Raw genomic sequence first — 54,886 nt, forward strand, 5'->3', positions numbered from 1 at the left:
TTCCTGCATCGTCGACTGCGCGGCGTCGGCGAGGTCGCCGAGGGCGTCCTTCGCGGAGTCGGCCTTGTCCGCCTGGGCCTGGGCCGTCCCGCGGTCCTGCGTGGCCTGCGAGTAGATGCCGTCGGCCTGCTCGCTGAGCTTCGACATCGCGCCGAGCTCGTACAGCAGGTCGCCGGAGTTCGACGGGTGGGTGAGGATGTCCGTCGTCACGTCGTTGGCGCTCGCCCGCCCGAGCTGCGCGGCGAGCTGGCCCGCCTGCTCCTCGGACTGCGTCGCGGTCTTCGCCGCGTCGTCGGCCTGCGCCTGCAGCTTGTGCTGCGCGAGCGCGGCGGCGTCGTACTTGGTCTGGGCGGCCTGGTACGCCTCGCCGGCGGCCTGCGCGGCCTTCTGCTTCGCGGCGGCCTCGGTCTGCAGCGACGAGATGAGCGACTTGATCTCGGAGACCTTCGCCTGCTGGGCGCTGGTCGACTTCTTCGCCTGCTGCACCTCGCTCCACGACGGGTAGGACGCAGCACTGGCCGACGTGGTGGGCGCCAGCGCGGCGAGCGTGCCGGCCGTGAGCACGACGGCGACCGCAGCGGCGACGAGGCGGCTGCGGGAGCGGAGGGAGGACTGGGCTGAGGTCGACATGTATCTCGATTTCGTAACAGCGCGGCAAGGCTCACGCACGTAACACTGTTAACAGAGGCAACAGTAACAACAGGAGACGCAGGCTCGACAGCCCCTCGGACGAGGGATGCCGGCCGCCGACGATGCTCGCACCACGGCCTCCGACGAGCCTGCGGCGACGGCGCGACACGCCGGGGATCACGGGCGAACAGGCCTCGATTTGTGAAACCCGCGGGGCATCCGTATGCTTGTCCATCGGTAGCGCGATGCACTGCTTGCGGCCCTATCGTTTAGTGGCCTAGGACACCGCCCTTTCACGGCGGCAGCACGGGTTCGAATCCCGTTGGGGTCACTCTCCGAGTGAGCGAGCAAGTAGTACTGAACAACACCACAGCAATTCAACATGGCCCTGTAGCGCAGCTGGTTAGCGTGCCGCCCTGTCACGGCGGAGGTCGCGGGTTCAAGTCCCGTCAGGGTCGCCACGGCTGGATAGCTCAGTTGGTAGAGCGTTCGACTGAAAATCGAAAGGTCCACGGATCGATGCCGTGTCCAGCCACCGGTGAAGGCCCCCTGCTTCGGCAGGGGGCCTTTTCGGTTGTCTGAGGGGTGTTCCTTCGGGGGCCTTCGGCGGCGGGCCGGTTCGGTCACGCGCCGGTTCGCTTCCGCCTCGCACAACGGCAGTCACCCCGAACCACGCGAGTGTGCGGTTCGGGGTGACCCCGGTTGTGCGGACCGATCGGGCGATCAGGCCTCGCGGGTCTTCGGGCTGCTGTCGTTCGTCTTCGCCGGGTCGCGCTCGACCACGGAGCCGAGCACGTCGTCGATCCGGGTCAGCAACTCGGCCGGGATCGTCACACCGGCGGCGCCGGCGTTGTCGTGCACCTGCTCCGGACGCGAGGCGCCGATGATCGCGCTCGCGACGTTCTCGTTCTGCAGCACCCACGCGACGGCGAGCTGCGCCATCGACAGGTCGAGCTCGTCGGCGATCGGCTTGAGCTCCTGGACGGCCGAGAGCACCTCGTCGTTCATGAAGCGCTCGATCATCTTCGCGCCGCCCTTGTCGTCCGTGGCCCGCGAACCCTCGGGCAGGGGCTGACCGGGCTGGTACTTGCCGGTGAGCACGCCCTGGGCGATCGGCGACCAGACGATCTGCGAGATGCCGAGCTCCTTCGAGGTCGGCACCACCTCGTCCTCGATGACGCGCCACAGCGCCGAGTACTGCGGCTGGTTCGAGATGAGCTGGAAGCCGAGGTCCTTCGCGAGCGCCGCACCCGCACGGAGCTGGTCGGCGGTCCACTCGCTCACGCCGACGTACAGGACCTTGCCCTGCCGCACGATGTCGGCGAAGGCCTGCATGGTCTCTTCGAGGGGGGTCTCGTGGTCGAACCGGTGCGCTTGGTACAGGTCGACGTAGTCCGTCTGCAGCCGCTCGAGCGAACCGTCGATCGACTCGAGGATGTGCTTGCGGGACAGGCCGGTGTCGTTGTGCCCCTTCGGCCCGGTCGGCCCGAACACCTTCGTCGCGATCTCGAGGGACTGGCGCCGCTCCCCCTTGAGCGCCTCGCCCAGGACGGTCTCGGCGCCGGTGTTGGCGTAGACGTCGGCGGTGTCGAACGTCGAGATGCCGACCTCGAGCGCTGCCTTGACGCAGGCGATCGCCGCGTCGTTCTCGACCTGTGAGGCGTGGGTGAGCCAGTTGCCGTAGGTGATCTCGGAGACCTTGAGGCCCGAGTTGCCGAGGTAGCGGTACTCCATGTGCGTGTCACTCCTGTCGTGGCCGCGTCGGTGCGGCTCGACCCGTGACGGTAGTCCTCGGGTCGGTGCCAGAGCACAGCGGCCGAAGTCGTCCACACGACGAAACCCCGGCGATGTGGCCTGAGCCAGGGATCGTTCCGGGGTCTTCGCTGTCCATCCTCGCATGTCTCCGTCGGCGCGTGCGATTGCGGACGAGCGCGGCGCACAGGCACTCACATGAACCAGTTGTTCCTTCAGTCGTTCGTCCAGCTGCTGTCCGACGAGGTGCCGTCTGCGCTGATCCAAGCCGTGGTCTTCACAGGCGTATCGATCGCCGCAGACTTCGTCCGTGGTCGAAGGCTCCGTGAGCGGTCCGGTCACGGAGGCAGGATGCCCCTGCGCCGCACTGTCCGCTCGGGCCACGGTCGCGCCCGGTCCGTCGATGAGGTGCAGGATCGAGGAAGCGCGGCACGGAGCGGTGCCGCCAGGAGCGAGGGAGCACCCATGACCGGAGCGAGCGTGTTGTTCATCGGCGGGAGCGGCGTCATCAGCGCCGCCTGCGTGCGGGAAGCCGTCGAGCAGGGGTTCGACGTGACCGTGCTCAACCGGGGGACCACCGGGGGCAGGCCGATCCCGGAGGGTGTGACGCGCCTCCAGGCCGACGTGTCCGACCGCGGCGCACTGGCGGACGCACTCGGCGACCAGCGCTTCGACGTGGTCGTGAACTGGATCGCCTTCACGCCGGACCAGGTGCAGGCGGACGTCGACTTCTTCGCGGGGCGGACGCGGCAGTACGTGTTCATCAGCTCGGCCTCGGCGTACCAGACGCCGGCGACGCACCTGCCGATCACGGAGTCGACGCCGCTGAAGAACCCGTACTGGCAGTACTCGCGCGACAAGATCGCGTGCGAGGAGCTGCTGGTGCAGGCGTACCGGGAGCAGGACTTCCCGGTGACGATCGTGCGGCCGTCGCACACCTACGACGAGACGAAGCTGCCGCTGACCGGCGGGTGGACCGCGGTGGCGCGGATGCGGGCCGGCAAGCCGATCATCATCACGGGTGACGGGACCTCGCTGTGGACCCTGACGCACAGCCGAGACTTTGCGGTCGGGTTCACGGGGCTGCTCGACCGGGCTGCAGCCATCGGGGAGGCGTTCACGATCACGAGCGACGAGGCGCCGACGTGGAACGCCATCGCGCACGAGATCGCGGCGGCGGCCGGGGTCGAGGACCTGCGGATCGTGCACGTGCCGGCGGACGCCATCAACGCGGTGGACCCGGAGTGGGGTGCGGCGCTGCTCGGGGACAAGGCGAACAGCTCGGTGTTCGACAACAGCAAGGTCCGGTCGCTCGTGCCGTGGTACCGGCCGCGCACGACCTACCGGCAGGGGGTGCGCGAGGTCATCGCCTGGTACGAGGCCCACCCCGAGGAGCAGGTCGTGGACGAGCGACTCGACGCGCTGATGGACGAGTTGGCGGCGCGCTGGGCGGTGTGAGCCGCACTGGGTGAGCAGAAATGGTCGGGTGCCGTGTGGCGACCCGACCATTTCTGCTCACGAAGCGAACGCGTGGAGCGAACCCGTCAGGCGCGCGCGGCCAGGACGTCCGACAGCGTCCCGATCGCGGTGCGCACCTCGTCGTCGGTGACGACCAGGGGCGGCGCGAAGCGGATCGTCGACCCGTGGGTGTCCTTCACCAGGAGCCCGCGGTCGGCGAGGTCCTTCGCGATCGCCTTGCCGGTGCCGAGCGCGGGGTCGATGTCGATCCCGGCCCAGAGTCCGGCCACGCGGTGCGACACGACGCCGTGCCCGACGAGCTCGTCGAGCAGGCCGCGCAGCAGCGGTTCGCCCTCGAGGGCCCGCTGCTGGAACGTGCCCTCACCGAGCATCGCCACGACCTCGGCGCCGACGGCCGCGGCGAGCGGGTTGCCGCCGAAGGTGGACCCGTGCTCACCGGGGCGCAGGACGCCGAGGACGTCGCGCGAACCCACGACCGCCGACACCGGCACGATGCCGCCGCCGAGGGCCTTGCCGAGCGTGATGAGGTCGGGGCGCACTCCGACGCGCTGCACCGCGAGCGTGTGCCCGGTGCGACCGAGGCCGGACTGGATCTCGTCGGCGACGAACAGCGCACCGAACTCGTCGCAGACCTGCCGGACGGACGGGAGGTACGACTCCGGCGGGATGACCACGCCGCCCTCGCCCTGGATCGGCTCGAGCAGCACGGCGACGACGGTCTCGTCCATCGCCGCGCGCAGGGCCGCAGCGTCGCCGTACGGCACCGTGCGGAAGCCCGGGGTGTACGGGCCGAAGTCGTCGCGGGCCGAGGGGTCGTCGGAGAACGAGATGATCGTCGTGGTGCGGCCGTGGAAGTTCCCGGACGCGACGATGATCGTCGCCCGCTCGGCCGGGACGCCCTTGACGCGGTAGCCCCAGGCGCGGGACACCTTGATCGCGGACTCGACGGCCTCGGCTCCGGTGTTCATCGGCAGGACCATCTCGGTCTCCGTCAACGCCGCCAGTGCCGTGGCGAACGGGCCGAGCTGGTCGTTCACGAACGCGCGGCTCGTGAGCGTCACGCGGTCGAGCTGTGCCCGTGCGGCGGCGAGCAGCCGCGGGTTGCCGTGGCCGAAGTTCACCGCCGAGTACGCGGCGAGGCCGTCCAGGTACTGCTTGCCGTCGACGTCGGTGACGGTCGCTCCGGCACCCGACGCGATGACGACGGGCAGCGGGCTGTAGTTGTGCGCGAGGGCGCGGTCCTCGACGGCGAGCGCCGCCGCGGTGTTGACCCCGAGCGACGCTGCCGCCGACATCAGCTGACCCCGAGGGAACGCGCGACCGAGGTGCCGGTGCCGACCGGGTGCAGGTCGAGCGTGCAGCACTTCACACCGCCACCGCCGAGCAGCAGCTCGGACAGGTCGACGCCGATCGGGTTGTAGCCCTTCTCACGCAGCTGCGACGCGAACGTGGTCGCGCGCGACGCGATCACGACGTTGTACCCGTCCGAGTACGAGTTCAGGCCGAGGATCGCGGCGTCCTCCTCGGTCGCGATGATCGCGTCGGGGAAGCGCTCGCGCAGGATCGCCAGCGACGGCTCGTCGAAGGCGCTCTCGAGGTAGGCGATGTTCGACCGACCCGAAGCGTCGGGCTCCGGGTCGAGCACGGCGATGGCGGTGTCGAGGTGGTAGAAGCTCGGGTTGATGAGCTTGAGCGTGACGACCTCGCGGCCGTAGATCGTCGCGAGCTCGTCGTGCGAGGTGCTGTCCGACCGGAAGCCGGTGCCGGCGAAGATGGTGTCCCCGATGAGCAGGAAGTCGCCCTCGCCCTCGTTGGTCTGCTCCGGCTCGGCGACGGTCAGGCCGGCCTGGCGGAACCAGTCCATGTACGCCGGGCCCTCAGGCTGGCGCTCCGGGTACTGGAACTTCGCGCCGTAGGCGATGCCGTCGAGGACGAACCCGCCGTTGGCTGCGTAGACCATGTCCGGCAGGCCGTCGATGGGGTCGATGTACGAGATGTCGAAGCCGAGCTGCTCATAGACGGCGACGAGCGACTCCCACTGCTCGACGGCCTTCGACGTGTCGGTCGGCTCCTCCGGGTGCATCCAGGGGTTGATCCGGTAGCTCACCGTGTAGAAGTCCGGCTTGCACATCAGGATCGTGCGCTTCGTGGCGACACGGGCCGGAGCGGTGGGAGTGGCGGGTGCGGTGTTCGACATCAGTCCTCCGAGGACCGGGGTCCGAGCCTGCCAGGAACCACCACTGAAGAGATGCTCCGGCGAGATGCAGGCTCACTCGCCGTAGCGGACCAGGTCGACGCCGCTCCGATCCTCGCACAGACCGTCCGAGCCGTGCAGTGCTCCGTGCCGAACCGCGTGGCACCCGTTCGGGTGACGCACGATTCGTGCGTGGAACCCGTCGGGCTCGCAACGACCCCGCGTACGATGGGAGTCGATGGACACACTCGATCACCGCATCCTGGACCAGCTCCGGGACAACGCCCGTGCCGGCTACGGCGACATCGGGTCGGTGGTCGGACTCTCCGCGTCGGCCGTCAAGCGCCGGGTGGACCGACTCGTGGGCGACGGGGTGATCCAGGGCTTCACGATCAAGGTCGACCCGGCGGTCGAGGACCGCGGCACCGAGGCCTGGGTCGAGCTCTACTGCCGCGGCACCGTCTCGCCCGACGAGCTGCGGGCGCTGCTCGACACCGTCCCCGAGGTCGTCGACGCCGGCACAGTGACCGGCAGCGCCGACGCCGTCGTGCACATGCGCTCGAAGGACCTGTCCGCGCTCGAAGAGGCGCTCGACCGCGTCCGCCTCGCGCCCCAGGTCGACCACACGCGCTCGGCGATCGTGCTCTCCAAGCTCGTCAGTCGCGAATCCGCGTAACGTCCCACGCATGGGACGGATGACGACGGCCAGGAGGCCCGGATCACCGCCCACGGGATCGCGTCCCGCCCGTCGGCTGGTCGCCGCTGCGAGCGTCGCCTACCTCGCGAACTGCCTCTGGGGCACCGCGGTCGCCGTGCGGCTCATCCGCACGAAGAAGCTCCGCGTCGTGCACCACGGGCTGTTCGTCGTCACCGCGACCCTGACCGGCGTCGCCGCGACCACCCCCGTCTGGACGCGCGACCGGACGGCGCTGTTCCTGCTGCCGGCACTCGTGCCCCTGGCGGTCGCTCCGCGCACGGACCCGCGCTCCCGAGCACACTGGAGGGTCGCGGTCGCCGCCGCACCGTCCTACCTGGCAGCGGTGCTCGCCGGCCGACGACGAGAGAGGTGAGCGGTGGAGCTGTTCGAGGCCATCCGACGACGACGCACGACGAACGGGGCGTTCCTGCCCGATCCGGTGTCCGAAGAGCACCAGCGGCTGCTCCTGGAGCTCGCCGGGCGGGCACCCTCGCAGCTCAACAGCCAGCCGTGGCGGTTCGTGGTGATCGAGGAACGCGCCACGATCGACCGCGTCGCCGAGATCAGCGGGCGCTCGATGACCCGGACCATGGCCGAGGGCACGTTCTTCGAGCGGTACAAGCCGTACTTCCGGTTCTCGCAGGCCGAGATGGACTCCCGGCGCGACGGCATGCTGTTCGACAAGCTGCCCGCACCGCTCCGGCCCTTCACGAAGCAGGTGTTCACCAAGCGTGGGCAGGTGCTCATGAACGCCCTCCGGGTGCCGCAGACGCTCGGGGCGGAGAACCGGAAGCTCGTCGCCGGGTCGCCGCTGCTGCTCGGCGTGCTGCTCGACCGCGACGAGTACCGCAAGGAGGCGCGGAACGCGTTCTACTCGGTGTTCAGCATGGGCGCGGCGATGGAGAACGTCTGGCTCGCCACCACCGAGCTCGGCCTCGGGATCCAGTTCGTGTCGTTCCCGATGGAGATCGAGGAGGCGTGGGCCGAGGTCGAGTCCCTGCTCGAGGTGCCGCCGGAGCTCGAGCTGATGGCCGTGTACCGGATCGGGTACCTGCCACCCGAGCGTCGTCGCCCCGCGATCGACTGGGTGTCGAACGAGCGGAAGCGACCGTCGCAGTACGTGTTCCGCGGCACGTGCGCGACCCCGCAGACCGGGTGGGACGACCTGCCCGCCGTGAGCACCGAACCGGAGGCGACCACCCCGTGACCGACACCCGACCCGCTCAGAGCACCCCGGGCCTCCAACCCGTCGCCCCCGGCCTGACCGGCCGCCCCTGGATCTCGCAGGACTGGCTCGACGTCGTCTTCGTGCACTGGCGCGTCGACGTGTCGGCGGTGGCCCCGCTGCTGCCGACCGGCACGCGACCCGACACGATGGCGCCCGACGGCTCCGACGACGGGGCGACCACCTGGGTGGGCCTCATCGCGTTCCGGTTCGAGGACACCCGGTTCCCGCCGTTCTCGACCGGCAGCATCGGCGACTTCGTCGAGCTGAACGTCCGCGTCTACACGGTCGACGAGCAGGGGCAGCACGGGGTCGTGTTCCTGTCGCTCGACGCCGGCAAGCTCCTGCCGACCCTCGGCGCACGCGTCGCGACCGGCCTGCCGTACCGGTGGGCGGTGGCCGAGGCGCGGAGCGGTGACGGTCGCGTCGGGTACGCGATGCGGCGGCACGGCACCCACCTGCGGTCGATGGTCGACGTCCGTGTCGGCGACGCCGTCGCCGAACCGACGGCGCTCGAGACGTTCCTGACGGCGCGGTGGGGCATGCACGTCCGGCGGGGTGGGCGCACCCGGTTCTGGCCGAACGAGCACGAGCCGTGGCCGTTGCACCGCGCCTCGGTGGTGTCGCTGCGCGACGACCTGGTCGGGGCGGCCGGACTGCCGTTCGGGCTCACCGAGCTCGAGCCGGACTCGGTGCTCTACTCGCCGGGGGTCACGACGCGGTTCGGTCGGGGGCGCTGACGGCGCACCGCTCGGGGGACACCCGCTGAGTGGCCGGCACGGCGCGGTGGGTACAAGGGAGCCATGACTCGAGTGGCAGTGGTGACCGGTGGATCCGCAGGACTGGGACGGGCGACCGTCCGCGAGCTGGCCGCCCGGGGGTGGGACGTCGCAGTCCTGGCCCGGGGGGAGGACGGCGTCGACGCCGCCGTCGCCGAGGTCGAGGCGGCCGGCCGCCGCGGGCTCGCCCTGGTGGCGGACGTGTCCGACCGGGACGCCGTCGAGGCGGCGGCCGACCGGGTCGAGCAGGAGCTCGGTCCGATCGACCTGTGGGTGAACGGCGTGATGGTCGGGGTCTTCGGCCGGTTCATGGACACGGCGCCGGAGGACTTCGAGCGCGCACTGCACGTCACGTACCTCGGCTTCGTGAACGGCACCAGGGCCGCGCTCTCGCGGATGGTGCCGCGCGACCGCGGTCAGGTCATCCAGGTCGGCTCGGCACTGGGCTTCCGGGGCATCCCCCTGCAGTCGGCCTACTGCGGCGCGAAGCACGCCATCGTCGGGTTCACCGAGTCGGTCGTCTCGGAACTCCTGCAGCAGGGCAGCAAGGTGAAGGTGTCGCGGGTCGACATGCCGGCGCTCAACACCATCCAGTTCAGCTGGGTGAAGTCGAAGCTCCCGCACCACCCGCAGCCGGTCGCGCCGATCTACCAGCCCGAGGTCGGCGCGCGGGCGATCGCCGCCGTCGCGGAGCACCCGCGCCCCCGCACCTGGGTCGGCGAGTCGACGGTGTACACGATCATCGGCAACCGGATCGGCGGCCGCTTCGCCGATTGGTACGCGGCGAAGACCCTGGTGTCCGGGCAGCAGGCCGAGGCGAAGGACGGCGAGGAGATCGGCGTCAACCTGTACGAGCCCGTCCCCGGCGACCACGGTGCGCACGGGGTGTTCGACGAGAGCGCGCACGCCTGGTCGCCGCAGACGTGGTGGATCGAGCACCGCCGGCTCGGCCGGTCGATCGTCGGCACGGTCCTCGGCGCCGCCGGTGCCGTAGCGCTCGTGGCGGGACGACGACGATGACCCGGCGTCGCGGGGACACGACCGCGTCGACGGTCGTCGAGGTCGGTCGCGCGGTGCTCGGGGTCTGGCACCTCGGTCGTGCGCTGCGCGGGCGTGACCAGCGGGTGCTGCACGCGGTGCTCGGCGTGCGGCAGCTCGCGCAGGCCGGCGTCGTCAAGCGCGCCGGCGGGCCGGACGCGCACACCGCCAGTGCCGTCGTCGACGCCCTGCACGGCACGACGATGGTGCCGCTCGCCCTGCTCGACCCCCGCCGCCGCCGGTTCGCCGTCGAGCAGCTGTGGATCGCGGCGGTGCTGACGATCGCCGAGGTCGGGCTCGTCGGGCGCGGACGACACTGAGTCCCGGCCCCCGTCCGCCCGCTGAGGTCGCACTTCCGCCCGTGTCGCCGATGCCGTCGCGGGCCGGAGTGCGATCTCAGCACCGCGCCGCCGCCCGCCCGCTGCCCGCCGGGCGGTGCGCAGCGTCCGCGGCGTAGCTTCCTGGACATGAGCGACAACGAACAGACCGAGCCCGTCATGGACGGCGCCACCGAGGCCACCAACCACGAGAAGCTGCACGGCCTCATCGAGCAGGTCGACAACGACCACCGCGGCGAGGGCGCCGGCGCGATGGCCGACCACCTGCGCGACCGCATGGACGAGACCGGTGTCGAATCCGAGGACGGCGGCGACGTCGAGGACTGAGTCCTCCGGGGGCGGGGCGCTGCGCGCGCGGCCTTCCGACGACGCGCTGCGCTGCGCGCGGCCGATCGTGAGCAGAAGAGGTCGGGTCGCCGTCGGGCACTCGACCCTTTCTGCTCACGAAGTGCGGCCCCGCCGCCCCGCCGGCCCCGCCAGGCCCGGACCCGGCCGGGCGCGCTAGACCCGCAGCTCGGCGAAGTCGCTGTCGAGGTCGCCGAAGCGGTGCGCGGTGATCGTCACCGTCTGCTCCCGCAGGTAGGGGAGCATCTCGATCAGACCGGCCTCGACCACCGGGGCGTCGTGGACGGCGACGTCGATGCTCGCCCCGAGGGCTTCCTCGAGGGCGGACGCGTCGCCGCCGATGAGCCGGATGCGCGCTCCGGGTCCCCCGAACGCCGTCGGCGCCGGACGGTCCTGTCCCTGGGACAGCACGGCCTCGAGCGCGTCGACCGGGGCGTCCTCGCCGTTCGACCAGTCCGGCCGGAACACCGCCCCGGACGACGCCCGGGCGTGGAAGTCCTGGTCGGACTCCACCAGGTGGTCGACGACGTGCAGCGGTGACCGGCTCGACGCGAGCAGCTGCGTCAACGGCCCCGGCAGCGGGCGCGCGGTGCTCAGCAGCACGTGGGCGCGGGCGGCCGTGGCGGCGGCGAGGCTGCGCACGAGGTCGCCCATCGAGGCGTCCTCGGCCTGGCGGACGACGACGGACTGCGGCCGGTAGCGCAGGACGTTCCGCTGCACGACGAGTCCGGACGGGTCGTGCGACCGGCCGTACTGGTCCTCGCGGGCGCGGACGTCGCTCAGGGCGCCGGCGCGCACCTGGTCGAACTCCTCGAACGACAGGCCGCTCCGAGCCGCTTCGATCAGGGCGGTCACGCGCGGCGGCAGCCCGTGCAGCTGGATGCTCTTGTGCACGGTGCGGGGCACCGGCTCCCAGCGGCCGAGCGTCGCGACGTACAGCGGTCCGCCGGCCTTCGTGCCGGTGCCCACCGACGAGCGCTTCCAGCCGCCGAACGGCTGGCGACCGAGGACGGCGCCCGTGGTCGCGCTGTTCACGAACAGGTTGCCGGCGCGGACCTGGGCGAGCCAGTCGGCGACCTCGTCGGCGTCGAGCGAGTGGATGCCCGCGGACAGCCCGTGGTCGGTGCCGTCCTGGATCGCGACGGCCTGCTCGAGCGTCTCGGCGCGCATGATCCCGAGCACCGGGCCCGGGTACTCGGTCTGGTGGAAGTCGCTGCCGGGCCGGACCCCGTCGCGGATGCCGGGCGACCAGAGCCGACCGGAGTCGTCGAGCGGCGTCGGCTGCACCAGCCAGGACTCCCCCGGGCCGAGCTCGGTCAGGCCCCGGCGCGACGCCCCCGCGGGTTCCGACGTGACCGGGCCGACCTGTGCGCTGGGGTCGTCGGGCCACGCGACCCGGAGCGTCCGGGTGGCGTCGACGAGCTGCCGACGGAAACGCTCGCTCTCGCCGACGGAGCCCACGAGCACCACGAGCGACGCCGTCGAGCACGGCTGCCCGGCCTGCCCGAAGGCGGACCGCACGACGTCCTGCACCGCCAGGTCGAGGTCGGCGCTCGGCGTGACGACGATCGCGTTCTTGCCGCCCGTCTCGGCGGTGAGCGGGAGGCCCGCACGCCACCAGCGGAACGAGCGCGCGGTCTCGGCGGAGCCCGTCAGGATGATGCGGTCGACCGCGGGGTGGCCGATGAGGTCGCGGCCGAGTTCGTCCTCGTCGAGGTCGACGAGCTGCAGCAACGAGTGCGGGACGCCCGCGTCCCAGAGGACGTCGGCGAGCAGCGCACCGCTCCGACGCGCCTGCGGAGCGGGCTTCAGCACCACACCGCTGCCCGCGGCGAGCGCTGCCAGGACACCGCCGGCGGGGACCGCGACGGGCGAGCTCTGCGGGGGGACGACGACCGTCAGGCGCGGCGGGACGAACCGCGCGCCCTGGACGTCGCCGAGCCGTCGGGCGCTCTCGGCGTACCGGTGCGCGGCGTCGACGGCCGCGGTGACCTCGGCGTCGGCCTCGGCGAAGGTGGCGCCGGTCTCCGATGCGGTGACCTCGATCAGGTCGGCACGCCGGGTCTCGAGCTCGTGGCCGATGAGGTCGAGCAGCTCGGCCCGGTCGCCCGGGTCCTGCCGACCCCAGTTCACGCCGGCCTGGGCGGTCCGCGCCGTGATGCGTTCGAGCTGCGAGCGGTCGGTGACCCGTGCACCGCGGATGGTCTGCGCGCCGAGTTGCGAACGCGGGACCCGGCGGAGCACGTCGAGGGCCCAGGAGCGGTTCGCGGCCACGGACGGGTCGGTGTCGGGCGCGTTCCGGAAGGCGTCGCGCAGGACGGGCTCGCCGAGGGCGCGGTGGCGGTCCTGGGTTCGGTGCGTCGGCACGACGGGCTCGTCGAGTGCGGCGACGGACGCCAGGTACCGACCGTGCTCGCGGTCGAAGACGCTCGCGTCGCGGTCGATCTCGGACGCGGCGGCGGCGAACCCTTCCGGGTTCGCGCTCTCCTGCAGCCGACGGGCCAGGTACGCGGTCGCGGAGTCGGGATCGTCGGGGTGCACGACCGGGGTGTACAGCACGACGGAGCCGACGTCGGCGCGGACGGCGTCGACGTGCCCGGCCGCCGTGCCGAGGAGCATCTCGACGTCGACCGCGTCGGTGACACCGCGGCGCTGCGCGAGGGTCCACGCCGTCGCGAGGTCGAACAGGTTCTGACCGGCGACGCCGATCCGGACGGCGTCGGTGCGCTCCGGGGTGAGCGCGGCGTCGAGCAGTCGCAGGTGGGCGGTGTCGGTCTCGCGCTTGCTGCCCCACGTGGCGAGCGGCCACCCGTGCAGGACGGCGTCGACGTGCTCGGTGGCGAGGTACGCGCCCTTGACGAGCCGCACGGTGATCGGTGCTCCGCCCGCCGCACGACGCTGCTGCGCCCACCCGGTCAGCGCGTCGAGCGCACCGGCGGCGTCGGGCAGGGCGGTCTGCAGCGTCACGCCCGCCGGCAGCGAGACGAACTCGTCGCGGTCGAGCAGCGCCCGGAACACGGCGAGCGTGCGGTCGAGGTCGCCGGACGCCTCGGCGTCGAGGGTGATCGTCTTCGCCGGACGGCCGGCAGCCGTCGGGGCCGCCGCCAGCCGGTAGAGCGGGAGGAGCCGCTCGACGGCGCGTTCGACCGCATGGTCGAGACCCCACGGGGACGCCGTCGGGACGACTGAACTGAGCTTCACGGAGACGCGCTCGACGTCGTCGCGCGCGAGCAGGTCCGTGATCCGCTGCAGGCGTCGGTCGGCCTCGGCAGTGCCCTGGACGGCTTCGCCCAGCAGGCTGAGGTCGAGCCGCGTGCCCGGGCCGCCGAGCTTGGCGAGCGCCTGACCGGTCTTCGCCGGGGCGGCGTCGACGACCAGGTGCCCGGTCATCCGACGCAGGATCCGGCGCGCGGTGGGGACCACGGCCCACGGGGCCATGGTCGCGAAGCCGCCGCCGAGCGTCACCGCGCCGCGGAGGTACCAGGCGAGGAAGTCGGGGACGTCGCGGCTGGCCCGCTCGAGGTTGCGTGCGGCCACCCGGGGGTCCTCGGGGCGGACGACCTTGTCGACGAAGCCGCGGGCGAAGTCGAGCCCCCGTTCGTCACGCAGGGTCCGGGCCAGACGCGCGGCTCCGGGGTCCGGCTTCACGCCGGCGGACGCCGCCAGCCACCGACGGACCAGCGCGGCGGCGTCGTCGGTGCAGTCCTGGAGGCGGGCGCTCGGCATGGTCCGATCGTATGCCGCACCCCCGACGCCACCTCGGAGCGCGCCGAGCGTCAGCCAGGAGTCATCCGGACGGATGAAACCCGTGCACCGACGGCCCCGGAACCCGGCCGGTCGGTACGCTGGGCCGCATGTCGACGCAGGGCAACGACGGCCACGACTGGGCCACGTGGGACGCCTTCCACGACGCCTGGCGCCGGCTCGACCGGGCCCTCGACCGCGCGGTGCAGTCGGGTGCCGGCATCTCCGTCCCGGAGTTCGAGATCCTGATCGGCCTGCACCGCGACCCGGAGCACCGGCTCCGCGTCCGGGACATCGCGAGCGGCATCGGGTGGGAGAAGTCGCGCGTCAGCCACCAGGTCACGCGCATGGTCTCCCGCGGCCTGGTGGAGCGCGCCGACTGCCCGACCGACGGCCGCGGCAGCTGGGTCGTGATGACGACCGACGGTCGCCGCGCGGTGCTCGCCGGCATCCGCGCGCACACGGCGGCACTGGAGGACCTGTTCTGGAGGCCCGTGGGGACCGACGCGGCCACGCTGCGGTCCGTCAGCGGCCGGGTGGACGACGCGATCGGCCCGGACGAGCACGAGACGGAGCGCGCCGGAGCATGACGCGACCAGAGCGAGGACAGCGCCGCACACCGGTCTGGCTGTGGGTGCTGTTCGGGGTGGGCATGGCGGTGTTCAGCACCGGCTCGTACATCGGTCGGGTGGAGCACCAGCTCGTCGGCGTGCCGATCCTCGCCGTGGGCCTGGCCATCGTGGTGACCTTCGTCGCGCTGCGCGGCCGGATCACGCGGGACGACCGGAACGGTGACGGTCCGGACGGAGGCGGCTCCCGCTGACGCCTCCGCTCAGGCAACGAGGTCGGCGAGCACCTGCTCGGCCGTCCGTGGCGCGTGCCCGAGCAGCTCCGTGAGGACCGGGTCGGTGCCCGCGAACCAGCCCTGACCGGCGGCCTGGTACATGCCGAGCAGGAAGCGCACCATCGGTTCCCGCTGCCCGGCGGCGACGGCGCGGTCCACCCACTCGTCCTCGTCGACCACCTCGAGACCGACGGTGGTGCCGGTGATCGCGGACGCCGACCGTGCGAGCTCCGCGAAGGTCGGCGCCTGCTCGGCGGTGATCGTGACGGGACCGTCGATCGGCTCGTCACGCAGCAGGATCGCCGCGGCACCGGCAGCGGCGTCCTCGCGGGCGGTCCACGACACCGGGCCGTCCGCCGGCACGGCGACGACCCCGGTCTGCTGCCATGGTCCCATCAGCCACTGCAGGCTGTGGGCGTAGAAGCCGTTCCGCAGCGAGGTCCAGGGCAGGCCCGACGCCGCGAGCATCGCCTCGGTGGCCGCGTGGTGCTGCGCCGGCACGAAGGGCGACGCTGCTCCGGCACCCTGGTGGCTCGTGTAGAGCACACGCCCCACCCCGACGGCCGCCGCTGCATGCACGGCGTTCCGGTGCTGCGTGACCGTGTCGCCGTGCGGGTCGTTCGAGGACACGAGCAGCAGCTGGTCGGCGCCCTCGAACGCCGCCCGGAGCCCGTCGGGGTCGTCGTAGCTGCCGGTGCGGACGGTGACGCCGCGGTCGGCGAACCGGGACGCCCGCGCCGGGTCGCGAGTGACGACGGTCAGCTCCGAGGCCGGCAGTCGTCGGAGCAGGTGGTCGGCGGTCGCGCCGTTGAGGGCGCCTGTCGCGCCGGTGATCGTGATCATGGGTCTGACCTCTCTGTTATCAGTGGTAACACCTGGACAGTATCACCGGAAAATCGGTGGTAGCAACGGGTTGTTATCGTTGTTCCGTGACCGAACCGATCGCGCCCCTCGCCGCCGACGTCCGCCTCCGCGTGGTGGAGGCCGCCGCCGCCCTGCTGCACGACGACGGCGCGGCCGCGGTGACGACCCGGGCGGTCGCGCAGCGCGCCGGGGTGCAGGCACCCACGATCTACCGGCTCTTCGGGGACAAGGACGGGCTGCTCGACGCCGTCGCCGAGCACACGATGGCCTCGTTCACCGTCACGAAGGCCGCTGCCGTGCAGGCCTCGGCCGACGACGACCCCGTGACCGACCTGCGGAGCGGGTGGGACGCGACGATCGGGTTCGGGCTCGCCAACCCCGACCTCTTCGTCATCATGAGCGACCCCCGACGCGGTCGAGGGTCACCGGCCGTCGCCGTCGGGCTCGAGCTCCTCGCAGCCCGACTCCGCCGCGTCGCGGCTGCCGGCAGGCTCGCGGTCCCCGAGCACGAGGCGATCCGGCTCGTGCACGCCGCCGGCACCGGAGCCGTCCTCGCCCTGCTCGACGAGCCGGAGGACGAACGGGACACGCACCTCGCCGACGTGGTCCTGGAGACCGTGCTCGCCCGCATCCTCACGCCGGGCCCGTCGGACGGCGTCGGGGACGACTCGTCGGCGCTGCGAGCCGCGGCGGTGACCCTGGCGGCGGCCGCACCGGACCTCGACGTCCTGTCGCCGGGGGAACGCGCGGTGCTCGGCGAGTGGCTCGGTCGCATCGTCGACCACCCGAGCGGCGCGGCAGCAGGGCGAATGCCGACTCCCTGAACACCTGCGGGCGCATCCGCGGTGCGTCCCTGCGGACCGGAGGCGACCCGTCGGGGCCGAGCCGGGCCTCCTGTCCGGGGCTGCACCGCGACCGACGCGCGTGATTGGACAGGTCTTGTACATGTATGCTCGCTGCCATGCCCGTCTCATCGAAGCGACGCCTCGTCGCCGACGCCCTGCGCGACGCGATCGCGACCGGGCGGCTGCTGCCCGGGCAGCGCCTGCCCGGTGAGCACGAGCTCGCCGAACGGTTCGCCGTCAGTCGCGGCACCGTCCGCGCCGCACTCGCCGACCTGGCCGACGAGGAGTACATCGCGACACACGGCGGCGTCGGGTCCATCGTGACCTTCGACGGCGCGGCCCTCGACCCCCGCGGCGGCTGGGCCCGATCGATCGCCGCCACCGGCGTGCAGGTCGCCACCCGCGTGCTCCGCATCGCCCGCATCGAGGACGTCGACCTCGCCGAGCGCGTCGGTGCCGACTCGGCGGCCTTCATCGCCGTCGACCGGGTCCGCCACGTCGTCGGCGGCACGCCGGTCTCGCTCGAGCGCAGCCGGGTGCCGCGCACCGGCGCGCTCGACCGCGCGGTCGACGACGGTCTCGTCGACGACTCCCTGAGCGCCACCCTGGCGGCGGCCGGTCTCGTGCCGGCGATCGCCGAGCAGTGGGTCGACGTGACCCCACTCGACGCCGAGGACGCCGCCGTGCTCGGACAGCCGGTCGGCGCCACCTTCCTGCACAGCCGACGGATCTCGCGCACGGTCCACAACGGCTTCGTCGAGCAGGTCGACAGCCTCCTCGCACCGGACCGGTTCCGGCTGCACATGCGATTCGGAACGACGGAGCAGGCACGATGACCACCACCACCACCACGCACGCACTCGCCGCCCTGCACGGCCTGGCGATCGGCGACGCCCTCGGGATGCCCACTCAGTCGCTGACCCTCGCGCAGATCCGGCAGGACCACGGCGTGATCACCGACTTCGTCGACGCCGGGCCGCACCAGCGCATCGCCGCCGGCATGCCCGCCGGCAGCATCACGGACGACACCGAGCAGGCGGTCCTGGTCGGCGAGCTGCTCGTCGAGGGCGGCGGCCGACTCGACCCGGTGCGTTTCGCCGAGGCGATCATCGCCTGGGAGCGCACGATGGAGGCGAAGGGGTCCCTCGACCTGCTCGGACCGAGCACGAAGGCCGCCGTCGAGCGGATCCTGGCGGGCGTCCCCGCGGCCGAGGCCGGTTCCACCGGCACGACGAACGGCGCCGCGATGCGGATCGCCCCCGTCGGCATCGCGACCCGTGCGACGGACCTCGACGCCCTCGTCGACGCCGTGCAGGACGCCTGCCGGGTCACCCACGACACCGGGCTCGGCATCGCGGGGGCCAGCGCCGTCGCCGCCGCGGTCAGCGTCGGCCTCGACGGCGCGACCCGCGCAGAGGCCCTGGACGCCGCGGTCGCGGCCGCCGCCATCGGTGCGACCCGCGGCCACTGGGTCGCCGGTGCCGACATCGCCGAGAAGACCCGCTGGGCGCGGGCGTACCTGCCGACGGTGCCCGCCGACAACCGGATCGACGTCGTCGCGCAGGTGATCGGCACCTCGGTCGCCTCGCAGGAGTCCGTCGTCGCCGCCCTGGCACTCGTCTCGCTCGACCTCGACCCGTGGGAGACCGTCGGCATCGCGGCGAGCATCGGCGGCGACACCGACACCATCGCCGCGATGGCCGGGGCCGTCCTCGGCGCCGCGCACGGCCCGGACGCCTGGCCCGACCACGCCGTCCGCACGGTCGTCGAGGTCAACGGGCTCGAGCTGCCGCCGCTCGTGGACGGCCTGCTCGCCATCCGCGCCGGCGCGGACCGCTAGTCCGCACCCCACACTCCCCTCCCCCACCCCACTCCCGCACTCCATCCCACTTCCGAGGACGCAAGAGGACATGAGCACGACACCCGACCCCACCACGCCCGCGTCGAGCGCGACCACCGCTCGGAGCGAGGGCACGCTGACCACCATCGAGCAGCGCGGCATCGAGCCCGTCCCCGCCGAGGAACGCACCGGTCGCCCCGGCGCCCTGTTCTGGGTGTGGTTCGCCGCGAACATCTCGATCCTCGGGCTCCCCCTCGGGGCCACGCTCGTCGCGTTCCAGCGGCTCACCATCTGGCAGGCGCTCCTCGTCGCGGTCATCGGCGCCGCCGGGTCCTTCGCCGTCGTCGGCGTCATCTCGATCGCCGGGCGTCGCGGCGGGGCACCCGGCCTGACGCTGTCCCGAGCCGTGTTCGGCGTGCGGGGCAACATCGGCCCGACGCTCGTGTCCCTGCTGTCGCGACTCGGCTGGGAGACGGTGAACACCACCACCGCCGCGTTCGTGCTGCTGTCGCTCTTCACGATCGTGTTCGGCACCGACGGCGACGCCAAGCGCATCCCCGCGCTCACCGTCGTCGCGATCCTGGTGTTCGTGCTCTGCACCGTCCTGGTCTCCGGGCTCGGCCACGCGGCCATCGTCGCCATCCAGCGGTGGGCGACGTGGGTGTTCGGCGCCCTCAACGTCTTCGTCGCGGTCTTCCTGGTGATCCGCGTCGACTGGGACACCGTGACGAGCGCCCCGGCGGGACCGGTCAGCGCGATGGTGATCGGCATCGGCACCATCGCCGCGGGCACCGGCATCGGCTGGGCGACCGCCGGCGCGGACATCGCCCGCTACAGCAAGGTCTCGGTCCGCGGCAGCCGGCTCGTCCTCGCCAGCGCCGTCGGCGCGGGCACGCCGCTCGTCGTCCTCGTCGGCCTCGGTGCGCTGCTGTCCGCCGGTGACCCCACCCTCGCCGAGGCCGGTGACCCGGTCGCCGCGATCCGCGACCTGCTGCCGAGCTGGATGGCCGTGCCGTACCTCGTCGCCGCGTTCGGCGGCCTGCTGCTGTCGAACCACCTGTCCGTGTACTCCGCCAGCCTGACCACCCTGACCCTCGGCGTGAAGGTGCCCCGGGTGTGGGCGGTCGCGGTCGACGTCGTCATCACGTTCCTCGGCGCCGTCTACTTCATGCTCATCGCGGACGGCTTCTACGCGCCGTTCATCACGTTCATCTCCGTCCTCGCCGTCCCGATCACCGCCTGGCTCGGCGTCTTCATCGCGGACATGCTGCGCCGCCGTTGGTACGACCCGGTGGCGCTGCTCGACCTGCGCCCCGGCTCGGGCTACTGGTACCGCGGCGGCTTCGCCTGGGGCGCGTTCACCGCCTGGGCGGTCGCCATCGTGGTCGGCTTCCTGTTCACCGTCGTGTCGGTCGGCGACGCGGACCCGGTGTTCGTCGGCCCGCTGTCCGGCAGCTGGATCGGCGCGAACGGCCTCGGCTGGGTCGTCACCTTCGTCGTCGCCGCCGGGGCGTACCTGGCGTTCGGCGGTGCGCGCGGCACCCTCGAGGAGCCGACCGTCGTCCGCGACACCGCGTCGGCCCGCTGATGCCGCGGCTCGTCTCCGTCGGCAACGTCATCGTCGACATCGTGATGCGCATCGACGCGGTCCCCGAACCCGGCGGCGACACGATCGCCGAGGGGTCCGAGATCACGGCCGGCGGCGGCCTCAACACGATGGTCGCCGCCCGCCGCGACGGCATGGAGGTCGTGTTCGCCGGACAGTACGGCACCGGACCGTTCGCCGACGTCGTGCGCGCGGCCCTCGCCGCCGAGGACATCGACGTCGTCCAGCCCGGGCTGCCCGACGTCGACAGCGGCTACTGCGTCGCCCTGGTCGACGCCACCACGGAACGCACCTTCGTCACGAGCGTCGGCGCCGAGGGCCGTCTGACCGCCGCCGACCTGGGCCGCGTCGCGGTCCGCGACGACGACGTCGTCTTCGTCTCCGGGTACGGGCTCGCCCACCCGTCGAACGCGGACGCGATCGTCGCGTGGCTCGGGCGCCTGCCGGAGCCGACGACGGTCGTCCTCGACCCGTCGCCGCTCGTCGACACGCTCCGTCCCGACGTGCTCGCCGCCGTCCTGCGGCGCGCGGACGTCGTCAGCACGAACGGCCGGGAGGCACGGCTCATGTCCGCCACGTCGCCCGACCTGGCCGACGCGGCGGTCCGGATCGCGGAGCGCTGCCGCGGGGCGGCCGTGGTCCGCGACGGCGCCGCGGGCTGCTGGGTGGCCGGCCCCGGACGGCGCACCGAGCTCGTGGAGGGCTTCCGGGTGGCGGCCGTCGACACGAACGGCGCCGGCGACGCCCACGACGGGGTGCTCGCCGCGGCGCTCTCCCGGGGCGACGACCTCGTCACGGCGGCGCGACGGGCGAACGCGGCGGCGGCCATCGCCGTCACCCGACGGGGGCCGGCGACCGCACCGACCGCGGCCGAGATCGACGCGCTGCTGCAGGGCTCGGGCGGCGCGGTCAGCGGCTGAGCACGGCCTCGAGCTCGGCGACCACCAGGTCCGGGCGGGAGACGAACGGGTGGTGCCCCGTCGCGACGTCCACCGACCGGCTCGCCCGCGCGGCGTGGGCGCGTTGCAGCTCCACCGTGGTGCTCCGGTCCCCGGTGCAGACCAGGTACGTCGAGTCGACGCCCTGCCAGCCCGCGGCGGTCGTCGGCGTCACGAAGGAACCGACCGCCTGGGTGGTCACCCGGTCCCATGCCGCACGCTGCGTGTGCTCGTCGACGTCCTGCAGGAACCGAGCACCGAACGTCCCCGCGTCGAACCCGACGAGTCCGAGCATCCCCCCGTCGGCCGGTTCGACGCGCACCGGGTCCGGTTCGTCGGCCATGATCGCGCCCTGCGCCTGGCCCACGTCGGGCAGGTAGGACGACACCAGGAGCAGGTGCGCCACGGCGGGGTGGTGCCCGGCCTCGGCGATGACGGTCCCGCCGTACGAGTGCCCGACGACGATCGTCCCGTCGCCACGGTCGAGCTCCCGCCGCAGGGCCGCGGCATCGGCCGTCAGGCCGCCGGACGCCTCGTCGGGGGTCGTCTCACCGCACGACGGCAGGGCCACGGCTCGACTCCCGATGCCGGTGCGCTCCCGCAGCAGCTCGGCCGTCGGACCCCACCACCATCCGCCGTCGCGCACCAGGGCCCCGTGTACGAAGACGACGTCCATGCGGTGCTCCCTGCGTCGGTGGTGGGTCGTCGCCCACCGTAGCCGCGCTCCGGGCTGCGCGACCCGACGCCCGTGGTCGCGGTGCTCACGACGGGAGACCGGTCAGTCGGTGCCCTTCGAGCACGTCTGCTCGGCGGCGCTCTGCCCGGTGATCGTGGAGGGCAGCGCCGTCGGCTTCCGGGTCGCGGCGGTCCCCGGCGAGCGCGACGTCTGGCCCGCTGCCCGGCTGCTGCTCGGCGACGGGGCGTCGGCGGGTCGCTCCGCGGCGGGCGCGCGGGACGCCGACGGCGCCTGCACCGCGCCTCGGCCGATGGCACCGGCGGCGACCCGGGTCCGCTGGTCCTGCTGCAGTGCCACGTTCAGGCTGTGCGCCGCGGCCTGGTCGACCACGACGCGGTTGCTGTCCTCCGGGTCGGCATCGGTCGGGTACTGCACCAGGAGCATGTGGGCGGTGTCCGTGTTGCGGACGGCTGCCGCGAGGGCGACGAGGGTGCGGGTGTCGTTCAGCCCCTCCGACAGGGCCATGTTCGAGGTCGCAGCCTTCGCGAACCGGTACAGGGTGATCGGGTTGCCGAGCGCGCCGTCGCTGGTGAGCTTGCGCAGCATCGCGGAGAGGAACACCTGCTGGTTGCTGATGCGGGCGATGTCGCTGCCGTCGTCGACGCCGTGGCGCGTCCGCAGGAAGCCGAGCGCCTCCTTGCCCTGCAGCGGGACCTCGCCGGCGGGCAGGTCGAGGAAGCTGCCGTCGTGGATCGGTTTCGCGATGCAGACGGTGACGCCGCCGAGGGCGTTGCTCATGGCGGTGACACCGTCGAAGGTGATGAGTCCCGCGTACGGGATGCTCAGCCCGGTCAGGTTCTCGACGGTCTGCACGACGCAGGCGACGCCGCCGTTCGGGCCGCCCCGGAGGAGCGCTGAGTTGAACATCGCCTTGCTCTCGGCCGGGCTCGACGTGCCGGCGTCCGGGTCCGCGCAGGACGGGATCGGCACCATCGCGTCGCGGGGGAAGGACACCACCGTCACCTGGGAGTGGTCCTCGCTGAGGTGCACGAGCATCGTGACGTCGTTGCGTGCTCCGTCGGCGTCCTGTTCCTCCGCCCGCTGCCCGACACGGGTGTCCGACCCGATCAGCAGGATGTTCGCGCCGCCCTTGATCGCGTTGATGTCCTGGCTCCGCGCCTGCCCCTCGTCCGACGGACTGAGCGAGATGGTCGTGATGTCGTCCTTGACGTCCCGCGCAGCGATGGCACCGACGCTGCCGACACTGACGACCGCGACCACGGCGGCCGTGCCGATCAGCCCCGCGAGCGTCGCAAGTGGTCGCCGCCGCCGCAGCTTGCCGTGCCGCGCGATCCCCCGCGCGCTCCGCCGTCCTCCTGGTCGTCGGCCCTCGTCAGTCATGACTGCTCCCCCTCCGGAGTCTCCTCGACGCTAGTGGACCTGCGACGAACGCTCACCTCGGATGTGCTGGGGGTTCCTTCAGGGTCGGTTCACGGGGCTGTCAGGCGCTCGCGCAGACGGGTGCGCAGGGCGTCGTCGGCCCCGATGACCGCGAAGGCGCCGTCGACGTCGGCGGCGACGTCCTCGACGATCGGGGCGGTCTGCGCGATCCACCGGTCCACCTCGTCCTGCCCCCACGTGGCCTGCCGGTCGTGGGTCGGCGCGTGGGAGTTCGCTCCCGCCATCGCCCGGACCGACTCCGCGTAGTCCGCGGCGACCGCCTCGGGCGCCACGCCGGCGTTGCCGAGGAGCAGGGCGCTGACCATGCCGGTGCGGTCCCGGCCGGCACTGCAGTGCACGAGCACGCCGGACGGGGCGTCGGCGATCGCGGTGAGCGCGCCGAGGACGAGCTGCGGCAGGATGCGGAAGTTGTGCCGCCAGTACTCCGGCGAGTCGAGGATCGGGAAGCAGACCTCGCGGAACTCGGGGTCGTCCTGGTCCTCGGTCGGAGCGTTCACGATCCGCACGCCCTCGGACGCTCCGGCTGCGACGACCGGGTCGCCGTCGCGGGCACCCACCTCGTACGCGCACCGGAGGTCGACGACCCCGGCGAGACCCCAGCCGCGGGCGTCCCGCCAGCCCTGCTCGGTGAGGAACTCGCGACGCGGTCCCCGGGCGATCCGGCCCGGCACCGTCGCCCCCGTCGGTGAGGCGGACGTCGGCAGCCCGCCGAGGTCACGCGCGTTCAGGTACCCGTCCCAGTCGAGGTTCCGCATCGGGACACCCTAGGTCACGGCCGTCCGGCACCGGGGCGTCACCGCGTGACGATGCCCAGCGTGCCGACGAAGGGGACGACGCCGACCGCTGCGGACAGTGCGGCGAACCAGATCGCGGGCGTCCTGCCCCGCAGCCCGCGCAGGCCGATCGCCGCGACGAGCGCCCCGACCGCGAACGGGAACGTGCCGAGGGTCGCGTAGACCGGCCACGAGACCGGTGCCCAGGACGCCGCGCTCTCGCCCGACGACCCGATCGAGACCAGCGAGCCGGCGACGACGAGCCCGACCTCGACGACCGGCGGCAGGCCGATCGCCACGTCACGCACCACTCGGCGTCCCCGCCCCCGCTGCACCATGCGCCGAGGGTAGCGGTCACCGGTGAGCGGTACCCGTCGTGACCGCGCCCCCAGCCGCCCGTGCCAGGGTCGATCCGTGCTGAACACCTCCACCGTCGTCATCGCCGGCTGCGGCGACCTCGGAGCCGAGGCCGGCCTGCGGTTCGCCGGGCAGGGCCACCGCGTGCTCGGGCTCCGTCGCCGCGCCGAGCTGGTCCCCGCCCCGATCACCGGACGGAGCGTCGACCTGCGCCACGAGGTCCCGGACGTCCCCGCCGACACCAGCGTCGTCGTCGTGGCGTTCGCGGCCGGCTCGCGGGACGTCGACGAGTACCGGGCGACCTACGTCGACGGCCTGCGGAACGTGCTCGACGGCATCGACGCGTCGGCGGCCGACCCCCGCCTGCTCGTCGTGTCGTCGACCGCGGTGTACGACGTCGACGACGGCAGCGTCGTCACCGAGGACACCCCCGCGCACGCCGGGACCCCGACCGCCGGGGTGCTGGTCGAGGCCGAGGCACTCCTGCGCGAGCGCGCTCCCGGTGCCGTGCTCGTCCGGCTCTCCGGCGTCTACGGGCCCGGACGCGAGCGCCTGGTCGACCAGGTCCGCTCGGGCTCGGCGCGGCTCGCCCCCGGCACCTCGCCGCACACGAACCGCATCCACCGCGACGACGCCGCCGCTGCGCTGCTGCACCTGGCGGGCCTGCCCGACCCCGCGCCGCTCTACCTCGGCACGGACGACGAACCGGTCCGCCTGGACGACGTGCTGCGGTTCCTCGCCGACGAGCTCGGGGTCCGGGAACCGGTGGTCGGCGACGGCGGGGCACGGCAGGCCGGCGGCGACAAGCGGCTGTCGAACGCGCTGCTCCGGTCGACCGGGTGGACGCCGCGGTTCCCGACGTTCCGCGAGGGCTACCGCGCCGTGCTCGCGGGCGAGGGCACCCGCCACCCGTAGTCGTCCGACACCGGCACGGGCACCAGCCTCAGTGGAACCGGTGGTCCTGGATCGTGAGTCGCGGACCGAACGCCGGCTTGCGGAATCCCGAGCCGCCGATGAGCCGGACGATGCGCTCCCGGTGCCCCGACCACGGTTCGAGCAGCTCGAGCATGCCGTCGTCGTCGACCGGCGCCCCGGTCAGCGCCCACCCGACCAGTGCCGGCACGTGGAAGTCGCCGACGCTCGGCGAGTCCGGGTCGCCGTGGGATCGCTGCGCGGTCTCGGCGGCGGTCCACCGGCCGATCCCGGGCACCGACTGCAGCCGCGCGGACACGACCGCGCCGCCGCGGCCGAGGGCGAGCGTCCGCTCGAGCGCCGGCGCGACCCGCACCGCGCGCATGACGGTGGCGGAGCGCCCGGGCTCGATGCCGGCGCGGTGCCACTCCCAGCTCGGGATCGCCGCCCACTCCTCGGCGGTCGGCGGCACGGCCATGCCGTCGGGCGCGGGACCGGGAGCGGGGGTGCCGTGGCGCCGGAGCAGGTACCGCCAGGCGCGCCAGGCCTGCCGCGAGGTCACCTTCTGCTCCATGATCGCCGGTACGAGCATCGCGACGACGGTGTTCGTGCGGAGCAGGCGGAGCCCGGGCTGCCGGTGGCGGGCGGCCGCCAGGAACGCGTGCCCGGAGACGTCGAGGTCGGACCAGTCGTCGCCGCGTCCGAGCAGGTCCGGGGCGTGCTCGACCGCCCACGCGGACCCGGCGCCCCACGCGGACACCGCGATCGTGCCGCCGGCCTGCCGGATCGCCACGGACGCCGGGCCCCGCGGCGTGCGGAGCGCGAGCCAGACGACGGGCCCGACCACCTGGAAGGCGGGGTCGCCGGTGCCGCGCTGCAGGGGCCGCAGGGTCGACGCGACGTCCACCGGGCCTCCCGGCCGGTACACGGTGTCGACGCGGGTCGCGTCGTCGGACGCACCGGCAGGCGTCGGACCGGACGCACCGGACGGGGCGGAAGCGAGCAGGGACACACCGGGATGGTAATCCGCAACCACCGTCAGTCATGATGGGGACGTCCCCGCACCCGACGACGGAGTTCCCCATGCGCATCGGCATCCTCACCTCCGGAGGCGACTGCCCCGGCCTGAACGCGGTCATCCGCGCGATCGTCCTGAAGGGCATCGCCATCTACGGACACGACTTCGTCGGCTTCCGGGACGGCTGGCGCGGCGTCGTCGACGGCGACATCGTCCCGCTCGGTCGCAAGGACATCCAGGGCATCGCGAAGCAGGGCGGCACCATCCTCGGCACGAGCCGCACGAACCCCTTCGAGGGCGAGCACGGCGGGGTCGAGAACATCGAGCGCACCCTGGAACGGCACGGCATCGACGCCATCGTCGCGATCGGCGGCGAGGGCACCCTGGCCGCCGCGAAGCGCCTGACCGACGCGGGACTCAAGATCGTCGGCGTGCCGAAGACCGTGGACAACGACCTCGGCGCCACCGACTACACGTTCGGCTTCGACACCGCCGTCGCGATCGCGACCGAGGCGATGGACCGCCTGCGCACCACCGGCGACTCCCACTCGCGCTGCATGGTCGCCGAGGTGATGGGCCGGCACGTCGGGTGGATCGCTCTGCACTCCGGCATGGCCGCCGGCGCGCACGCCATCCTCATCCCGGAGCAGAAGACGAGCATGGAGCAGATCGCGAAGTGGGTGCGCGCCGCCTACGACCGTGGTCGCGCGCCGCTCGTCGTGGTCGCCGAGGGCTTCGTGCCGGACCACGAGGACAACGCGCACACCGAGCGCGGTCTGGACGCCTTCGGCCGTCCGCGGCTCGGCGGCATCGGCGAGCGCCTCGCGCCGCTCATCGAGGAGATGACGGGCATCGAGACCCGCGCGACGACCCTGGGCCACATCCAGCGCGGCGGGACGCCGACCGCGTACGACCGCGTGCTGTCGACGCGGCTCGGCCTGGCGGCCATCGACTCGGTGGTCGAGGAGCGCTGGGGCCGGATGGTCGCCCTGAAGGGCACGGACATCGTGCACGTCTCGTTCGACGAGGCGCTCGGCGAGCTGAAGACGGTGCCGCAGGCGCGCTTCGACGAAGCCGCCATCATGTTCGGGTGAACACTGCCGGATGAGCGCTGCCGGGTGAGCGCTGCCGGGTGGGCACGGCGCGCCGTCACCCGACCGGGAGGCCCGGGGTAGCGTCCGGCGCATGACCCGCGCCGTCCTCGTGTCCAGTGCCGCCCCGCCCACCGTCACCGACGTCGACCTGCCCGAGCCGACCGAGGGCGAGGCCCTCGTCGACGTCTCGTACTCGAGCGTCAACTACAAGGACGGACTGGCCCTGGCCGGGGACCCCGGGGTCGCTCGACTCGACCCGCTCGTGCCGGGCATCGACGTCGTGGGCACCGTCTCGGCGCTCGGTCCCGGGGTGCACGAGGTCGCGATCGGCGACCGGGTGGTGGTGACCGGCGCCGGTCTCGGCGAGCGCCGGCACGGCGGGTGGGCGCGGCGGGCGGTCGTGCCGTCGGGGTCCGCGGTCGTGCTGCCGGACACGATCGACGACGCCTTCGCGGCCGCCATCGGCACCGCGGGCTTCACGGCGATGCTCAGCGTCCTCGCGCTCGAACGGTTCGTCGCGCCGGACGACGGACCCGTGCTCGTGACGGGGGCGTCCGGGGGCGTGGGGACCGTGGCGATCGCGCTGCTCACGGCACGGGGGTACCGGGTGACCGCGTCGACCGGTCGACCGGCGAACGCGGAGTCCCTGCGGCGGCTCGGGGCGGTCGACGTCGTCGACCGCGCGACCCTGGCCGAGCCGGGTCGGCCGATGCAACGCACGGTGTGGGCGGGGGCGGTCGACAGCGTGGGCGGCACGACGCTGGCGAACGTGCTCGCCTCGACGCAGTACGGCGGCGCCGTGACGGCGTGCGGGCTGGCGCAGGACGCCGCCCTGTCGACGACGGTGCTGCCGTTCATCCTGCGCGGGGTGTCGCTGCTCGGCATCGACTCGGTGCAGGCGCCGCTCGCGCTGCGGCGCCGGGCGTGGGAGCGCCTGGCGACCGACCTCGACTCGGGGCTGCTCGCCGGGGTCACCCGCACCGTCTCGCCGGACGAGGCGATCACGATCGGGGCCGAGGTCGTGGCCGGGCGCGTACACGGGCGCACGGTCGTCGCGATGCGCTGAACCGGTGTGCCAGCATTTCACAAACGCTTGCCATTTGACACGTTAGGATTCCAGCGTCGAGTCCCAGGCACGAGGAGATGGCATGCCGGTCCCCAAGTCGACGGTGGAGAACTCACCGCGGAAGCTGTTGCGCGACGTCGTCTACGAGAAGATGCTCGCCGCCCTGCGCGACGGCACCCTGCAGCACGGTGAACGCCTCAACGACGACGAGCTGGTCCAGTGGCTCGGCGTCAGTCGCACGCCCATCCGCGAGGCCATCGCGAAGCTCGTCGACATCGGCCTGGTCGAGATGGAGGCGAACCGCTACACGCGCGTCGCCACCCCGACCTTCGACGACTGGGTGACCGCCACCCGCGCCATGACCGGGTTCTTCGAGCTCAGCCTGCGCTGGGGCGTCCCCGAGTACGCCGACGAGGACGTGGAGGCCCTCTCCGCGCTGCTCGACAAGGCGGACGCGGCACGCAAGGTGCGGGACTACGGCTTCAGCGGCGCCGTCACCGACATCATCGAGTTCGCCGTCGCGCACTCCGGCAACCCGCTCGTGCAGAACGCGGCGGTCGGGGCGATCGAACGCGTGCGGTTCACGCTGAACCCGACCCCGCCGTTCGAGCAGTACGGCTCCGAGGCGTTCTTCTCGATCCTGCGCGACGCGCTGGACGAGCGCGACGGCGAGACCGCCGCCGAGGCCGGGCGTGCCCTGACCCGCAACTTCGAGCAGCACATCGAGGCGGTCCGCGCCGACCGCGGCTGACCCTGGTGGACGGCGAGTGGGGTGACCCGTGGGCGTCGCGCAACGACGACGCCTACACCGCCCTGCTCGCCCACGTCCGGTCGGGGCCGCCCGGCCCGGTCACGGTCGACGTCGACCACCTCGGGTGGGACTGGGGCGTGCCCGCCGCCCGGGTGCGGTCGGCAGCGCTGCGCCTCGAGGACCTCGGCATCATGACCCGTGGCGCCGGCGGCTCGTGGGAGTACGCAGTCCTGTCCGACGCCGACCTGTCGGACGCCTTCGACGCGTGGGTCGCGCTGTTCGGTCCGGCCGTCCGCGCCACGACCACCGTGCTCACCCCCGACCTGCGCGACGAGCTCGACCGGCTCGTCGCCGCCGCCGAACGGACCGCGGCGCTCCGGCTCCCCGACTTCCCGACCGCGTTCTCCGCATCGGTGCAGTTCTGGTTCAGCCGGTGCCCGGACACGCTCCTCCGGGACCTCGGCACCCGCGCCTACGAACGCCTGCGGTGGGCGCGGGTGCCGACCGTGCCGTGGTCGGTGCACGACCTGCACGGATGGTCGCGCACGGTCGCGAGGGTGGCGGCCACCGGCGATCCGGACGATGCGACCGCCGCCGCCGAGCGCATGGAGGACCTGATCGAGACGCACCGTCGACACCTCGGGATCGTGCGCACGACCGACCGGGAGCCGCTCCCTGCCGGACCCCACCCGAGCGTGCTCGACCGTGGCCTCCTCCGTCACCTGCGATCAGGAGCGCTGCCGACGGGTTCGACCCACACCGTCGCGGGGCTGGTCGCGCTGACGGGCGCCCGGCCGGACGAGGTGCTCGACACCCTCCGGTGGCTGGTCGACCTGGGGCTCGTCGTCGACGATCCGGGCGGCGTCCGCGTCGCTGCGCCGTCGATCGACACCTGGCGGGAGGCGATGGAACTGCTCACGGGCGTCTTCGGCAACGCCGCCCTCCACGTGCTCCCCGGCCTGCGGGGGCCGGCGCTCGAGGAGTTCCTCCGCCTGGTCGACCGCGCGCGGGACGACGGCCACGTCCGTGACCACCGCTACACCGAGAGCGCCTTCGCCGTCACCCGGTTCCTGGCCGAGCACACCGACAACCGGTGGGTCCGCGAGGCCCTGCGCCTCGCGATGGCCCGGCTCGCGTACGCGCTGCCGGAGGCACCGCCGTTCCGCCAGTGGGACACCGACGCCCTGTGGATGGCACTCGAGGCGGCAGCCGGCCGCGGAGACCCCCGGGCAGCCAGGACCGCGGGCCGAGGGTTCACCGACGTCGCCCGGGCCCACATCGACGACGTCACCACGCGGTACGGCACGATGGGGACGTGACCGACGTCCTCATCCACGCCACCGGGGTCCGCGTCACGCGCTCCGGCCGCGACCTGCTGCACGACATCGACCTGACCGTCCGACGCGGCGAGCACTGGGCGCTGCTCGGCCCGAACGGTGCCGGCAAGTCCACGCTGCTCGCCGTGCTCGGCGCGACCGCGCACCCGACCGCCGGGCACGTCGAGGTGCTCGGCAGCCGGCTCGGCCGCACCGACGTCCGCGAACTCCGGCAGCGCATCGGACACGTCGATCCCCGCCACCGGATGCTCTCGCCGCTCACCGTGTTCGAGACCGTCCTGACCGGCCTGACCGGGACGACGGACCTCATGCTGCGGTGGGAGCCGTCCGCCGAGCAGCTCGCACGGGCCGAGCAGCACGTGGGGGACGTCGGGCTCGCCGCTCGTCGTGACGCCCGCTGGCCGGTGCTCTCGCAGGGCGAGCGCGGTCGGGCCCTCATCGCCCGCGCGCTCATGGCGGAGCCGCAGCTCCTGCTGCTCGACGAACCCGCCACCGGCCTCGACGTCGCCGCGCGCGAGCACCTGCTCGAGACCGTCGACGCGCTCCGGCAGCGGCACCCCGAACTCGGCAGCGTCATGGTGACCCACCACCTCGAGGACCTGCCCGCGTCGACGTCGCACGCCGTGCTGCTGCGCGACGGCGCCGCGGTGGCACAGGGCACCTCGGACGAGGTCATCACGTCGTCGGCGGTGTCGCACGCGTTCGACTTCCCGCTCGCCATCGTGCGCTCCGAGGGGCGCTGGGCCGCCCGCCGCGCCTCCTAGGTCTGCAAGCCCCGGCCGCCCGCACCGCAACGGAGCACGTGCCTCGGCTGCGTGCTTGAATGGGCCTTCAGGTGTCCGCGGCCCGTGTCGGGGAGGGCTCCGGCACCGCAGCAGGTGCGTCGCCGCGGGCCGCGATCCAGGGGGAACCACCATGTCGAACACGCCGCCGTCCCACCCGGGGTCGGACCCGCAGCCGGATCCGCAGCAGCAGCCCGGGTACGGACAGCAGCAGCCCGGCTTCGGACAGCAGCCGGACGGGCAGCAGCCCGGCGCGCAGCAGCCCGGCTACGGCCAGCAGCCGGACGGGCAGCAGCCCGGCACGCAGCAGCCCGGGTTCGGACAGCAGCAGCCCGGCCAGTACCCGGACCAGCAGCCGGCGTACGGCCAGCAGCCCGGTCAGCAGCCGGGCTACGGCCAGCAGCCCGGTCAGCAGCCCGGCTACGGCCAGCAGCCCGGACAGCCGCCGTACGGACCGGGTGCCGGCGCTGCGCCGTACGCCCCGCCGCCCAAGCAGTCGCGGGGCAAGCGGGTCCTCATCTCGGTCCTCGGTGTCGTCGTCTTCCTGGCCGTCGGGTTCGGCGTCCGCCAGGGGCTGCACGCTGCGTTCGACGACTCCACCGAGGAGACCGTGTCGAAGGCCGTCGCGCAGATCCGCGAGGACACGAAGCTGCCGCAGCAGGTCGACTCGGTCACCACCTGGACCGGTGTCGAGGCCGAGGGCACCGCGATCCACTACGACTACACGGTGTCGTCGAGCGTCGACCCCGCATCGCTCAGCGAGAGCGCGCTCCGCGACTCGCTCGGGGACACGGTCTGCACGAACAGCGACACGAAGAAGCTGTTCGCCGAGGACATCGACGTGCGCTTCAGCTACTCCTTCGAGGGCTCGTCGAAGAAGCTCGACGTGTCCTTCACGAAGTCCGACTGCGACTGAACGACGACGCCCCCGTGACCGACGGAGACGTCGGGCACGGGGGCGTCCGCTCGTGCAGACCCGCGGCTACGCCGTGGCGGCGGCAGCGGCCTTCGCGGCGGCGGGCAGCGCGTCGAGCACGCGGCCCACGGCGCGGTCGTCGTGCGCGGCCGTGACGAACCACGCCTCGAACACGCTCGGCGGCAGGGTGACCCCGGCGTCGAGCATGGCGTGGAAGAACGGCGCGTAGCGGAACACGTCCTGCGCCCGCACGTCGTCGTAGTTCCGCGGTGCCTGCTCGGTGAACGCGAACGAGAACAGGTTGCCGGCGTGCTGCACGGTGTGGGCCACGCCCTCGGCCGACAGCGCCTCGCTCGTCGCGGTGGCGATGGTCGAGGCCGTGCGGTCGAGGTGCTCGTAGACCTCGGCGGTGGCGGCGCGGAGCGTCGCGGTGCCGGCGGCGACGGCGAGCGGGTTCCCGGACAGCGTGCCCGCCTGGTACACCGGGCCGAGCGGGGCGAGGAAGTCCATGACCTCGCGTCGGCCGCCGAGCGCGGCGAGCGGCATGCCGCCGCCGATGACCTTGCCGAACGTGATGATGTCGGGCTTCCACCCGGCACCGTCGGGGACGACCTTCGACGCCTCGAGGCCCCACCAGCCGGCGGAGCCGACGCGGAACCCGGTCAGGACCTCGTCGACGATGAGCAGCGCGCCGTGCGACTGCGTGATCTGCGCCAGCGCCCGGTTGAAGCCGCGCTCCGGGGCGAGCACGCCCATGTTCGCGGCGGCCGACTCGACGATGACGGCGGCGATGCGCTCGGAGTGCTCGTCGAACGCCCGGCGCACCGCGTCGAGGTCGTTGTAGGGCAGCACGAGCGTCTGCGCGGCGGTCTCGGCGGTGATGCCCGCGCTGCCCGGCATGGCCAGGGTCGCGACGCCCGAGCCGGCCTCGGCCAGCAGGGAGTCCGAGTGGCCGTGGTAGTGCCCGGCGAACTTCACGAGCAGGTCGCGGCCGGTGTAGCCGCGGGCGAGCCGGATCGCGGTCATCGTGGCCTCGGTGCCGGTCGACACCATGCGGAGCTTCTCGATCGGGCCGTCGCCGTCCACCGACACCCGCTGCTTCACGAGCTCGGCCAGCTCGGTCTCGCCCGGGGTCGACGCCCCGAAGGACAGCCCGCGCGCGGCGGCCTGCTGCACGGCCTCGACCGTGCCGGGGTGGGCGTGCCCGAGGATCGCGGGGCCCCACGACGCGACGAGGTCGACGTACTCGCGACCCTCGGCGTCGGTGACGTAGGCGCCCTCCGCCGACACGAGGAAGCGCGGGGTGCCGCCGACGGAGCCGTAGGCGCGGACCGGCGAGTTCACGCCGCCGGGGATCGCGTTCTTCGCGCGGCCGAACAGCTGGTCGTTCGAGGTCATTCGGGGGCCTTCCCGGTCGAGGCGATGCCGGCGACGGCCGCGGTGCTGCCCGAGGTGCGGAGGCCCGCTTCCTCGTTGAGCTTCCGCGCGACGTCGACGGCGAAGTAGGTCAGGATCGCGTCGGCACCGGCGCGCTTGATGCCGACGAGCGACTCCATCGCGGCGGCGTCGCGGTCGATCCACCCGTTCTGCGCTGCTGCGGTGATCATCGCGTACTCGCCGGAGATCTGGTACGCCCAGACCGGCACGGGCGAGGTCGCTGCGGTCTCCGCGAGCACGTCGAGGTAGCTCATCGCGGGCTTCACCATCACGATGTCGGCGCCCTCGTCGACGTCGAGCGCGACCTCGCGGAGGCCCTGGCGACCGTTCGCGGCGTCGATCTGGTACGTCCGGCGGTCGCCGACGAGTGACGACGAGACGGCTTCGCGGAAGGGACCGTAGAACGCCGATGCGTACTTGGCGGCGTAGGCGAGCAGCGCGGTGCCGCTGTGCCCGGCGACGTCGAGGGCGTCGCGCGCGGCGGCGATCTGGCCGTCCATCATGCCGCTCATGCAGACGAGCTCGGCGCCGGCCTCGGCCTGGGCGACCGCCATGTCGCGGTACCGCAGCAGGGTGGCGTCGTTGTCGACCGAGCCGTCGGACGCCAGGACCCCGCAGTGCCCGTGGTCGGTGAACTCGTCGAGGCACAGGTCGGACTGCACGACCAACGCGTCGCCGACCTCTTCCTTCGCCACGCGGATCGCCACGTTGAGGATGCCGTCCGGGTCGGTGGCGCCGGAGCCCTCGGCGTCCTTCGTGGTGGGGACGCCGAACAGGTTCACGCCGCCGACCCCGACCTCTGCAGCGGACACGAGGGCGCGGCGGAACGAGTCGAGGGAGTGCTGCTGCACGCCCGGCATGCTCGAGATGTCGACGGCGTCGGTCGCGCCCTCGCGGATGAACATCGGCAGCACGAGCTCGGCGGGGTGGAGCCGGGTCTCGGCCACCAGCCGTCGCATCGCGGGGGTGGCGCGGAGTCGACGGGGGCGGACCTGGGGGAAACGACCGGTCACGGGTGACCTTCCTGGTGTGGGGTGGTGGGGTTCAGGGCCTCGACGACGGCGTCGAGCAGGGCTTCTGCGGACCGCGTGGGTCCGACGACGTGGACCGGCAGCCCGGCCGCGCGCGCATCGGCGGCGGTCCCGGGGCCGATGCAGGCCACGAGGGTGTGCGGGGCGAGCGGGGTCATCCGGCGGGCGATCTCGCGGGCGACGCTGCCGCTCGTCACGAGCACCGCGTCGGGCGCCGAGTCGAGGACGACCGGCTCGTCGCCGGTCCCCACGGTACGGTACGCCACCACGTCGTCGACGTCGATGCCGCGGGCGCGGAGCCCGTCGACCAGGGTGGGTGCGGCGATCTCCGACCGCGGGAACAGGACCGTGCCGTCGGTGTCCGGGAACGCCGCGACGAGGCCGGCAGCCGACGTCTCCGTCGGCACCAGGTCGACGACCCAGCCCGCAGCACGCGCGGCCCGGGCGGTCGGCGCACCGACCGCGGCGACCCGGACACCGGCCGGGAGGCCCGCCACGCGTCCGGCGAGCACCCGCACGGCCGTCGCACTGGTCACCACCACCCACGCGTACCCGGCCACGCGGGTCCGCGCGCCGACCGCGGGTGGTGATCCGGGCCTCCCCGCCGTGTCGGCCAGGCGGCGAACCGCCGCGTCGAACGCGGACGGGTCCGACGGCGGCGCGTCGGTGATGAGCGGGACGACCACGGGGGCGAGGCCGCGGTCGCGCGCCTCGTCGGCGACGCGCGCACCCCACGCACCGCCGCGCGGGACGAGCACGACCGGGGGTCGCGCCGCGTTCCGGACGGTGGTGGTGGGGTGCGTGGTGACCGCCTACTCCGCCGGGGTCGCCAGGCCGGGGCCCGCGGTGTACGGCCCGTCCGTGGTGTCCTCGGCGACCGTGGTCGCCAGGTCGGCGAGATCGGCCGCGCCGTTCTCGAGCAGCTCGGCGGCGACACGACCGCCGACCTCGAGCGCCTCGTCGAGGCGGTCCTGCGCGGAACCGTCGAGCACCGCCGCGTGCGACGCGGTGCGGTACTCGCTGCCGTCGGGACGGTAGACCGTCGCCGAGACGAGGAGCATCTCGGCGTCCACGACCGCGGTCGCGCCGATCGGTGCGGAGCAGCCGGCCTCGAGCTTGGCGAGGACCTCGCGCTCGGCCGTCACGGTCAGGCGGGTCGGTGCGTGCTCGATCTTGCGGAGCGCGGCGAGCAGCCCGCGGTCGGTCTCGTCCGACCGGATCTCGACGGCCAGGGCACCCTGTCCGGGCGCGCTCGGCCAGAAGCCGAGGTCGAGCAGTTCCGTCGCCTCGGACAGGCGGTCGATGCGCCCGAGTCCGGCGGCGGCGAGCACCACGGCGTCGAGGTCGTCCTGCACCCGGCCGAGCCGCGTGTCGATGTTGCCGCGGATGTCCACGACGTCGAGGTCGGGACGCTGCGCGCGGAGCTGGGCGACGCGACGCGGCGAACCGGTGCCGACCTTCGCGCCCTCGGGCAGGGTGTCGACGGTGGCTCCGTTCCGGGCGACGAGGACGTCACGGGCGTCCGCGCGCTTCGGCACGGCACCGATGGTCAGGCCCGGGTACGGCGCGGTCGGCAGGTCCTTCAGGGAGTGCACGAGCACGTCGACCTCGCCGGCCACCAGCGCTTCACGCAGCGCGCTGGCGAAGACGCCGGTGCCGCCGAGCGACGCCAGGGACGCTCGGTTCGTGTCGCCCTCGCTCGTGACGGTGACGAGCTCGACCGGGCGACCGGCCGCCTTCGCCAGGCGGTCGGCGACGTCCTGCGACTGCGCGACGGCGAGCCGGCTGGCACGCGTGCCGAGCCGGATCGGCGCCGGACCGTCCGCCGTGCCGTCGGTCACGGGGCGACGCCGGCGGCGGCGGGCTTGAACCCGGCGCGGACGTTCTCGCAGCAGCCCGGACGGCACACGTCGTACCAGGGGCCGATGTCGGTCAGGTGCGGACGCTCGGCGGTCGGCGTACCGTTGACGCGCTCGAGCACGAGGTCGACGAGCCCGGACACGTAGGCCGGGTCGACGCCGGGCGTCTGCGTGCGGAGCGACCAGAAGCCGAGCTCACCCGCGGTCTCGGTGGCTTCCTCGTCGAGGTCCCACATGACCTCCATGTGGTCGCTGACGAAGCCGAGCGGGACGATCAGCACGGCGCGGGTCGGGCCGCCCTTGAGGTCCTCGTTCATGTAGTCGTTGATGTCGGGCTCGAGCCACGGCTGCGTCGGGGGGCCGGAGCGCGACTGGTACACGAGCTTCCAGGCGGGCTTCGACGTGCCCTGCAGGTGCGCGTGCTCGGGCTGCTCGAGCAGCTCGGCCCAGGCATGGTCGAGGACGACCTGGCCGACGGCGAGGTGCTGGGCCTCGTACGCGCCGTGGTCGTCGAAGCCGCGGTAGTCCGGACCGGACTTGGCGGCGTCGGTCGAGGGGATCGAGTGCGTCGAGAACAGCACGTGCAGCTCGGTGGCGACGTCGAGACCCTCGTTCTCGGCGATCGCACGGGCCATGCCGTCGCGGACGCCGTCGACGAACGGGCGGACGAAGCCCGGGTGGTCGAAGAACTGGCGGACCTTGTCGACCTGGATCGTGTCGACCAGGCCGGTCTCGGTCAGCACGCGGGCGTAGTCCTCGCGGTACTGGCGGCAGCTCGAGAACGACGAGTAGGCGCTCGTGGCGATCGCGATGAGCTTCGTGTAGCCCTTGTCGGCGGCCTCGGTGAAGGCGCCCTCGAGGTACGGCTCCCAGTTGCGGTTGCCCCAGAGCACGGGCATGTCGATGCCGCGCGACGCGAGCTCGGCTTCGAGGGCCGCCTTGAGCGCGCGGTTCTGCGCGTTGATCGGGCTGACGCCGCCGAAGTGGCGGTAGTGGTGCGCGACCTCTTCGAGGCGCTCGTCGGGGATGCCACGGCCGCGGGTCACGTTGCGGAGGAACGGGATGACGTCGTCCTGGCCCTCGGGGCCACCGAAGCCGGCGAGCAGGATCGCGTCGTACGCGGTCGGGACCTCGACGTGCTCCGGACCCGACGCGGCCGCAGGGGTGGCGGCGAGGACGGGCTGGCCGTTCGTGATCATGCTGGTGTCGGTCATGACAGCACCTCCGGGAGTTCGGCGGTCGTCACGCGACGACCCGTGAAGAAGGGGACCTCTTCGCGCACGTGCATGCGCGCCTCGGTGTACCGCAGGTCGCGCATGAGGTCGACGAGGTCCACCAGGTCGGGGCTCTCGAGCGGCAGGATCCACTCGTAGTCGCTCAGGGCGAAGGTCGCGATGGTGTTCGTGAGGACGCGGCGGTACTTCGCGCCGGCGACGCCGTGGTCGCGGAGCATCTTCGAGCGCTCGTCCTCGGGCAGCAGGTACCACTCGTAGGAGCGGACGAACGGGTACACCGTGATCCACGCCTCGGGGTCCTTGCCGCGCAGGAAGGCGGGGGTGTGCCGCTTGTTGAACTCGGCCTCGCGGTGCATGGCCATCGCGTGCCACACCGGCTCGGCGTCCTGGAACAGCCCGGTGCGTCGGAGCTCGCGCAGCACGGCCTGGATCGCCTGGGCGTCGTCGCCGTGCAGCCACACCATGACGTCGGCGTCGGCACGGAAGCCGGAGACGTCGTAGAAGCCGCGGATGGTCACGCCGCGGTCGGCGGCGGACGCGATCACGGCGTCGAGCTCGGCCACGGCGTCGTCACCGAGGGGGTGGACCGGGCCGAGCGGCCGACGGAACACGGCCCAGAGGGCGTACGCGGTCAGCAGGTTCGGGTCGATCCCGGTGGCGGGGTCGACCGCAGGCGAGGAGTCGTGCTCGTGCGCGGATGCGGGCGCGGTGGAACTCATGGATCCGTTGTCCTATCGGTTGCCAGGGGTGATGGCCGCCCCGACCGGGTGGACCGCGCTCGGAGCGGTCTACCGCCGTCGGAGCACCATCACGACGATACCCCCGACCACCGCCACTCCGGCTGCGAGGCCGGCCAGGTACGGGACGGGCTGCTCGTCGATCCCCCGCTTGACCTTCGCGGCGGCGATGCCGATCTGCTTCGGCACGTTGAGCTTGTCCTCGATCGCGTCGAGGGTGTCGAACAACTGCGCGCGGGTCGCGGCGACGCGGTCGGCCAGGTCGTCGTGCGAGTCGGTCACGGTTCCTCCGTCGGTGGGGCGGCTGTCGGGGCTCAGAACCGGCCGCCGACGTCCGGCTTGCGGCTGCCGTACTGCGTCGGCGGGGTCGGCTTCTTGCCCAGCCCCTTCACCGCGTTGATGTCGTTCTTGACGCTGTCGATCGTGCGCTTCGGCGTGATCGGCAGGCCCTTCTTCAGGCGCTTCCAGCCGAGCAGTCCGAGGACCGCGGCGACGATCAGCATGACGACGGCGATGACGATCGCGGCCAGCCAGGCCGGCATCACGGTCGCCAGGCCCATCACGGCAGCGGTCAGCAGCACGCCGATCGCGTAGAGCACGATGACGAGCGCACCGACCAGCAGACCGGCGGCGAGCCCGAAGATCTTCGCCTTCGCGAGCATCTCGGCCTTGAGCAGGTCGATCTCGCCCTTGACCAGGCCCTTGACGAGCTTGGGGACGTCCCCGACCAGGCCGAACAGCGAACGCGACCTGCGATCGCGGGTGTCGGTCATGAGGTGGTGGAGTCCTTCTTCTGACCGACCTTGCGGACGGCCTTCTTCGTGGTCTCACCGATGAACTCGGCGACGTCCGGGGTCTTGTCGGCGACGAAGTCCTCAGCGACGTGCACGCCCTTCTGGACGCCGTTGCTGTTCCAGATCTTGCCGCTCACGGTCTTGATCTGCTCGTACCGCGCCCGTCCGGCTCGCGATCCCAGGACGTACCCGAGTGCTGCGCCGGCGACGAACAGGAGCTTTCCTCGCATGTGCGATTCCTCCGTTGGGTCAGTGTGCGTGGTCATGCGCCGAACGGAATACGTCCCGCGCTCTCGCCAACAGTAGCCCTCGGTCGCCGGGTGGTCCGCTCAGGATTCCAGGATGCGCCCAGCTGCGGCCCGTGCGGCGCCGACGATGCCGGCCAGACCCCGGCCGGACGAGGCCTCGCCGATGCCGACGACGCCCTCCGCGAGACCCGCGGCGGTCAGGTCGGGACCGTGCCACCGGACGCGGGCGGCGCCGACGACGCGGTCGGCCGCCAGCGGCACGCCGAGCAGCGTCGACGCGTCGTCGAGCGCGCGGCTGCCGACGGGTCCGGACGGGTCGACCGGGAGGCTCGTGGCGACGTCCGCCGCGTCGGTCGCGCCCCCGGGACCGGTCGCGACCGGCGTCGCGTAGCTGAGGCGCAGCACGTGGCGGCCACCCGCCGCCTCGGCCAGCCACGGCCACTTGACGGTCGCGTGCGTGAGCGCCTTCGCCCCGACCTGCGCGGCGTCGGGGTGAACGAGCATGCCGGTCCCCCGCGGCGCCGCGTCGAGCTCGGGCTGGTCGACGACGAGCGTGACGAGCTCGATCCCCGTGCGGTCGGCCGGGTCGGTGCGCTCCGGGTCCGGCACGGACGCCAGGGTGTGCTGGGCGGCCAGTCGCTCGACGACGCCGTCCGCGGAGACGACCTCGACCGCGTGCGCCTCGATGCGCGTCGCACGGGTGTGCAGCCGGACGTCCACGCGGTACGTCTCCATGTCGGCCACGAGTTCGTCGACCAGCCGGACGATGCCGCCGCGGATGCCCTGCACCGGCGTGCCGGCGGCGGCGCGGGCACGCAGCGCGACCACAGCACGCGCCAGGGAGCCCTCGCGGAGCAGCGCGGCGCGCAGGCCGGGCGCCACCCGGTCGGGGTCGAGCTGGTCCGGGTGGGTGGAGTGCACGCCGCCGGCGATCGGCACGACCAGGTCGTCGAGCACGCGCTCGCCCATGCGGCGTCGCACGAGCTCGCCGAGCGACGACGCCCCCGCCCCCACCGGGGCGGGCAGCAGCGAGTCCATCTGGGCGCGCAGACCGCCCGTCTGCCCGACGACGGCCAGCACGTCGGCCGCCATCGGGGTGCTCGGGATGCCGAGCAGCCCGGTCGCGGGGATCGGAGCCGTCCGACCGTCGCGGGTCATCAGCCAGGCGCCGCGCGGGTCCGGGGTGACGACGTCGCCGCCGAGCCCGAGCTCGATCGCCAGGCCGCCGACGGCGTCGGTCCTGGTGGCGAACGAGTCGGCCGCCATGTCGAGGTCGAGCCCGCCGACGGAGTGCCGTCGGATCATCCCGCCCAGGACACCGGACGCCTCGACGAGGACGACGTGCGCCCCGCCCTTCGCCAGGTCGCGCGCCGTGACGAGGCCGGCGACGCCACCGCCGACCACGACGACGTCGGTCACGCGGTGGCTCCGGTCGCCCCGTCGGTGCCGTCGCCGAGCGAGTGGACGAGCTCGACGACGCGGGTCAGCACGGTCGGGTCGGTCTCCGGCGGCACCCCGTGCCCGAGGTTCACGACGTGGGCACGGGCCGCACCGCCGCGGCGGACGACGTCGCGCACGTGGTCCTCGAGCACCTGCCACGGAGCCGCGAGCATCGCTGGGTCGACGTTGCCCTGCACCGTGACGCCGGTGCCGACGCGGCGGACGGCCTCGTCGAGGGGCAGTCGCCAGTCGACCCCGACCGCGTCGACCGCGACGGCGTCCGTGCCGAGCGTCGTCATGTCCGCGAGGACCTCGCCGCTGCCGACGCCGAAGTGCGTGCGCGGGACCCCGAGGTCGGCGACGTGCGCCAGCGCCCGGGCCGAGTGCGGTGCCACCGAGCGCACGTAGTCGGCGCGGGAGAGCGAACCGACCCACGAGTCGAAGAGCTGCGCGGCCGAGGCCCCGGCGAGCACCTGCGCGCGCAGGAAGGCGCCGGACACCTCGGCGGCCCAGGCGAGCAGGCGCGACCAGGTCTCCGGGTCGGCGTGCATGAGGGTGCGGGCACGGATGTGGTCCTTCGAGGGACCGCCCTCGACCAGGTACGCGGCGAGGGTGAACGGCGCCCCCGCGAAGCCGATCAGCGGGGTGTCGCCGAGCTGCTCCACCGTGCGGGCGACGGCCTGCTCGATCGGGGCGAGCGCCGCGGGGTCGAGCGTCTCGAGGGCGTCCACGTCCGCAGCGGTGCGGATCGGCGACGCGAGCACCGGGCCGCGACCGGGCACGATCTCGACGTCGACGCCGGCGAGCTTGATCGGGACGACGATGTCGCTGAAGAAGATGCCGGCGTCGACCCCGTGCCGACGGACCGGCTGCAGGGTGATCTCCGACGCCATCTCCGGGTCGAGGCACGCGTCGAGCATGGCCGTGCCGACCCGCAGCTCGCGGTACTCCGGCAGCGAACGGCCCGCCTGGCGCATGAACCACACCGGGAGGCCCTCGGGGCGGTCGCCGCGCAGCGCACGGACGAGCCGCGAGCCGCTCGTGCGCCCGTCGGCGAGGGGGTGCGAGGCGGGAAGGGCGGCGGTCGGTGCTTCGGTCACCGGATGATTCTCCCATCGACGGCGTTACCATTGTCTCCGTGCTCATCTGTCTCACGGCGTCGCATCGCAACGCCAGCTTCGATCTCCTGGAGCGACTGAGCATCGGTGCACCGGCTGCGGCCGGCCGACTCGTGACGGACTCCGACGTCCTCGACGGGGCCGTCGTCCTCGCCACCTGCAACCGCTTCGAGGCCTACCTCGACATCGCCGGTGACGACCGTGACTCCGCCGTCGCCGCGACCGTCGACGCCGTCTCGGCGGCCAGCGACCTCGACGCCTCCGAGGTCCTCGAATCGGTGAACGTGCTCGGTGGCAAGGACGTCGTCCAGCACCTCTTCGCGGTCTCCAGCGGACTCGAGTCCGTCGTCGTCGGCGAGACCGAGATCTCCGGCCAGGTCCGCCGCTCCCTCGAGGACGCCCGCACCAACGGCACGACGACCTCGGCGCTCGAGCGGCTCTTCCAGGAGGCCGCGCACACCTCGCGCGGCGTCAAGACCCGCACGCGCATCGGTGCTGCCGGACGGTCGCTCGTCCGCCTCGGCCTCGAGCTCGCGTCGTCGCGCATCACCGACTGGGCGCACACCCGCGTGCTGCTCGTCGGCACCGGCAGCTACGCCGCCACCACGATCGCCGCCCTGCGTGACCGCGGGGCCGAGACCATCCAGGTGTTCTCGCCGTCGGGCCGCGCACCGTGGTTCGCCGCCAAGCACGACCTCGTCGCCGCCCGCGACCTGCGCCGGGCGATCGCCGCGAGCGACGTCGTCATCACCTGCACCTCGAGCGAGGTCCCGGTCGTCGCGCCGGACGACCTCGACGACGGCGTCCGCCGGATCGTCATCGACCTCGGCCTGCCGCGCAACGTCGACCCGGCCGCCGCCGACGTCGACGGCGTCGAGCTGCTCGACCTCGAGACCATCAGCATCCACGCTCCGATCGCCGAGCTGAACGCCGAGTCCGAGGCCCGCGCGATGGTCGACGACGCGGTGTCCCGGTTCCGCACGCAGGCGCTCGAGCAGTCGACCACCCCGGCCCTCGTCGCCTTCCGCACCCACGTCTTCGACATCCTCGACGACGAGATCGACCGGGCGAAGCGCCGCGGCGGCGCGGACGGCGAGTCGGCCGAGCACACCGAGCGGGCGCTCCGGCACCTGGTCGGCGTGCTGCTGCACCGTCCGTCGGTCCGTGCTCGCGAGCTCGGCCGTGCCGGGCGGGGCGACGAGTTCGTCGCGGCGATCGACTCGCTCTTCGGCGTGCGACCCGAGCCCCAGGCCCAGCTGCCGACGCCCGTCGTGCCGCTCGCGGAGCGCACCGCGCCCGACCGGCCCACGACGGACCGCAGCGACCAGGCGGACGCGAGCTGAGCCTCCAGCCCGACCCGGTGACCCTGCGCGTGAGTGCGCTGGTCCTGGTGCGCGACCGACGCGTGCTCATGGTGCGCGCACGTGGACGCGACGTGCTCTACCTGCCCGGCGGCAAGGCGGAGGCACACGAGACCGACGTCGAGGCCGCCGTCCGTGAGGCCTTCGAGGAGACCGGTCTGCGGTGCGCCCCCGACGACCTCGAGGAGTTCGGGGTGGTGCTCGAACCCGCGCACGGGCAGGCGCCCGGCACGATGGTCGCGATGACCCTGTTCACGGTCCGACCAGGAGGCCCGCTCGACGCCGCCACGCCCGTCGCCTCCGCAGAGGTCGACGAGGTCGAGTGGGTCACCTCGGCGGACGCCGACCGCTGTCCGCCGGCGGGCGTGGAGACGCTCCGCCGCCTGGTGGCGACGGAGCGCATCGACTAGCCGTCAGGCGTGGTCCTTGTCGACGTAGTGGCCGGTCTCGCCGTCCTGGGTCGGCTCGGCCTCGCCGGGGATGTCCGACTCGACGTACTCGCCGTCCGGGCCGCTCGAGTCCGGACGCACCTCGCCGGGGATGTCGCTCGAGACGAACTCCCCCGCCGGCTCGGTGGACGCAGCGTGGTGCTCGCCCGGGATCTCGCTGTCGGTGAAGGCACCAGCGGTGGGTTCGACCCCGTCCGCCCGGCCGTCGTCGCCGCGTGCCTGCTCGTGCTTGCCGGTCATGTCCGACCTCCAGTGCTCGGTTGTCCTGCCGGGGAGTGAACACGCGGTCCCTGGACGCCGACCGAACCGCGAGCGCCCGGTGGTGGTTGCCTGTGGTCCATGCACCGCAGCAGCCGATCGAAGTCCCTGCTCGCCGTCACCGGTCTCGTCGTGATCGGGGCGCTGGCGGGCTGCGCCTCCGGCGGGACCCCCACCGCCACGGACACCGTGACCGTGCCTGCCCCGTCGTCGTCCTCGTCGTCCTCGTCCTCGTCCTCGTCCTCGTCCTCGGACGCTGCGTCCGGGGTGCCCTCGACGGGGACCACCTCGTCGTCCGCTCCGGGATCGTCGTCGGCGTCGGCTCCCGCCGGGACCACCGCCGCCGGTCGGTGTGCCGCGTCGTCGCTCGCGGCGTCGATCGAACCGGGCAGCGGCGGTGCGGCCGGCAGTGTCATCGTGCACCTGGCCCTCCGGAACACCGGCTCGACGGCCTGCACGCTGCAGGGCTGGCCGGGGGTCTCGTTCGTCGGGGGCGGGAACGGCACCCAGATCGGTGCCGCCGCCGCGCAGGAGAAGAGCTCGCCGCACCCCACCGTCACCCTCGCCCCGGGGAAGACCGCGGTCGCGCCGCTCAAGATCACGCGTGCCGAGGACTACCGGAAGGCGGACTGCTCCCCGAGGACCCCGGACGGCTTCCGTGTGTACCCGCCCGGCTCGAAGCAGTCCCTGTTCGTGAAGACGTCGGACTACACCGCGTGCTCGTCCGCCGACGCGGGCCTGCTGGCCGTGCAGGCGCTCGTCCCCGACGGCCAGGCGACCTCGTAGCGGCGGTGGGGGCGGTGGCCCCGGGTTCGGGCACCATGGGCACCGTGACCTTCACGATCGAGCACGAGCGCCCGGGGACCGACGAGCTCACGGCGCTGTACGACGCCGTCGGCTGGACGACCTACACGGCGGACCCGGCGGCACTGGGCGCCGCGGTCGCCGGCTCGCACACCGTCCTGACCGCCCGCGGCGACGACGGGCGGCTGCTCGGCCTGCTGCGGACGATCTCGGACGGCGTCACGATCGTGTACGTGCAGGACGTGCTCGTCGTGCCGGACGCCCACCGGAGCGGCATCGGCGGGGCACTGCTCGACGAAGCCCTGCGCCGGTACGCGGGCGTGCGCCAGACGGTCCTGCTCACCGACGCCGAGGACGGCCAGCGGGCCTTCTACGAGTCGCGCGGCTTCGTCGAGGTGCACGACGTCGAGCCGGCACCGCTGCGGTCGTTCGTGCTGCTGCGCTCAACGCAACTCAGCGACGCGCGGGTGCGTGCACGGCCTCGAGCACCTCGGTGCCCATGGTGCGCAGCGCCTCGACGACCGCGAGGCGTCGCTGCAGCGACGCGTCGTCGAAGGTCACCGTGACGGCGTAGCTCACCGACGACCCGGGCCCGCGCAGGATCCCGGCCTCGGCGCGCACGCCCGTGCTCGACCCCGTCACCGCGACCGCCTGCAGCCCGTGGTCGAGCGCCCGGTGCGACAGCGGGTCGAGTCCGAACGAGCCGGCGACCAGGCTGAGGTCGCTCGCCAGCGACAGCCAGCCGAGCACCCGGTTCGAGACGGCCTCGTCCACGACCTCGCCGAGGGCCAGGCCACGCATCACCCACGCCAGCTCCCCGGTCGGCGCGACCGAGGTGTCCGGGGCGTCGTCCGGTCCGCGGCGGTCGCGCACCCGGTCGATGAGCGCCGTCCGCTCGAAGCCCAGGGAGTCGGCGCGCTCGCGCACGGCGTCGATGCCGACGGTGGAGAGCAGGGCGTTCGTCGCCCAGGCGTCGCCGGTGGCACCGACGAGGGTCGCCAGGTCTGGCACCTGCATCGTCGGCTCCTGCAGGAACTGCCACAGGCCGGCACCGGTCGCGGTGTCCCGCGCCATGCGCTGCAGCCGGTCGCCGTGCAGTCGGCCGTCCTCGAGCCGGGCGGCGACCTCGACGAGCAGGAGCACGCGGCCGAGGCTCGCGACCGGCTGGACGAGGGTGTCGTCCACCGAGAGCAGCGACTTGCCCGACGACGTGTCGATGACGGAGGCGCTCACTGCGGCACCGTCGACCGCGAGCGCGCCGAGCGCCTCGGTCGTCGCCACGAAGCGGTCGGCGCCCCCGCCGCGGTGCTTGCCGCGGTCGCGTCCGCCGCCCGCCGCCCGGCCGTCCGGTCGCCGACGGCGGGACGACCGAGCCGCGTCCGGCTCCGCCATCACCAGATGGCGACGCGCTCGGCGGGGTCGAGGTACATCGCGTCCCGCTCCGTCACGCCGAACGTGTCGTACCAGACGTCGATGTTGCGGACCACCTGGTTGCAGCGGAACTCGTTCGGCGAGTGCGGGTCGATCGAGAGCAGGCGGGCTGCCTCCTCCGGACGGATGGCCATCCGCCAGGCCTGCGCCCAGCTGAGGAAGAAGCGCTCGGCGCCGGTCATCCCGTCGACGACGGGCGGCTCCTGCCCGTCGAGCGACAGCAGGTACGCCTTCCACGCGATCGACAGGCCGCCGAGGTCGCCGATGTTCTCGCCGATCGTCAGGGCGCCGTTGACGTGCCCGTCCGGCACCTCGGTGGGCACGAGGGCGTCGTACTGCGCGATGAGGGCCTTCGTGCGCTCCTCGAACGCGGCGCGGTCCGCCTCGGTCCACCAGTTCTGCAGGCGACCGTCGCCGTCGTACTGCGACCCCTGGTCGTCGAAGCCGTGGCCGATCTCGTGGCCGATGACGGCCCCGATCGCGCCGTAGTTCGCGGCGGCGTCGCGGTTCGCGTCGAAGAACGGGAACTGCAGGATCGCCGCCGGGAACACGATCTCGTTGAAGCCCGGGTTGTAGTACGCGTTGATCGTCTGCGGGGTCATGAACCACTCGTCGCGGTCGATCGGCTTGCCGATCTTGCCGAGCTCGCGGTCGACCTGGAACGAGGCCACGGCGCGGACGTTCGCGACCAGGTCGTCGGCGGTCACGGGGAGTGCCGAGTAGTCGCGCCACTGCACCGGGTAGCCGATCTTCGGCGTGAACTTGTCGAGCTTGTCGAGCGCGCGGGCCCGGGTCTCGTCGGTCATCCAGTCGAGCGACGTGATGCTCTGCCGGTACGCCTCGACCAGGTGGGCGACGAGGTCGTCCATCGTCGCCTTCGAGGTCTCGTCGAAGTGCTCCTGCACGTAGATCCGGCCGACGGCCTCGCCCATCGCGCCCTCGACCAGGGAGACGCCGCGCTTCCAGCGCTCGCGCTGCTTCGGCGCCCCGGTGAGCGCGGTGCCGTAGAACGAGAAGTTCGTGGCCGAGAAGGCGCTCGTCAGGTACGCGGCCGAGCCGCGGATGACCTGCCAGCGGAGCCAGTCCTTCCACGCCTCGAGCGGCTGCTCGCGCAGCAGTGCGGCCAGACCGGTGACGAACGAGGGTTCGCGCACGACGACGGTCTCGAAGGCCCCGGCCGGTGCGTCGATGGCCTGCCACCAGGTCTGCAGGTCGATGCCCTCGGCGAGCGCCGCGACCTCGGACCAGGGCAGCTTGTTGTAGGTCTTCTGGCTGTCGCGGGTGGTCACGTTGTCCCAGTGCACCGCGGCGAGCGCGGTCTCGAGGGCGATGACGTGCTCGGTGCGGTCGGCGCCGTCCTCGAACCCGGCGAGCGGGAACATCGCGGCGACGAACTCGCGGTACTTCGTGCGGATGTCGGCGAAGCGTTCCTCGCGGTAGTACGACTCGTCGGGCAGCCCGAGGCCGGACTGCTCGAGGAAGACGACGTAGGACTCGGGGTCGCCCGGGTCGTTGTCGACGAAGAGCTGCAGGAAGCTCGGCAGACCGAGCCGCTCGAAGCGCCCGACGGCGGCGACGACCTCGGGCACGGACGTGATGGCGGTGATCTCGGCGAGCAGCGGCTCGATCGGCGCCGTCGCGAGTTCTTCGAGCCGCGCCTCGTCGGTGAACGAGGTGAACAGGTCGCCGACCTTGCGCTCCTCGGTGCCGGGCGCCGCCTGCTGCGAGCGCTCGATGATGGCGCGGACCGCGAGTTCGGCCGCCTCGGCGAGGACGGTGAACGAGCCGTAGCGCGCCTTGTCGTCGGGGATCGGCGTCGCGTCGACCCACGAGCCGTTCACGTGGCGGTACAGGTCGTCCTGGGGGCGCACAGCGGGGTCGAGTTCGTCAGTGTGGATGCCGGAGGCACGTGCGACGTCGGTCATGCGCTCCACGATAGCCATGCCCCCACGGGAGCAGGCAGGAACGGGTCGTCGATGTGGACGGCTGCCGGTACGGTCATCGCATGGGACTTCCGTGGAAGCTGCACGGGGACGGCAAGACCGTCTCCTCGACGACCATCGTCGCACCGGACGAACGGCTCACCTGGGGGCGCACGATCGGCCTCGGCGTGCAGCACGTCGTCGCGATGTTCGGCGCCACGTTCCTCGTGCCGCTCATCACCGGCTTCCCGCCGGCGACCACGCTGCTCTTCAGCGGCATCGGCACGATCCTGTTCCTGCTCATCACCGGCAACCGGCTGCCGAGCTACCTCGGCTCGTCGTTCGCGTTCCTCGCCCCGATCGGTGCCGCGACGAAGATCGGCGGCATCCCGCTGGCGCTGTCCGGCATCATCGTCGTCGGCGCGCTCCTCGCGGTCGTCGGCCTCGTCGTGCACCTGGCCGGTGCCGGGTGGATCGACCGGCTGATGCCCCCGGTGGTGTCCGGCGCGATCGTCGCCCTCATCGGCTTCAATCTGGCGCCGTCCGCCCGGACGAACTTCGCCGAGGCGCCGGTGACCGCGCTCGTGACGCTCGCGGTCATCGTCCTGGTCACGGTGCTGTTCAAGGGCCTGATCGGGCGGTTGTCCATCGTGATCGGCGTCGTCGTCGGCTACCTCGTGGCACTCGCCGCCGGCCAGGTCGACCTGTCGAGGGTCGCCGATGCGAAGTGGTTCGGCCTGCCCGACTTCCACGCTCCGGCGTTCGACCCGAACCAGCTCGCCGTGTACCTGGCGTTCATCCCGGTCGTCCTCGCCCTGGTCGCCGAGAACGTCGGCCACGTGAAGGGGGTCGGACAGCTCACCGGCCGTGACCTCACGCCGCTCACCGGTCGCGCGCTCGTCGCCGACGGCGTCTCGACCGTGCTCGCGGGCCTCGGCGGCGGTTCGGCGACCACCACGTACGGCGAGAACATCGGCGTGATGGCGGCCACCCGCGTCTTCTCCACCGCGGCGTACTGGGTGGCAGCGATCGTCGCCGTGCTGCTCGGCCTGTCCCCGAAGGTCGGCGAGGTCATCTCCTCGGTGCCGCACGGCGTGCTCGGCGGCGCCACCACCGCCCTCTACGGGCTCATCGGCATCATCGGTATCCGGATCTGGGTCGAGAACCGCGTCGACTTCGCCAAGCCGAAGAACCAGCTGACCGCGGGCATCGCGCTCATCATGGGCATCGCGGACTTCACGTTCGACTTCGGCCAGGCGTCCTTCGGCGGGATCATCGTCGGCACCGTCGCGGCGATCGTCGTCTTCCACGTCATGGACCTGATCGGTCGCGCACGCGGCACCGACGAGTCCACCCCGGTGGCGTCGGACCAGGCGCACGCCGCCACCGGTGGCGTGCCCGCCGAACCGCGCCGCGACTGACGCACGTGCACAGCCGGTCCCGGCCACGTGCCTGACGACGTGGGACCGCCGGACGGGAGGCCCGTGGCGACGCCGTCACGGGCCTCCCGTCCGGCACGGCGCCCGTCCACGGCGCGGGACGGCCAGAATGGGCCGGTGCCCCGACCGACGCGACCCGCTGCGACCACCGAGCGACGCGCGGTCGACCGCGACATCGTGCGGCTCGCGGTGCCCGCGCTCGGCGCGCTCGTCGTCGAGCCGCTGTTCCTGCTGACCGACACCGCGCTCGTCGGCCACCTCGGCGCGACACCGCTGGCGGCCGTCGGGCTCGCGAGTGCCGTGCTGTCGACGGTGACCGGGCTGCTCGTGTTCCTGGCGTACTCGACGACGCCCGCGGTGGCACGGGCGCTCGGTGGTGGCGACCGTCGCGGAGCCGTGCACGCGGGCATCGACGGGATGTGGCTCGCGCTCGTGCTCGGCGTGGTGCTGGCGCTGGTCGGGTGGCCGCTCGCCGGGCCGCTCGTCGACCTGTTCGGTGCCTCGGCCGAGGTGTCCGCGGCGGCGACCGCCTACCTGACCGTGTCGCTCGTCGGCCTGCCCGGCATCCTGGTCGTGACGGCCTCGACCGGACTGCTGCGCGGGCTGCAGGACACCCGGACCCCGCTCGTCGTCGCCACCGTCGGGTTCGTCGCGAACGGGCTGCTGAACGCCCTGCTCATCTACGGGGCCGGCTGGGGCGTCGAGGGCTCCGCCGCCGGCACGGTCATCGTGCAGTGGGCGATGGCCGTCGTCTACGTCCGCATCGCGGTTCGGGCCGCGCGGTCGTCGGGGGCACCGCTCCGGCCGGGTGCCTCGGGCGTCGCACGGGCGCTGCGGTCGGGCGCCTGGCTGTTCCTGCGGACCGCGTCGCTGCGGATCGCGATGCTCGCGACCGTCGGGGCCGCGGCCGGGCTCGGGACCACCGGGCTGGCGACCACGCAGGTCGGGCTGACCGTGTTCTCCACTCTCGCGTTCGCGCTCGACGCCCTGGCCATCGCCGGGCAGGCGCTCGTCGGGCACGGACTCGGTGCACGCGACCCGGAGCGGGTGCGGCTCGTGACGCGGCGGCTCGTGCTGCTCGGGATCGCCGGCGGGGTGCTCCTCGGCCTGCTGACCCTGGCCGTGAGCGGACTGCTCGGACCGGTGTTCTCGGACTCGCAGGCGGTGCGCGCCGCGCTGCCCGTCGTCCTGGTGCTCATCGCCGTCGGGATGCCCGTCGCCGGCTACGTCTTCGTGCTCGACGGCGTGCTGATCGGCGCCGGCGACGCGCGGTACCTGGCCGTCGCCGGAGGCGTGAACCTGGTCGTGTACCTGCCGCTGCTGTGGTGGGCGGGCGGGACCCTCGCGGGGCTGTGGGCGGCGTTCGCCCTCGGCTACATCGGGGTCCGGGCGGTGACGCTCGGACTGCGGGCGCACCGGCGCGGGTGGGTCGAACAGGCGTTGGCACGGTGAGCGGGTCCGCTGCTGCGTCGTCGTCCGTGGCGTCGTCGGCCGTGCTCGCCACCGTCGGCATCGGGGTGCAGGGCGTTGCGAAGCTGCTCGTGACCGTCGTCGTCGGTCGGGTGTTCGGCACCGAGACCCTCGGACAGACCACCGCCCTGCTGTCGCTCTCGGTGTTCGTCGCCCTGCTCTGGCCGAACGCGTCGGGCAACACCGCCTCGCGGTTCCTGGCGATCGCGCTGCGGGGTCGGCGGTCGGACGCCGCGGTGAACCGGCTGCTCGGGGTGTCGATGCTGGTGTCGAGCGTGGTGCTCACCGCGGTCACCGTGCCGGTCGCGCTCGCCTGGGGCAACGGCCCCGGGACGGTGCTCGGCGGGGTCGCGGTCGTCGTCGGCTACGGGCTCTACTGCCACGCGCGCGGCGCACAGCTCGGGTACGGGCGGGCGCCCCGGATCGCGCTCTGGGACTCCGTGACGAGCGTGCTGGCACTCGCGTTGCTCGTGGTGGCGTGCGTCGCGCGGCTCGAGCCCTTCGTGCTGCTCCCGCTGGCGATCGGGTACACGGTGTTCGCGATCGCGTGCTGGCCGCGGGGCAACGGCCTGTCGGGTCCCACGGAGCCGACAGCCGGGGTGCTCGGGTTCGCCGCGTGGAACGTGCTGGCGGTGGTGACGTCGAACGGGTTGCTGCAGTTGACGATGATCTCGGCGCAGGTGACGTCGTCTGCCCACGACGCCGGCGTCTACGCGGCAGCGTTCACCCTGGCGACGCCGGCCTCGATGCTCGGGCAGGCACTGGGGCAGGTGCTCGTACCGGCGTTCGCGCACCGGACGGACGGCGGATCGCTGCGGTCCCGCGGGGCGGTGCTGCTCGTCGGCGGGTTCGCCGCCGCCTCGGCCGTGGTGTTCGGGCTGGTCGGGTTGCTCGCAGGATGGTTCCTGCCGATCGTCTACCCCGCCGAGGGCACCGCCGCCGTCGCCGACCTGCGGTACCTGATGGTCGCGGTGTGGGTGTTCACCATCGGGCTCGTGCCGGCCGCGCTGCTGCTCGCCGCCGGACGGTCACGCCAGGTCGCCCTGGCGTCGGTCGCCGGGTTCGTCGTCGGCGCCGGGCTGATGGCGGTGCTCGGACCGGTCGCGGGGGTCGCCGGCGGGACGACGGGGTTCCTGGTGGGGAGTGCGGTGAACCTCGTGGCGGTGGTGGGGCTCGGGGTGCGGCGGGGCTGAGGCGCGTGCTGTCGCGGCGAGGTCGGGCCGCCTACCCGGAACGCAGCCCGTCGACGACGAGGTCGAGCAGGTGCGGCACCCGATCGGCGGCCGATGCCCCGAGCCGCCAGAGGAACGCGACGAGCGCCAGGAGGTCCGCCGGCTCGACGTCCGGGCGCAGGACGTCGGCCTGCGCCCCGGCCTGCAGCAGGGCGCCGATCGCGTCGGCGATCTCGTCGTACTGCTCGTCGTGGAGCTGCTGCCGGGTCGCAGCGTCGAGCACGTCCGCCAGCGCGTGCTTCTGGTACCCGAAGGCGGCGAGCTCGTCGAGCCACGAGCGGAGCGCGCCGCTCTGCGACGGTCGGGCGGCCAGCGCCCGCGCCGAGGCGACCAGTCCCTGGAAGTCGGCGCGGTAGACCTCGGCGAGCAGCGCCTCCCGGGTGGGGAAGTGCCGGTAGAGCGTCCCTTGGCCGACCCCCGCGAGTCGGGCCAGCGACTGCATCGTCGTGGCGGCGTCGGAGCGCAGCGCGTCGCGCGCGACGTCGACGAGGCGGGCGCGGTTGCGCTCGGCGTCGGCGCGACGGGGTGATTGCGAAACGGACATGTGTCCGATAACCTCCTCGAAGAATCGGACGGGTGTCCGTTTCAGACTACAGGAGGCAGGTCCATGGACGGCATCGCAGGGAAGGTCATCGCGATCACCGGCGCGTCGAGCGGGATCGGCGAGGCGACGGCACTGCACCTCGCGGTGCGCGGCGCGAAGGTCGTCCTGGCCGCGCGTCGCGTGGAGCGGCTGTCGTCCGTCGTCGCACAGATCACGGGCGCGGGCGGCGAAGCGATCGCGGTCGAGACCGACGTGCGCAGCCGGGAGGCGCTGCACGCGTTGGTCGCGTCGGCGCGGTCGCGCTTCGGTCGCCTCGACGTGCTGCACCAGAACGCGGGCAGCATGGCGGTCTCGCCGTTCGACGCCCTCGACGTCGACGGGTGGCAGCAGATGGTCGACGTGAACCTGGTCGGTGTGCTCAACGGGATCGCTGCCGCCCTCCCGGTGTTCCGGGAGCAGGGCTCGGGGCACTTCGTGCACACGGCGTCGACCTCGGCGCACCGCATCGTCCCCGCACAGGGCGTCTACGCGGCGACGAAGACGGCGGTGCGGGTGCTCAGCGAGGCACTGCGGCAGGAAGCGGGCCCGGGGCTGCGCGTGACCGTCGTCTCGCCGGGGTTCACCGCGACCGAGGGAGTCACCAAGACCGACGACCCCGAGCAGCGCGCGGCGCTCGAGGCTCGTCGTGACGCGATCGCGATGCCCGCCGACGCCGTCGCGGCCGCGGTGGCGTACGCGATCGCGCAGCCGGCCGGCGTGGACGTCGGCGAGGTCGTCGTCCGGCCGACCGCACAGGACTGACGCGTCCCCGCACCGGCTCCGACACCGCCGACCCCGAGGACGGATCTCCGGCCGTCAGTCCCGGTCGGCGTCACGATCTGCTTCGCGGGCCGCGTCGCGAGCCGCACGCCCGGCAGCGCGACGTGCTCGCGCCTCGGCATCCTGTTGCTCCTGGGTCGGACTCTTCTGCATCGATCCCCGCGCTGCGAGCACGATCATCACGACGACCAGCACGAGCGCGACCGGGACCAGGAAGGTCAAGAACACGCAGAATCCCCACTCGATCACGAGGCCCGTGGTCGTGCCTCCTGCGCAGCGTAGCCCGACCGTGCCTCGGGGAGGGATCCTGTCGAGGAACACCAAGACACCGTTGTCGCGCAGTCGTCCGAGGGTGGGTGCATCACCGACAACGACACGGCGGATCAGGTGTCCGAGAACCCGTCCTCAGTGGCGTGCTGCTCGAAGTTCCCGCTCGAGACGCAGCCGCCGCCGGTTGAGCCGGGCCAGTCCGGGAAGGCCCGTGACCAACGTCCACGTCTGACGCGTCATGCTCGGGAGTCCTTGCTCTCGCAACTCGGCCGAGACCTGCTGCTGCGCGGCACCGTCGCTGTTCTTGACGAGCATCCGAGCGCGCTCCATCTCGGGGTCGTTGAGGGGATGCGCTGCGATCCGTGCCTGGACGCCGCGGTGCCGCGCGCGGAGTGCGGCTTCGGTCTTCGTTCGCATGGAGTTGCCTCTCTGTGGTGGACACGGCCAGCTGCAACAGTACGAAGACCGACGAACGGCCACCTCAACCGAACGGTTGACAGAACAGGTGACGTCGTCGGCCCACGACGCCGACGTCGATGCTCGGGCAGGCACTGGGGCAGGTGCTCGTACCGGCGTTCGCGCACCGGACGGACGGCGGATCGCTGCGGTCCCGCGGCGCGGTGCTGCTCGTCGGCGGGTTCGCCGCCGCCTCGGCCGTGGTGTTCGGGCTGGTCGGGCTGCTCGCAG

At 73.1% G+C, this 54,886-nt stretch carries 59 protein-coding genes and 3 tRNA genes (2 of these 62 cut by a window edge); 34 read left to right on the forward strand and 28 right to left on the reverse strand.

The features are described 5' to 3' along the window. Positions 1-630, reverse strand: the 5' end (the start) of a protein-coding gene (locus tag BIU94_RS09535) for a M23 family metallopeptidase (protein ID WP_071258219.1). It extends 648 nt beyond the left edge of the window; 630 of the gene's 1,278 nt are visible here — the first part of the coding sequence; it begins with the start codon at positions 628-630; its stop codon lies beyond the left edge, outside the window. A gap of 258 nt (positions 631-888) precedes the next feature. Here BIU94_RS09535 and BIU94_RS09540 point away from each other — a divergent pair. The 3 genes from BIU94_RS09540 to BIU94_RS09550 all read left to right on the forward strand — a co-directional run bounded on the left by BIU94_RS09540 (position 889) and on the right by BIU94_RS09550 (position 1,165). Continuing rightward, positions 889-961: transfer RNA gene (locus BIU94_RS09540), tRNA-Glu, on the forward strand. A gap of 53 nt (positions 962-1,014) precedes the next feature. Then, positions 1,015-1,091: transfer RNA gene (locus tag BIU94_RS09545), tRNA-Asp, on the forward strand. Position 1,092: 1 nt separating this feature from the next. Continuing rightward, a tRNA-Phe gene (locus tag BIU94_RS09550) sits at positions 1,093-1,165 on the forward strand. A 188-nt stretch (positions 1,166-1,353) separates the two neighbouring features. On the opposite strand, the gene BIU94_RS09555 is transcribed toward BIU94_RS09550, so the two are convergent. Continuing rightward, positions 1,354-2,364, reverse strand: a complete 1,011-nt coding sequence (locus BIU94_RS09555) for an aldo/keto reductase family protein (RefSeq protein ID WP_071258221.1) — start codon at positions 2,362-2,364, stop codon at positions 1,354-1,356. A gap of 483 nt (positions 2,365-2,847) precedes the next feature. Here BIU94_RS09555 and BIU94_RS09560 point away from each other — a divergent pair, with 483 nt between their 5' ends. Next, complete coding sequence (locus BIU94_RS09560) at positions 2,848-3,840, forward strand: NAD-dependent epimerase/dehydratase family protein (protein ID WP_071258223.1); 993 nt, start codon at positions 2,848-2,850, stop codon at positions 3,838-3,840. A gap of 86 nt (positions 3,841-3,926) precedes the next feature. On the opposite strand, the gene rocD is transcribed toward BIU94_RS09560, so the two are convergent. Together rocD and ddaH are read right to left on the reverse strand one after the other, a co-directional pair. Continuing rightward, the gene (gene rocD / locus BIU94_RS09565; protein WP_071258225.1) at positions 3,927-5,156 is read right to left on the reverse strand and encodes an ornithine--oxo-acid transaminase; all 1,230 of its coding nucleotides are present in this window, start codon (positions 5,154-5,156) and stop codon (positions 3,927-3,929) included. Beyond that, positions 5,156-6,058: a dimethylargininase gene (ddaH, locus tag BIU94_RS09570; RefSeq protein WP_071258228.1), complete on the reverse strand. Its 903-nt coding sequence runs from the start codon at positions 6,056-6,058 to the stop codon at positions 5,156-5,158. Before ddaH ends, rocD begins: the two co-directional genes overlap by 1 nt. Positions 6,059-6,293: 235 nt before the next feature. Here ddaH and BIU94_RS09575 point away from each other — a divergent pair, with 235 nt between their 5' ends. The 7 genes from BIU94_RS09575 to BIU94_RS09605 all read left to right on the forward strand — a co-directional run bounded on the left by BIU94_RS09575 (position 6,294) and on the right by BIU94_RS09605 (position 10,459). Then, on the forward strand, positions 6,294-6,731 hold the full coding sequence (locus tag BIU94_RS09575; protein WP_071258236.1) for an Lrp/AsnC family transcriptional regulator: 438 nt from the start codon (positions 6,294-6,296) through the stop codon (positions 6,729-6,731). A gap of 10 nt (positions 6,732-6,741) precedes the next feature. Continuing rightward, positions 6,742-7,125, forward strand: a complete 384-nt coding sequence (locus tag BIU94_RS09580) for a hypothetical protein (RefSeq protein ID WP_083404729.1) — start codon at positions 6,742-6,744, stop codon at positions 7,123-7,125. 3 nt (positions 7,126-7,128) lie between these two features. Continuing rightward, positions 7,129-7,959 (forward strand): nitroreductase family protein, encoded by an 831-nt coding sequence (locus tag BIU94_RS09585; protein ID WP_071258237.1) that lies wholly within the window; start codon positions 7,129-7,131, stop codon positions 7,957-7,959. Continuing rightward, positions 7,956-8,717 (forward strand): YqjF family protein, encoded by a 762-nt coding sequence (locus BIU94_RS09590; RefSeq protein ID WP_071258239.1) that lies wholly within the window; start codon positions 7,956-7,958, stop codon positions 8,715-8,717. Before BIU94_RS09585 ends, BIU94_RS09590 begins: the two co-directional genes overlap by 4 nt. Positions 8,718-8,780: 63 nt before the next feature. Next, a complete protein-coding gene (locus tag BIU94_RS09595; protein WP_071258241.1) occupies positions 8,781-9,776 on the forward strand; it encodes an SDR family oxidoreductase in 996 nt (331 codons plus the stop codon). Beyond that, a complete protein-coding gene (locus BIU94_RS09600; RefSeq protein WP_071258249.1) occupies positions 9,773-10,114 on the forward strand; it encodes a hypothetical protein in 342 nt (113 codons plus the stop codon). Before BIU94_RS09595 ends, BIU94_RS09600 begins: the two co-directional genes overlap by 4 nt. Positions 10,115-10,261: 147 nt before the next feature. Next, entirely contained in the window at positions 10,262-10,459 is a 198-nt protein-coding gene (locus tag BIU94_RS09605) for a hypothetical protein (RefSeq protein WP_071258252.1), read from the forward strand. 174 nt (positions 10,460-10,633) lie between these two features. On the opposite strand, the gene BIU94_RS09610 is transcribed toward BIU94_RS09605, so the two are convergent. Next, positions 10,634-14,203: a bifunctional proline dehydrogenase/L-glutamate gamma-semialdehyde dehydrogenase gene (locus BIU94_RS09610; protein ID WP_071258254.1), complete on the reverse strand. Its 3,570-nt coding sequence runs from the start codon at positions 14,201-14,203 to the stop codon at positions 10,634-10,636. A 128-nt stretch (positions 14,204-14,331) separates the two neighbouring features. On the opposite strand from BIU94_RS09610, the gene BIU94_RS09615 reads away from it, so the two are divergent. Both BIU94_RS09615 and BIU94_RS09620 read left to right on the forward strand, forming a co-directional pair. Continuing rightward, entirely contained in the window at positions 14,332-14,811 is a 480-nt protein-coding gene (locus BIU94_RS09615) for a MarR family winged helix-turn-helix transcriptional regulator (RefSeq protein ID WP_071258256.1), read from the forward strand. Then, a complete protein-coding gene (locus tag BIU94_RS09620; RefSeq protein WP_139196372.1) occupies positions 14,808-15,044 on the forward strand; it encodes a hypothetical protein in 237 nt (78 codons plus the stop codon). The genes BIU94_RS09615 and BIU94_RS09620 overlap by 4 nt, the downstream gene beginning before the upstream one ends. A 9-nt stretch (positions 15,045-15,053) precedes the next feature. Here BIU94_RS09620 and BIU94_RS09625 read toward each other — a convergent pair whose 3' ends face one another. Further along, positions 15,054-15,908, reverse strand: a complete 855-nt coding sequence (locus tag BIU94_RS09625; protein WP_071258265.1) for an NAD(P)H-binding protein — start codon at positions 15,906-15,908, stop codon at positions 15,054-15,056. Between the two features lie 86 nt (positions 15,909-15,994). Here BIU94_RS09625 and BIU94_RS09630 point away from each other — a divergent pair, with 86 nt between their 5' ends. The 5 genes from BIU94_RS09630 (at position 15,995) to BIU94_RS09650 (ending at position 21,140) form a co-directional block, all read left to right on the forward strand. Continuing rightward, positions 15,995-16,753 carry a TetR/AcrR family transcriptional regulator gene (locus tag BIU94_RS09630; RefSeq protein ID WP_071258277.1) on the forward strand — a complete coding sequence of 253 codons (759 nt, stop codon included), beginning with the start codon at positions 15,995-15,997 and terminating at the stop codon, positions 16,751-16,753. Positions 16,754-16,890: 137 nt separating this feature from the next. Further along, positions 16,891-17,610 carry a GntR family transcriptional regulator gene (locus BIU94_RS09635; RefSeq protein ID WP_071260254.1) on the forward strand — a complete coding sequence of 240 codons (720 nt, stop codon included), beginning with the start codon at positions 16,891-16,893 and terminating at the stop codon, positions 17,608-17,610. Further along, a complete protein-coding gene (locus BIU94_RS09640) occupies positions 17,607-18,614 on the forward strand; it encodes an ADP-ribosylglycohydrolase family protein (protein ID WP_071258281.1) in 1,008 nt (335 codons plus the stop codon). The genes BIU94_RS09635 and BIU94_RS09640 overlap by 4 nt, the downstream gene beginning before the upstream one ends. A gap of 70 nt (positions 18,615-18,684) precedes the next feature. Then, complete coding sequence (locus BIU94_RS09645) at positions 18,685-20,202, forward strand: cytosine permease (protein ID WP_071258282.1); 1,518 nt, start codon at positions 18,685-18,687, stop codon at positions 20,200-20,202. Beyond that, positions 20,202-21,140 (forward strand): PfkB family carbohydrate kinase, encoded by a 939-nt coding sequence (locus BIU94_RS09650; RefSeq protein WP_071258285.1) that lies wholly within the window; start codon positions 20,202-20,204, stop codon positions 21,138-21,140. The genes BIU94_RS09645 and BIU94_RS09650 overlap by 1 nt, the downstream gene beginning before the upstream one ends. Here BIU94_RS09650 and BIU94_RS09655 read toward each other — a convergent pair. The 4 genes from BIU94_RS09655 to BIU94_RS09670 form a co-directional block, all read right to left on the reverse strand. Further along, a complete protein-coding gene (locus BIU94_RS09655; protein WP_071258286.1) occupies positions 21,130-21,834 on the reverse strand; it encodes an alpha/beta hydrolase in 705 nt (234 codons plus the stop codon). The two genes, BIU94_RS09650 and BIU94_RS09655, sit on opposite strands and share 11 nt — an antisense overlap. Positions 21,835-21,936: 102 nt before the next feature. Next, positions 21,937-23,235: an LCP family protein gene (locus BIU94_RS09660; RefSeq protein WP_071258288.1), complete on the reverse strand. Its 1,299-nt coding sequence runs from the start codon at positions 23,233-23,235 to the stop codon at positions 21,937-21,939. An 89-nt stretch (positions 23,236-23,324) separates the two neighbouring features. Further along, on the reverse strand, positions 23,325-24,050 hold the full coding sequence (locus tag BIU94_RS09665) for a tyrosine-protein phosphatase (RefSeq protein WP_071258290.1): 726 nt from the start codon (positions 24,048-24,050) through the stop codon (positions 23,325-23,327). Between the two features lie 38 nt (positions 24,051-24,088). After that, on the reverse strand, positions 24,089-24,406 hold the full coding sequence (locus BIU94_RS09670; protein WP_139196373.1) for a hypothetical protein: 318 nt from the start codon (positions 24,404-24,406) through the stop codon (positions 24,089-24,091). 76 nt (positions 24,407-24,482) lie between these two features. Between BIU94_RS09670 and BIU94_RS09675 the strand changes: the two genes are divergently transcribed. Next, a complete protein-coding gene (locus BIU94_RS09675) occupies positions 24,483-25,340 on the forward strand; it encodes an NAD-dependent epimerase/dehydratase family protein (protein ID WP_071258297.1) in 858 nt (285 codons plus the stop codon). Between the two features lie 28 nt (positions 25,341-25,368). On the opposite strand, the gene BIU94_RS09680 is transcribed toward BIU94_RS09675, so the two are convergent. Continuing rightward, positions 25,369-26,349 (reverse strand): DNA-3-methyladenine glycosylase, encoded by a 981-nt coding sequence (locus BIU94_RS09680; RefSeq protein ID WP_175472084.1) that lies wholly within the window; start codon positions 26,347-26,349, stop codon positions 25,369-25,371. 71 nt (positions 26,350-26,420) lie between these two features. Between BIU94_RS09680 and BIU94_RS09685 the strand changes: the two genes are divergently transcribed. From BIU94_RS09685 to BIU94_RS17830, 6 genes are all read left to right on the forward strand, one after another. Next, positions 26,421-27,449, forward strand: coding sequence for a 6-phosphofructokinase (locus tag BIU94_RS09685; RefSeq protein WP_071258299.1), 1,029 nt, complete (start codon positions 26,421-26,423; stop codon positions 27,447-27,449). Between the two features lie 91 nt (positions 27,450-27,540). Beyond that, positions 27,541-28,515, forward strand: coding sequence for an MDR family oxidoreductase (locus tag BIU94_RS09690; protein WP_071258302.1), 975 nt, complete (start codon positions 27,541-27,543; stop codon positions 28,513-28,515). Between the two features lie 82 nt (positions 28,516-28,597). Beyond that, positions 28,598-29,266 (forward strand): GntR family transcriptional regulator, encoded by a 669-nt coding sequence (locus BIU94_RS09695; protein ID WP_071258304.1) that lies wholly within the window; start codon positions 28,598-28,600, stop codon positions 29,264-29,266. 5 nt (positions 29,267-29,271) lie between these two features. Continuing rightward, a complete protein-coding gene (locus BIU94_RS09700; RefSeq protein ID WP_071258316.1) occupies positions 29,272-30,585 on the forward strand; it encodes a hypothetical protein in 1,314 nt (437 codons plus the stop codon). Next, on the forward strand, positions 30,582-31,367 hold the full coding sequence (locus tag BIU94_RS09705) for an ABC transporter ATP-binding protein (RefSeq protein WP_071258317.1): 786 nt from the start codon (positions 30,582-30,584) through the stop codon (positions 31,365-31,367). The genes BIU94_RS09700 and BIU94_RS09705 overlap by 4 nt, the downstream gene beginning before the upstream one ends. Before the next feature lie 151 nt (positions 31,368-31,518). Next, positions 31,519-32,301 carry a hypothetical protein gene (locus BIU94_RS17830; RefSeq protein WP_071258318.1) on the forward strand — a complete coding sequence of 261 codons (783 nt, stop codon included), beginning with the start codon at positions 31,519-31,521 and terminating at the stop codon, positions 32,299-32,301. Between the two features lie 66 nt (positions 32,302-32,367). Here BIU94_RS17830 and hemL read toward each other — a convergent pair whose 3' ends face one another. The 11 genes from hemL to hemE all read right to left on the reverse strand — a co-directional run bounded on the left by hemL (position 32,368) and on the right by hemE (position 42,182). Further along, positions 32,368-33,699: a glutamate-1-semialdehyde 2,1-aminomutase gene (hemL, locus tag BIU94_RS09715; protein ID WP_071258320.1), complete on the reverse strand. Its 1,332-nt coding sequence runs from the start codon at positions 33,697-33,699 to the stop codon at positions 32,368-32,370. After that, positions 33,696-34,751 (reverse strand): porphobilinogen synthase, encoded by a 1,056-nt coding sequence (hemB, locus tag BIU94_RS09720; protein WP_302846702.1) that lies wholly within the window; start codon positions 34,749-34,751, stop codon positions 33,696-33,698. The genes hemL and hemB overlap by 4 nt, the downstream gene beginning before the upstream one ends. Further along, the gene (locus BIU94_RS09725; RefSeq protein WP_071258328.1) at positions 34,748-35,527 is read right to left on the reverse strand and encodes a uroporphyrinogen-III synthase; all 780 of its coding nucleotides are present in this window, start codon (positions 35,525-35,527) and stop codon (positions 34,748-34,750) included. The genes hemB and BIU94_RS09725 overlap by 4 nt, the downstream gene beginning before the upstream one ends. A gap of 54 nt (positions 35,528-35,581) precedes the next feature. Further along, positions 35,582-36,610, reverse strand: coding sequence for a hydroxymethylbilane synthase (gene hemC, locus BIU94_RS09730; protein ID WP_071258332.1), 1,029 nt, complete (start codon positions 36,608-36,610; stop codon positions 35,582-35,584). Continuing rightward, entirely contained in the window at positions 36,607-37,842 is a 1,236-nt protein-coding gene (locus tag BIU94_RS09735) for a ferrochelatase (protein WP_071258336.1), read from the reverse strand. The genes hemC and BIU94_RS09735 overlap by 4 nt, the downstream gene beginning before the upstream one ends. Continuing rightward, positions 37,839-38,582, reverse strand: coding sequence for a hydrogen peroxide-dependent heme synthase (hemQ, locus tag BIU94_RS09740; protein WP_071258338.1), 744 nt, complete (start codon positions 38,580-38,582; stop codon positions 37,839-37,841). Before hemQ ends, BIU94_RS09735 begins: the two co-directional genes overlap by 4 nt. 69 nt (positions 38,583-38,651) lie before the next feature. Next, positions 38,652-38,882: a DUF3618 domain-containing protein gene (locus tag BIU94_RS09745; RefSeq protein WP_071258340.1), complete on the reverse strand. Its 231-nt coding sequence runs from the start codon at positions 38,880-38,882 to the stop codon at positions 38,652-38,654. Positions 38,883-38,914: 32 nt separating this feature from the next. Continuing rightward, positions 38,915-39,373, reverse strand: a complete 459-nt coding sequence (locus BIU94_RS09750; RefSeq protein WP_071258368.1) for a phage holin family protein — start codon at positions 39,371-39,373, stop codon at positions 38,915-38,917. After that, the gene (locus BIU94_RS09755; RefSeq protein ID WP_071258371.1) at positions 39,370-39,624 is read right to left on the reverse strand and encodes a hypothetical protein; all 255 of its coding nucleotides are present in this window, start codon (positions 39,622-39,624) and stop codon (positions 39,370-39,372) included. The genes BIU94_RS09750 and BIU94_RS09755 overlap by 4 nt, the downstream gene beginning before the upstream one ends. Positions 39,625-39,723: 99 nt before the next feature. Next, positions 39,724-41,061 (reverse strand): NAD(P)/FAD-dependent oxidoreductase, encoded by a 1,338-nt coding sequence (locus BIU94_RS09760; RefSeq protein WP_254784797.1) that lies wholly within the window; start codon positions 41,059-41,061, stop codon positions 39,724-39,726. Next, positions 41,058-42,182 carry a uroporphyrinogen decarboxylase gene (gene hemE, locus BIU94_RS09765; protein ID WP_071258374.1) on the reverse strand — a complete coding sequence of 375 codons (1,125 nt, stop codon included), beginning with the start codon at positions 42,180-42,182 and terminating at the stop codon, positions 41,058-41,060. Before hemE ends, BIU94_RS09760 begins: the two co-directional genes overlap by 4 nt. A gap of 38 nt (positions 42,183-42,220) precedes the next feature. Here hemE and BIU94_RS09770 point away from each other — a divergent pair, with 38 nt between their 5' ends. Then, the gene (locus BIU94_RS09770) at positions 42,221-43,543 is read left to right on the forward strand and encodes a glutamyl-tRNA reductase (protein ID WP_071258380.1); all 1,323 of its coding nucleotides are present in this window, start codon (positions 42,221-42,223) and stop codon (positions 43,541-43,543) included. Between the two features lie 17 nt (positions 43,544-43,560). Further along, on the forward strand, positions 43,561-43,971 hold the full coding sequence (locus tag BIU94_RS09775) for an NUDIX domain-containing protein (RefSeq protein WP_254784798.1): 411 nt from the start codon (positions 43,561-43,563) through the stop codon (positions 43,969-43,971). A gap of 3 nt (positions 43,972-43,974) precedes the next feature. Here BIU94_RS09775 and BIU94_RS09780 read toward each other — a convergent pair whose 3' ends face one another. Then, a complete protein-coding gene (locus tag BIU94_RS09780) occupies positions 43,975-44,250 on the reverse strand; it encodes a hypothetical protein (RefSeq protein WP_071258383.1) in 276 nt (91 codons plus the stop codon). A 99-nt stretch (positions 44,251-44,349) separates the two neighbouring features. On the opposite strand from BIU94_RS09780, the gene BIU94_RS09785 reads away from it, so the two are divergent. Beyond that, positions 44,350-45,054, forward strand: coding sequence for a DUF4232 domain-containing protein (locus BIU94_RS09785; RefSeq protein WP_083404730.1), 705 nt, complete (start codon positions 44,350-44,352; stop codon positions 45,052-45,054). A gap of 44 nt (positions 45,055-45,098) precedes the next feature. Further along, complete coding sequence (locus BIU94_RS09790) at positions 45,099-45,638, forward strand: GNAT family N-acetyltransferase (RefSeq protein ID WP_083404767.1); 540 nt, start codon at positions 45,099-45,101, stop codon at positions 45,636-45,638. Here BIU94_RS09790 and BIU94_RS09795 read toward each other — a convergent pair. Together BIU94_RS09795 and BIU94_RS09800 are read right to left on the reverse strand one after the other, a co-directional pair. Next, the gene (locus BIU94_RS09795) at positions 45,526-46,464 is read right to left on the reverse strand and encodes a serine hydrolase (protein ID WP_071258388.1); all 939 of its coding nucleotides are present in this window, start codon (positions 46,462-46,464) and stop codon (positions 45,526-45,528) included. The genes BIU94_RS09790 and BIU94_RS09795 overlap by 113 nt on opposite strands. Further along, the gene (locus BIU94_RS09800) at positions 46,464-48,428 is read right to left on the reverse strand and encodes a M13 family metallopeptidase (protein WP_071260270.1); all 1,965 of its coding nucleotides are present in this window, start codon (positions 48,426-48,428) and stop codon (positions 46,464-46,466) included. Before BIU94_RS09800 ends, BIU94_RS09795 begins: the two co-directional genes overlap by 1 nt. A gap of 80 nt (positions 48,429-48,508) precedes the next feature. On the opposite strand from BIU94_RS09800, the gene BIU94_RS09805 reads away from it, so the two are divergent. The 3 genes from BIU94_RS09805 to BIU94_RS09815 all read left to right on the forward strand — a co-directional run bounded on the left by BIU94_RS09805 (position 48,509) and on the right by BIU94_RS09815 (position 52,527). Beyond that, entirely contained in the window at positions 48,509-49,846 is a 1,338-nt protein-coding gene (locus tag BIU94_RS09805; protein WP_071258390.1) for a uracil-xanthine permease family protein, read from the forward strand. Between the two features lie 135 nt (positions 49,847-49,981). Continuing rightward, positions 49,982-51,316 carry an MATE family efflux transporter gene (locus tag BIU94_RS09810; RefSeq protein WP_071258392.1) on the forward strand — a complete coding sequence of 445 codons (1,335 nt, stop codon included), beginning with the start codon at positions 49,982-49,984 and terminating at the stop codon, positions 51,314-51,316. Beyond that, positions 51,313-52,527, forward strand: a complete 1,215-nt coding sequence (locus tag BIU94_RS09815; RefSeq protein WP_071258394.1) for a lipopolysaccharide biosynthesis protein — start codon at positions 51,313-51,315, stop codon at positions 52,525-52,527. The genes BIU94_RS09810 and BIU94_RS09815 overlap by 4 nt, the downstream gene beginning before the upstream one ends. Positions 52,528-52,558: 31 nt before the next feature. Here BIU94_RS09815 and BIU94_RS09820 read toward each other — a convergent pair whose 3' ends face one another. Next, on the reverse strand, positions 52,559-53,110 hold the full coding sequence (locus BIU94_RS09820; protein WP_071258402.1) for a TetR/AcrR family transcriptional regulator: 552 nt from the start codon (positions 53,108-53,110) through the stop codon (positions 52,559-52,561). Between the two features lie 63 nt (positions 53,111-53,173). Here BIU94_RS09820 and BIU94_RS09825 point away from each other — a divergent pair, with 63 nt between their 5' ends. Then, positions 53,174-53,911 carry an SDR family oxidoreductase gene (locus BIU94_RS09825; RefSeq protein ID WP_071258419.1) on the forward strand — a complete coding sequence of 246 codons (738 nt, stop codon included), beginning with the start codon at positions 53,174-53,176 and terminating at the stop codon, positions 53,909-53,911. A 54-nt stretch (positions 53,912-53,965) separates the two neighbouring features. On the opposite strand, the gene BIU94_RS09830 is transcribed toward BIU94_RS09825, so the two are convergent. Then, the gene (locus tag BIU94_RS09830; RefSeq protein WP_139196375.1) at positions 53,966-54,250 is read right to left on the reverse strand and encodes a hypothetical protein; all 285 of its coding nucleotides are present in this window, start codon (positions 54,248-54,250) and stop codon (positions 53,966-53,968) included. 84 nt (positions 54,251-54,334) lie between these two features. Continuing rightward, positions 54,335-54,616 (reverse strand): hypothetical protein, encoded by a 282-nt coding sequence (locus BIU94_RS09835; protein ID WP_139195992.1) that lies wholly within the window; start codon positions 54,614-54,616, stop codon positions 54,335-54,337. 119 nt (positions 54,617-54,735) lie between these two features. On the opposite strand from BIU94_RS09835, the gene BIU94_RS09840 reads away from it, so the two are divergent. Next, positions 54,736-54,886: the start of a hypothetical protein gene (locus BIU94_RS09840; protein ID WP_071258430.1), read on the forward strand. 296 nt of this gene lie beyond the right edge of the window; the window shows 151 of its 447 coding nt (coding positions 1-151); it begins with the start codon at positions 54,736-54,738; its stop codon lies off the right edge, out of view.

Source organism: Curtobacterium sp. MMLR14_006, assembly GCF_001864985.1.
Classification (GTDB): domain Bacteria; phylum Actinomycetota; class Actinomycetes; order Actinomycetales; family Microbacteriaceae; genus Curtobacterium.

Coding starts and splice junctions, on each gene's coding strand:
- BIU94_RS09555 (WP_071258221.1), bottom strand. CDS start 2,364: ATGGAGTACCGCTACCTCGGCAACTCGGGCCTCAAGGTCTCCGAGATC.
- BIU94_RS09560 (WP_071258223.1), top strand. CDS start 2,848: ATGACCGGAGCGAGCGTGTTGTTCATCGGCGGGAGCGGCGTCATCAGC.
- rocD (WP_071258225.1), bottom strand. CDS start 5,156: ATGTCGGCGGCAGCGTCGCTCGGGGTCAACACCGCGGCGGCGCTCGCC.
- ddaH (WP_071258228.1), bottom strand. CDS start 6,058: ATGTCGAACACCGCACCCGCCACTCCCACCGCTCCGGCCCGTGTCGCC.
- BIU94_RS09575 (WP_071258236.1), top strand. CDS start 6,294: ATGGACACACTCGATCACCGCATCCTGGACCAGCTCCGGGACAACGCC.
- BIU94_RS09580 (WP_083404729.1), top strand. CDS start 6,742: ATGGGACGGATGACGACGGCCAGGAGGCCCGGATCACCGCCCACGGGA.
- BIU94_RS09595 (WP_071258241.1), top strand. CDS start 8,781: ATGACTCGAGTGGCAGTGGTGACCGGTGGATCCGCAGGACTGGGACGG.
- BIU94_RS09600 (WP_071258249.1), top strand. CDS start 9,773: ATGACCCGGCGTCGCGGGGACACGACCGCGTCGACGGTCGTCGAGGTC.
- BIU94_RS09605 (WP_071258252.1), top strand. CDS start 10,262: ATGAGCGACAACGAACAGACCGAGCCCGTCATGGACGGCGCCACCGAG.
- BIU94_RS09610 (WP_071258254.1), bottom strand. CDS start 14,203: ATGCCGAGCGCCCGCCTCCAGGACTGCACCGACGACGCCGCCGCGCTG.
- BIU94_RS09615 (WP_071258256.1), top strand. CDS start 14,332: ATGTCGACGCAGGGCAACGACGGCCACGACTGGGCCACGTGGGACGCC.
- BIU94_RS09620 (WP_139196372.1), top strand. CDS start 14,808: ATGACGCGACCAGAGCGAGGACAGCGCCGCACACCGGTCTGGCTGTGG.
- BIU94_RS09625 (WP_071258265.1), bottom strand. CDS start 15,908: ATGATCACGATCACCGGCGCGACAGGCGCCCTCAACGGCGCGACCGCC.
- BIU94_RS09635 (WP_071260254.1), top strand. CDS start 16,891: ATGCCCGTCTCATCGAAGCGACGCCTCGTCGCCGACGCCCTGCGCGAC.
- BIU94_RS09640 (WP_071258281.1), top strand. CDS start 17,607: ATGACCACCACCACCACCACGCACGCACTCGCCGCCCTGCACGGCCTG.
- BIU94_RS09645 (WP_071258282.1), top strand. CDS start 18,685: ATGAGCACGACACCCGACCCCACCACGCCCGCGTCGAGCGCGACCACC.
- BIU94_RS09650 (WP_071258285.1), top strand. CDS start 20,202: ATGCCGCGGCTCGTCTCCGTCGGCAACGTCATCGTCGACATCGTGATG.
- BIU94_RS09655 (WP_071258286.1), bottom strand. CDS start 21,834: ATGGACGTCGTCTTCGTACACGGGGCCCTGGTGCGCGACGGCGGATGG.
- BIU94_RS09660 (WP_071258288.1), bottom strand. CDS start 23,235: ATGACTGACGAGGGCCGACGACCAGGAGGACGGCGGAGCGCGCGGGGG.
- BIU94_RS09665 (WP_071258290.1), bottom strand. CDS start 24,050: ATGCGGAACCTCGACTGGGACGGGTACCTGAACGCGCGTGACCTCGGC.
- BIU94_RS09670 (WP_139196373.1), bottom strand. CDS start 24,406: ATGGTGCAGCGGGGGCGGGGACGCCGAGTGGTGCGTGACGTGGCGATC.
- BIU94_RS09685 (WP_071258299.1), top strand. CDS start 26,421: ATGCGCATCGGCATCCTCACCTCCGGAGGCGACTGCCCCGGCCTGAAC.
- BIU94_RS09690 (WP_071258302.1), top strand. CDS start 27,541: ATGACCCGCGCCGTCCTCGTGTCCAGTGCCGCCCCGCCCACCGTCACC.
- BIU94_RS09695 (WP_071258304.1), top strand. CDS start 28,598: ATGCCGGTCCCCAAGTCGACGGTGGAGAACTCACCGCGGAAGCTGTTG.
- BIU94_RS17830 (WP_071258318.1), top strand. CDS start 31,519: ATGTCGAACACGCCGCCGTCCCACCCGGGGTCGGACCCGCAGCCGGAT.
- hemL (WP_071258320.1), bottom strand. CDS start 33,699: ATGACCTCGAACGACCAGCTGTTCGGCCGCGCGAAGAACGCGATCCCC.
- BIU94_RS09735 (WP_071258336.1), bottom strand. CDS start 37,842: ATGACCGACACCAGCATGATCACGAACGGCCAGCCCGTCCTCGCCGCC.
- hemQ (WP_071258338.1), bottom strand. CDS start 38,582: ATGAGTTCCACCGCGCCCGCATCCGCGCACGAGCACGACTCCTCGCCT.
- BIU94_RS09750 (WP_071258368.1), bottom strand. CDS start 39,373: ATGACCGACACCCGCGATCGCAGGTCGCGTTCGCTGTTCGGCCTGGTC.
- BIU94_RS09755 (WP_071258371.1), bottom strand. CDS start 39,624: ATGCGAGGAAAGCTCCTGTTCGTCGCCGGCGCAGCACTCGGGTACGTC.
- BIU94_RS09780 (WP_071258383.1), bottom strand. CDS start 44,250: ATGACCGGCAAGCACGAGCAGGCACGCGGCGACGACGGCCGGGCGGAC.
- BIU94_RS09785 (WP_083404730.1), top strand. CDS start 44,350: ATGCACCGCAGCAGCCGATCGAAGTCCCTGCTCGCCGTCACCGGTCTC.
- BIU94_RS09795 (WP_071258388.1), bottom strand. CDS start 46,464: ATGGCGGAGCCGGACGCGGCTCGGTCGTCCCGCCGTCGGCGACCGGAC.
- BIU94_RS09800 (WP_071260270.1), bottom strand. CDS start 48,428: ATGACCGACGTCGCACGTGCCTCCGGCATCCACACTGACGAACTCGAC.
- BIU94_RS09805 (WP_071258390.1), top strand. CDS start 48,509: ATGGGACTTCCGTGGAAGCTGCACGGGGACGGCAAGACCGTCTCCTCG.
- BIU94_RS09820 (WP_071258402.1), bottom strand. CDS start 53,110: ATGTCCGTTTCGCAATCACCCCGTCGCGCCGACGCCGAGCGCAACCGC.
- BIU94_RS09825 (WP_071258419.1), top strand. CDS start 53,174: ATGGACGGCATCGCAGGGAAGGTCATCGCGATCACCGGCGCGTCGAGC.
- BIU94_RS09835 (WP_139195992.1), bottom strand. CDS start 54,616: ATGCGAACGAAGACCGAAGCCGCACTCCGCGCGCGGCACCGCGGCGTC.